Raw genomic sequence first — 56,161 nt, 5'->3', positions numbered from 1 at the left:
TTATTTTACCCACTGTTGCTACTGTGCCAACTAGTCATGAAAAATGCTGTATCTACTAAACAGTCAATTGTGTAAAGACGATACTCAATATCATTTAATCCAGAAACTAAGTAAATACAACCGATTGACCGCTCTAATATATTTTCCGCAATCTCAACATTAAATTGAGCAGATACGGACAGAAACAGGGCATTTTTTCTGGTTTTTTGTTGAATCCCATCAGCTTTGTAGGTTCTAGAAATATTGAATTTGTCTTTATTACGTTCAAAAAGCCTAGTCTCTCTTGATTTAGGAACATAATAGAGCCATTCTGCAACAATCTCATCAGGAGTGGCCTCAAAACCATAACGATAGGTTTTTTGATCCATTAGGAATACAATTTCAAAAAAACTGGGTTGGGCATCAGTTTCCGTACTGAGTTTAAACGGCTCAACTCTAATTTTATCTGTGCTTTGGGTTTCTCTGGATGAGTTGGACATAAACCATCTCATAAATGCTAGGGCTTTGGCTAAGTTACTTTTTCCACTGGCATTAGCCCCATATATTGCCGCACTTTTCAAAAGGCTAAGTTTCTCATCTACCTTGAAGACATTAGTTTCATCAAGACTCTTATTTTTAGACATAAGATTAGTAGCAACCATACTGAATGTCACTTTCTCTTTGAAGGAGCGATAGTTGCCAACAGTGAATTCAATTAGCACGGCAATCTCACTGGTCTAAATACAGAAATTCGTGAAAAAGTCACACAAATTTGATTTAAGACTAGCAAAAATCAGCCTAGGGTTGGTAGTTTTGAGATTTCTTATTTTTTTCTTAAACTTTAGCCAGAGTCACCCGACCGGATTGGTTTTGGTATTTGCCTTGGCGGTCAGCATAGGTAGTTTCGCAGGGGTCACCCTCAAAAAAGAGTAACTGGGCCACCCCCTCATTGGCATAGACCCGGCAATCGGCACTGGAGGCATTGGAAAACTCTAAGGTAATTCCCGCTCCAGCCCAACCTGCTTCTAGGGGGGTAATGTTGACAATCAGGCCAACCCGAGCATAGGTACTTTTCCCCAGGCAAATAGCTGTAACGTTTGGGGGCATCTGGATAGACTCTAAACTCACCCCCAGGCCATAGGAATTGGCGGGAATAATAAAATAGCTGCCATACTGATCCGTCTGTAATTCCACAGGCTCCAAATTGCCGGGATTAAAGTTTTTAGGATTAACAACCGTGCCGGGAATATGCTTAAAGACCAACATTTCCTGAGGCGAGAGGCGAATATCATAGCCATAGCTAGAAACCCCATAGCTAATGACAGGGATTAACACCCCATCCTGATCAACTTTGCGAACTTGGGCCGGTTCAAAGGGGGTAATCATTCCCAGGCGGGCCTGGTCAACAATCCAGCGGTCATTTTTAATCATCGGAGCATCACTATTTATACGCAGTCTGGGGTTGCCTTTCCTACTCTAGTTCAAGAATGCAGTCACTTCCGCCGCAACTTGGTCACGATCATAGTCAAGGGTAATAATATGATCTGAGTTTTCGCACCAGGCCAGTTTTTTGATCCCTGACCCCAAGGCTTCATAGAGGTAAACCGCGCCTTCAGGATTGACAATCGTATCGTGGCGGGCCTGGATAATCAGTGTAGGTACAGTAATTTCTGGAATCAAGGGCTTCACTGTCTCAATTAGCTCCATTGCACTGCGAACCGCCACTAAGTTAAACGTCCTATAGAACTTGACGCGGTTGACCTGGGCTTTCAAGGTGGGATCTCGAAACGGTAGATCGAGCCGAGGAACCTGGGGTAAGAAAAGGCCAACGGATTTGATCAGCGATTCCAAGGGAACGGGAGAATACCAAGGTTGTTTTAAGGACAAGTAGGGGCACAAACAGACTAATTTTCTGATTGGATGCTGACTGGCCAGATATAACCCCAAGGGGCAGCCCGTGGAAAAGCCAATCACATCAACTTCCGAGTAGGTCGCTTTTAACTCTAGATAGGCCCGTTCTACCGCTTTGTACCACTGTTGCCAGGTGGAGTTGGGCATATTGGCTTGGGGCTGATCATGGCCGGGGTAGAGGATCGCCTTAAGGGTGTTTCCTTGTTGATGCAGATGTTCCGCCAAGATTTGTAGTTCATAGGTTCCAGCCCCCAGGCCATGGAGCATTAAACAGGCTCGGTTGGGATCGCGACCTGGCAGAAAAAACGGTTCATTCCTTAACTGGCCTGTAAACATACCCATAGATTATTCTCTAGCCCTAAATCAAGATTCTGGCAGTTTTGACAGGGATTCCCTCGGCCAGGTTTCCCGCCAGGCCCGGCTGGCCTCTAAAACTAATCGCTGTCGGAATGTCTCGGCAATTTTTTCCTGGAGTTGGGCGAGTTTAATTTTTAACTGGCGGATTTGTTGGCGTTGACTCCCCAGGCCGGGGTGGTTGAAATCTAGGTCTTCCAAATGTAAATAAATGGCAATCAGAGGAATTGGCCGATCATCCGCTGGGGGAACATCCATCTCATTTAACTGGGCTTGCAAGCGGGACACCTCTTGGGCCAATGTTGAGTCGCTCGTGGAAGTATCTTCGGGATCAAATTGAATTTCATCTTCTTCGTCCTCATCAGCTTGGTCTTCATCCTCTGCATCAGCCTCTTGAATACGCCGATTCATCAGGGCCTGGAAAAATGCCGCAATATCAATGTTGTCTCGTTTTTCTGTTTCTTCGGCATCCGCTTGAGCTTCTGTATCGTCGCTGGGAGACTCGACCAATTGACCAGATTCGCCACCGGAAGGGGGGTTATGGTTAGACTTTTGCGGGCGAGCAGTGGGTTGATCTTCAGACCGATCCTCCGGGCCTGCAACCATCACCATCATGATGTTAGGGAGGCGACTGAGGGGGCGACCTTGGGCTTTTAAGGCAATTTCGAGAATCTGCTCCCAAGGAAACTCCGGTAAGATGTCCACCTTTTGCAAGGCTCGATTGACTCCATGGGCGGCCTGGTGCAAAAGCTTAGCAATGGTCATCTCCAGATTCGGCTCTGGCAATGATTTGGGACTTGGAGTAATGTCCTTGGCTTGATTGTCTTCTGTTTGGAGAGATTCTGGAGAGCTTTCTGGATTTTCATCTGCTTCAGTGCTGTTTTCTGTTCCTTGATCCTCTACTGTTGGAGTCTTGCTTTGTTCAAGCACCGGTTGTTCAGGGAGTAACTCCCCCAAGCTGAGGCGCAGGTCTTCCCCCAGTAAGTGGATTTTCCGTTGTAGTCTTTCCCGCGCTTCTGGCTCTAACTTTAAAAACCGTTCTGGGACGATCTGGGTGCAAACTTGATAGGCTGCGGTGATCAGTTGTTGCTGGGCGATAGGGCCTAAGATCTTGAGATACCGGCCGTAGGCCTGATGCAGTTGGGCAAACCCCTGCCGGGCCTGGTCGTGAAGCACCGTTAATTCCTGCTGGATTTGCTCTAAGTTAGCCACGGCTTCTATCCTGTAGTGTCACAACAATCCTGGTGCAAAACTGGCTGCCTAAAACAAAAGACGGCCCCCAGCAAGACCGCCTCTGTCTAAGTTAGTTCGATTTTCCTGCCTCTCGATCCCATCTCTATCGATTCTCAAGCACTGCCTACTTGGCCTTGCTCCGGCTGGAACGAGTGGTTTTGGCCTTCGTAGCTTTTGGGGCGGGTTCTGGAGTGGGTTCGGGTTCCGGGGCAGGCGCAGGAGCGGGTTCCACCTTGGCCTGGGTTTGGGCGGCAACTTCGGCAGCGAGGTTAGATTCCACTTTCTCAATGCCTTCTCCGAGGATAAAGCGTTGAAACCGGCGAATTTTGATGTTCTCACCCAATTGGGCAATGGATTGAGTCACCAATTCGGCCACGCTGATGTTTTGATCCCGAATATAGGCCTGGTCAAGGAGGCACATTTCCCGCAAAGTCTTATCCAATTTTCCTTGGACAATCTTGGCTTTGACTTCCTCTTTTTTACCCGCCAGGGCATCGGAACCCATGGCAATTTTTCGCTCATTTTCCACCACAGCAGTGGGGATATCCTCAATGGCCACATACTCCACATTGGGGCAAGCGGCAATTTGTTTAGCGATATTTTGAACCAGCTCCTTAAAGGCTTCATTGCGGGCAACAAAGTCCGTTTCACAGTTGACTTCCACTAAGACACCAATCCGGCCCCCCGTGTGAATATAGCTATCCACCAGGCCCTCGGCAGTCACCCGTCCCGATTTTTTACCCGCAGAGGCCAGGCCCTTTTGCCGCAGCCATTCAATCGCCTTTTCCATATCCCCATCGGACTCGGTAAGGGCTTTTTTACAGTCCATCATCCCGGCCCCGGTCTTATCTCGGAGTTCCTTGACAAGCTTTGCTGAAATTTCTGCCATAATCTACCGCCTCGTATTAGTTTCTTAGTTCTCACCCGTTGCATCTTTGTCTGAATCCGGCTCATCCCCATCCTCTGGGAGGCTGTCGAGGGTTTCATCTTCAGCATCAGGGTAATCCTCATCGGCCCCATCGGCTAAATCTACCTCTTCCACTTGCCCATGCCGCCCTTCATAGATCGCATCGGCCAACTTGCCCACAATTAGCTTAATCGAACGAATTGCATCATCGTTAGCCGGGACAGGAATATCCACTTGATCTGGATCGCAATTGGTGTCGAGCAAAGCCACAATCGGAATCCCCAGTTTTTGGCATTCTTGAACGGCGTTATATTCCCGCTTCACATCCACAATCACAGCCACATCCGGCAAGCGGCGCATATTCTTAATTCCCCCCAGATACTTCTGTAGCCGGGCCAGTTCTCGCCGGAGCACCGCTGCTTCTTGTTTTGGACGTAAGGCAATCTGCCCGGTTTCTTCCATCCGCTCCAGTTCTTTGAGGCGATCCACCCGCGTTTTAATGGTTGTCCAGTTGGTGAGCATTCCCCCTAACCAGCGTTGGTTGATGAAGTACCCCCCACAACGGGCTGCCTCTTGATGGACAATTCCAGCGGCTTGGCGTTTTGTCCCGACAAACAAAAACTTTTTCCCGGATTCCGAGGCTTCCCGCACATAGTTGTAGGCTTCATCTATGAGTTGAGCGGTTTGCACGAGGTCAATAATATGGACCCCATTGCGGACGGTAAAGATATACCGGGACATTTTGGGATTCCAACGGCGTGCTTGATGGCCAAAGTGAACCCCGGCTTCTAAGAGTTGAGCCAGACTTAAAACAGACATTCAGTTTTCTCCTGTGGGTTTAACCGCCATCTAGGTGGATCTAAGGAACAAGCCTAGACACCCCAGGCCCTAGATGTGTGAATTTTTCAGCGTTTACTATCCTAGCATGAATTAATCAGCCCCCGAAACTTTGGCTTCCACAGTCTATGATGAGTCCCAGGCCGGAGGGGTCCTTTTCCCCTCTCACTACAAAAGAAATAGACAGACCTGATTTAGCTGAGGATGAGTTGACGGAAGTAGAACTAAACCCTGATCAGAACCTGCCCCAAACTTTGCTATTCCAGGCCAGTCATTCTGGATCTCGCCTTGATCAATTCCTGGCCCAGGCCCATCCTGAGATTTCCCGCTCCCGGTGGCAAGCTCTGATCGAACAGGGGCAAATTCAGATCAATGGCCAAGTCTGCCTGAGTAAAAAAATCCCGATTCAAATTGGTGATCTGATCGGCGTAGAATTCCCCCCACCCCAGGCCTGTGAATTAGTCCCAGAAGCGATTCCCCTCGATGTTTTGTATGAAGATGACCAAATTATTTTAATTAACAAGCCCGTGGGATTAGTCGTTCATCCGGCCCCTGGCCATGATTCTGGAACCTTAGTTCATGCTTTGTTGGCCCATTGTCCTGACTTACCGGGAATTGGGGGGCAACAGCGACCGGGAATTGTGCATCGGTTGGATAAAGATACCAGTGGCGTGATGATGGTGGCCAAGACTGAATTTGCCCTCCAACATCTCCAGGCCCAGATTAAAGCGAGAACAGCCAAGCGGGACTACCTGGGATTGGTTCAAGGTGTTCCCCCGACCCCAACAGGAACAATTAATGCCGCCATTGGCCGTCATCCCAGCAATCGCAAGAAAATGGCTGTAACTGAGCTTGAGCGCGGACGTGGGGCCATTACCCATTGGTCAGTGCAGGAACGTTTGGGGCATTACACCCTGGTCTTATTTCAGTTAGATACTGGGCGAACCCACCAAATCCGTGTCCATGCAGCCCATGCCGGTTGGCCGATTACTGGTGATCCGGTCTATGGAACCACCAGAAAAGTTGCCGGCCATTCCTTAAGCGGGCAAATGCTCCACGCCTATCAATTAACCCTCAATCATCCCCTCACAAACCAGCAATTAACCCTCACCGCCCCCCTCCCGCCCCCCTTTGCCCACCTCCTCCAGGCCCTCCGCCGTCAGACCTAAATCTTGCTCCCGAAGCCATCCCAAAATTGAGGGGATATACTTGGAAAGTGCGTTATCTCTAGGGCGCGGCAATAAAGCTTAAGCCGATGAATTCTTCTCCCCATACGATTTCTCCCCAAGCAGACATTTTAAGTCACGATCCACGGGGCCTGGTGACAGAATTGTTGGCCGTTGGCATAGCCCTATCCGCCACTGACAATTTAACCGACCTACTCACCCTGATCCTGACAAAAAGTCGCGAGATTACCTGTAGTGATGCCGGGAGCGTTTTTTTAGTTGACCGCCAGGCCCATCCCCCCAATCTTTGGTTTAAGACAGCCCAAAATGATACCCATCCAGAACTATCCCTCCATGAGTTTTTTATTCCCTTAAATGCAGAAAGCTTAGTCGGCTATGTGGCCTTGACGGGGGAAATTCTCAACATTGCCGATGCCTATGAAATCTCCCCGGCCGAGACCTATCAATTTAATCGTTCCTTTGATGACAATCTGAGCTATCGCACTCGCTCGGTCCTAGTGATTCCGATGCAAAATACCGAAGGCGAAATTATTGGCGTGCTACAACTGCTAAACCGAAAAATCCGCGCCGACATTAAAATTACGCCTGATAATGCCTCGGATGTTACGGTTGCCTACAGTCATTGGGAAGAGGCGATTTTACGGTCTCTAGCCAGCCAGGCCGCTGTCTCCATTGAACGCAATCATCTCCTCGAAAGTATTGAGAAACTATTTGAGGGCTTTGTCACCGCCTCAGTTCAGGCCATTGAAGCTCGGGATAAAATCACCGCTGGCCATTCTGAGCGCGTTGCCGACCTGACCCTATCTCTAGCTCAAGAAGTTAATCAACAAGCTGGAGTGGGGGGCTTTGGCGGGGCCTGGTTTGATCAGCGACAATTGCAAGAACTGCGCTATGCGGCCCTTCTGCATGATTTTGGCAAGGTGGGGGTTCCTGAAGTCATTTTAAGCAAAGAGAAAAAACTCTACCCCCTCCAACTGGAAATCATTCGCCAACGCTTTCATTTTGTTCGCCGCACCTTAGAGTTGGAATGTAACCAGGCCAAGCTGGACTATCTTCAGGCCAATCCCCACCATGACCCTGATGCGGGAACTTGCGATCACTGCCAACAACTCCGGCAATTTGATCACCAATTACAAGCCCAACTTCAGGAACTAGATCGCTATTGGCAGGTGATAGAGATTGCCAATGAACCCAAAGTCTTAGCTGAAGAACCCCTCGGGATTTTACAAGAGCTAACCAGTTGGCAATATAAAGACATTAACGGTCGCCTCCAACCCCTAGTGACAATGGCAGAACTGGAGCAACTCCTCGTCCGGCGCGGTAACCTCACCCCCCAAGAGCGGCTGGCGATTGAATCCCATGTCACCCATACCTATGAATTTCTGCGGCGAATTCCTTGGACAAGTGACCTCAAAAATGTCCCAATCATTGCCTATGGCCACCACGAACGGTTGAATGGTCAAGGCTACCCCCTGGGGATTGCGGATATTCCCCTCCAAACACAGATGTTAACCGTGGCCGATATTTATGATGCCTTGACAGCGGCAGATCGGCCCTACAAAAAGAGCTTACCCGTAGGAGTCGCCCTGAAAATCCTCCACCAAGAAGCGGAATCTAATCAACTGAATCGGGACTTAGTGCTTCTCTTTGAACAAAAGCAGGTGTACCAAGTGCTAGGGCATCATCAGGCTGATTAATCCCCTAATTTCCGGTAGAGAACGGGGGTATCCGGCCTATAATTCAGGATAGAGACCTTCCCCTGAGAACCCAATTGGTATGGAACTCTCCTGTAAAAGTGAATATGCGCTGCTGGCTGTGTTAGAGTTGGCGGCTGCCTATCGGGAACAAGAACCACTGCAAATTCGCCAAATCGCTGCCCTCCACGACATTCCTGACCGCTACTTAGAGCAACTGCTGGCAACTCTGCGGCGGCGGGGGATTATTCGCAGTATTCGCGGGGCCAAGGGGGGATATATTTTAGCCAAAGAACCTTGGAAAACCTCCCTGTTTGAAGTCATGGATTGCATTGAGGGCCTGGAGAATCAAAACAAAGGCTCCAACACAACTCCAGAAACCATTGATCAAGGGGTCGTGCGGGAAATTTGGCGCGAGGCCTGGGGTGCAGCTAACCAAGTGCTACAGGACTATACCTTGCAGGATTTGTGTGAACGCCGTCTCGCCAAACGCCAACTGGACATCATGTACTACATCTAGGGGTGGCTTTTGGCCTCAAGCAGAGATAGGCGGGCCTGGTTGCCATCCAACTCCACCGGCACACCCACGGGCAAAGCGGCATTTTCCCCATCATGGCCAAAGGGCAGGTCAGCCACCACCGGAATACCCAGGTCACAGCACCGATCCTTCAGAACCTCAACCACAGCCAAACTTGGACTTGCGCCGGGGGGATCACATTGACTAAAGCGGCCCAAGGCCAGGCCCACCACCTGCTGAAATGCTGAAGTTTGTCGCCATTGGGTTAACATTCGATCCAGCCGATAGGGGGCTTCGCCAACATCCTCTAAGGCTAAGATCACCCGCGACCAGGCCGGTAATTGCTGAGTTGCCAATAAATGACTGGCCACCGTCAAGTTACCCGGCCAAAGTATCCCCTGGACAACCCCACCCACCCAGGCCTGGCCGTGCAAAGGGGCGACTGCTTGATGTTGAACCAGGTTAAAGAGGCGCGCTCTAGTCCACAGGGGTTCCGCCGCCAATGTCGTTAAGACCGGCCCATGAATCCCCACGACCCCATAACTGGCATAACTCCAGAGAAGAGCCGTAATGTCTGAGAAACCAATTAACCATTTGGGGGAATGTTCCGGCCAGGCCCAGGTTTCAAGTAACCGCGTCGCTCCAAAGCCGCCCCGCCCACAGAGAATGCCTTTAATGTTTGGATCAAGAAGCACAGCCCGTAAAGCCTCCCGTCGCTGTTGATCTGCACCCGCTAAATAGCCCCAAGATGCTGAGCATTGAGGATGAACATCAACCTGATACCCCTGTTGTTGCCAGAGTTCAATCCCGGCCTGGAATCCGGTTGTCTCCCGTAAGGCCCCACTCGGCAGAATCACCGCTAATCTATCCCCAGGCCTTAAAGGGGGTGGAAGCATTGGGAATTGCCAGGCCACTAGCGAGAATCTCCACCCCGATAAAACGTCAGACGGGCTGTGCCAATGTCTTGACCGATGGCCTGGTCGCCCCCCACCGGAAAGGCCGTAATTCCAAATTGATAGACCCCATCTAAGGCCGGGTTGCGGTTTGGGGACAGGGCCAAGGTTACAACTTCACCGGGAGGAATGGGCGGCTGAAAGTTTATGGTTACATCGTAGGTATCGGGGTTTACGGTAACGGCTCCCAAGGAAAATTGCCGGCCAGGGGGTTGTTTGCCAAAGGCCTGGGTGCGTTCGGGGACAAAGTAAATGGCTTCTTGATTAGTGAGGGGCTTAATCACAACCCGTTGGAGGGGTTCCCCGGCCTGGGGCGACAGGGAAAGGACAAAATAATAGATCGGGTCGGGGTAAAAAACCGTTGGGTAAGGGGTCGAAGCGTCATTAAAGTAGGGCGGCAGATCAAAGGCGACGCGACCATCGGGAAATTCCACAGCCCCAGCCCCCCATGGGATCAAGAGACTGCCAACTATTCCCAGACCCAAAACCTGAGTCAAGGAGCCAATACCGTTAATCTTGTTTGCGAGATCTGTAAATAGGCCCATTAGGGAATCAAAGACCGTTGACATTGAGGGCAGATGGCATGAATAGACAACTGACAGTCGAGGAGATGATAGCCTTCTTTCTGAGCCACTTTGGCCCCAATTTTCAGGGCTGAGTCATTCTTAAATTCAATGGTACGACTACATTTAATGCAGATTAAATGGTGATGGTGGTGGGGATGGGGTTGGTTCAGTTCGTAATGTTTGTGACCTTCGGCTAACTCTAGTTCTCTGAGGATACCCATTTGGGTCATAAGTTTGACGGTGCGGTAGATAGTCGAGAGGCTAATGGGGCTGTCTTCCTGTTGCAGGCGTTCGTACAAATCCTCTGCACTCAGGTGGGTTCCCTTGGGAAGATTTTGAAAGACCGTGAGAATTGTTTCCCGCTGGGGAGTGAGCCGCCATCCTTTTTCATTTAATTCGGCTTTGAGGGCAGTTGCGGTATAGGCAGCCATTTTTCACCTCGCAATTAGCCAGGGTTATTGATAGTCATCTTACTAAATTTGTCGGCGAGTCGCAACAATTCAATTTATTGACAATTGCACCCCCTAAGATACAGAGAACTTACGGATATGGAGTTGGAGTTGGCCCAAAACTTGCTCAAGCGGATTTTAATTTTAGGTGGCACGGGTGAGGCCCGAGACTTAGCAGGGTTGCTGGTGACAAAGCCAGGCCTGGTGGTGATCTCCTCCTTGGCGGGCCGGACAGAAATGCCACAGATGCCGCTGGGCTTAGTGCGCTCTGGTGGGTTTGGGGGGATCTCGGGCCTGCGGGACTATTTGGCCCAGCAAAGTATCTCAGCCGTGATTGATGCAACCCATCCCTTTGCCAGCACAATAACGGAGCATGGCATTCAGGCCTGTCAAGTGGCTCAAATTCCCTATCTAAGATTAACGCGCCCGGCCTGGCAACCTGAAGCAGGAGATTATTGGCTGGTTGTTCACAGTCACACCGAGGCCGCCCAAGAAATCCCAGGCCGGGGGAATCGGATTTTTCTGACCATTGGCCGGCAGGAACTCCATCACTATCGGGCTGTGCCAGGTTGGTTTTTAATGCGGATGATTGACCCACCGGCCAGCGGCTCTGAGATACCCAAGGGAGAATTACGGCTAGAACGGGGCCCCTTTGCCTTGGCGGATGAACTAGCGCTTTTGGCCGCATACCGCATTAACCTGATGGTGAGTAAAAACAGCGGTGGAGTAGCGACCTACAGCAAAATCATCGCCGCCCGCCAACTGCAACTGCCGGTGATTATGATTCAACGTCCTGAAATTCCTGAATGCGAACAGGTCAACACCATTCACCAGGCCTGGGACTGGCTACAAGGCAAATTAGAGCGTTCATCAAGCGGGAATGAGTGAGTGCAACTTTGCGAGTTTAGCTAAAACCTGAGGCAGGGTTTGATAAATTTTCTCCAGTTCTAATTCTGTGACGCAATAGGGGGGGAGTAAATAAATCGTTTTTCCCAAGGGACGTAACAACAAGCCCGCCGCTAAAAACTCCTGGCGCAACCAAGGCCCCAAATCACTAAAATAGTCTTCCTGGGTATTAGTTTTAATCTCAAAAGCCATAATTGTGCCGCAAAATCGTAAGTTTTCCACTAAGGGCTGATCTTGGAGATAGTGGACGGCCAACTGACGGTGGAGGGATTCCAAACGCTGATAGATTTGCGGCTGATGTTCTAACAGTTTGAGGGAGGCGACCCCCGTTGCACAGGCCAAGGGATTTCCTGTATAGGAATGGCTATGGAAAAAGGCATTTTCAAGGGCATCATCATAAAAGGCCTGGTAAATTGCCTCAGTTGCAATCGTCACAGCCAAGGGTAAACAGCCCCCCGACAGGCCTTTGGAGAGGCAAATTAAATCTGGTTGAGTGGCAGATTTCAGGGTTGCAAAAAGTTCGCCAGTGCGTCCAAAGCCAGTCATCACCTCGTCATAGACCAAGAGCACATGAAACTCATGGACTAGGGCTTGTAAGCGTTGTAAAAACTCTGGCCGACACATCCGCATTCCACCGGCCCCCTGCACCAGTGGTTCAATAAAAATGGCGGCATACTCTTGGGGATGTTGATTAAGTAAGTGTGATAAACAGGCCAACGATGCGGCTTCTTTTTGCTCAACGGCTGGATCCTGATCAAATGTGGCTGGAAAAGGGATCGTTTCTAAGGACATTAACAAGGGTTGAAAGGGATGCCACCAAGGAGAACTTTGTCCCATGGCCATGGCCCCAAGGGTGTCGCCGTGATAACCGCCTGTAAAGCCAAGAAAGCGAGTCCGTTGGGGTTCTCCGAGTCGCTGCCAATATTGATAGGCCATTTTGAGGGCAACTTCAACGGCCGTGGAACCATTATCAGAAAAGAAGACCCGCCGTAAATGTTGGGGTAAATGGTCTAGTAGTTTTTGGGCCAGGGTTTCCGCTGGTTCATGGGTAAAGGCGGTAAAAATGACCTGTTCGAGTTGTTGGGCCTGTTCCGTAAGGGCCTGGGCTAGGATGGGGTGGCTATGGCCGTGAATCGTCACCCACCAACTGGAAATGCAATCTAAGATTTGCCGTCCATCCCCTAACTCTAAGGTCATCCCAGAGCCTTTTTTAACGAATAGGGGCGGATCCGCAGTTTTCATTTGGGTAAAGGGCCGCCAGATCGGGGAGTTTTCAATGGTTAGGATAGAGGAGTCAATCACAGGTAAGTCAACGGGATATGATCGGCAATAGCCATGCGGTTGATTTGATTTTAAGCCAGGCCCGGCCCTATGACTCTCACACCGACTGATATTGATCCTGATCTGTATGGACAAGATTTAGATCTTGGGGATCAAGAAACCGCCCTCAAAGTTCAAGAAGGAGACTTTAGACGAGTAGATGTTGAGAATTTAATTGAGGAGATTCTCAGTTTGTCCAATCGAAATCAACGGGAGGTATTAAGTTGGATATTCTCCTATCCCATCGTCTGAAACGATTTTATGGCCTCTATACTCCTGATACTCGCGGTTGAGAAAAGAGAATTCGCAAGCAACAAAAGCAACTTTGGCCGACTAATACCACTGATCAATGATGGGTGATTCCCAACTGATTAAAAAAATTATTCAAGGCTATGCCACGGGCCACTTCCTTATGGATGAAGCGGGTATCCTGGGATGGTACACGGCTCCTCAACGTACCTTAATTCCCCTTGATGATCGGTTTCATTATCCCCGTTCGTTACAGCGGGTTTTAAATCGACACCAGTTCCATACCGCAATCAATCAAGATTTTGCCGGAGTGGTTTATGGGTGCGCAAATCGAGAGGTAACGTGGATTTCTTCAGAGTTAATTGAGATTTATTTTGCCCTCCATGATGCGGGTTGGGCCCATAGTTTTGAGGCCTGGCAAGGAGATGAATTAGCTGGGGGAATTTTGGGGATTGCGATTGGGGGGATTTTTATTGGGGAGTCTATGTTTTATCGAATTACTGATGGCTCGAAGGTGGCCCTGGTTAAGCTAGTTGAACATCTCCGACAGCAGGGATTTATGCTCTTTGATGCTCAATTAAATAATCCGCACTTGGCTCGATTTGGCAGCTATACGATTAAGAATGACCAATATCAACGCCTACTTACCCAGGCCCTTAGGTCTTCCTGTAGATTTATCCCTGATCCTTAGGAAAATTAGTTTTTGCTTAACTACTGAATCCTATGAGGAGAGAACAATGGCAGAACTTTCAAGCTCTTCGGACTTATTTTGAGGCTAAGTTGTTTCCTGCTTAATCAGTTGCTCTCATGGCTTACCGATCATCTTTGTTTTTCTGTCCCAGTCATCACCCAATCACCAACTCTATCTTCATAATCCTTACGATGATAATGAACGCAAATAAACTAAAACTGCATCCAGATTGGCACTGTCCAGGTAGGCAGAGATTCAGGGTTCTCAATGGAAAACTACAATTAGGTCATGATCTAGAGTGATGCGCCGCTGTGGTTACGCCGATCTTGCCCCACCCAACCCATTTAGAACAAAGCCTGTTAGCCGAAGCGCTCAAATTAGCCAAAGCAGTCCCGACTGAGGCGGAATTAGCTGAAGACCCCCACCTCTCCCAGGCCCGGCAGAAACGGCTCCTAGAAATTCGGGCCCAATTGGATCGGTTGGCCCATCCCCTCCAATCTCATATCCCCAAGATGCAAGATATTCCCGTAGGGGTGCGCTTAACCTTTGCCCAGGCCTGTATTCTCTTGAGTCACTATCCCCATCTTGGGGCAGCCCAGTGGTATGGCACGATAATTCCCAATACTCTGCAGCGATTTCAACCGGAACCCATTCCGCCAGCCTTAACCAGGATTGATGCGATTACAGAACTCTGGGCTTGGTTTGACTTACCCGCAGAAACCTTGAAGGCGTTTAAGCAGGAACTCAGTCAGTTAGAGAGCCAATTTAGCCAACATCATCGGGTCATGAAACGACTCCGCCAGGCCATCCAGGAAACCTCGGCATTGAGGGTGTTTCAGGCAATTTTTGGTGAGTTACCGATTCCGGCTGAATGCTTGGCCTGGGGCAGTACCGATTGGCAACTCTATTTTTGTCTCAGTTATGAAAACAGTTGTCTCTGTACCTGGAACTCCCAAGGACATCCGAACTTCCAGGCCTGGAATCAACTCACCCCTGAGGCCCGTACTGAAATCCAAACATTTTTGGACAAACTCAATCAATTTAACTATGAAAAATTTGATCGCTTTCCAATTTTCGGGGCCTGTGAGGGCAGTCAAATCAATTGGGCCTGGCTGCAAGAATTAGCCGCAGATCTGGCCCTGCCACCCAGTCACGTAGTCCGAATTTTAACCCGTTCTGTCAGCATCTTACCCACGGCTAAAGCAGAAGCCTTTTTAATTCATGATATTTGGGGCCACCATTGGCAACTTTGGCTGACCAGTTTCTTGAATGATTATGAATTTTTAAGTGATTGTGGCGCGCCCCTCTGGCCGGGGGAAACAGCCTATACGCCCTATGGCCCCCTGGCCTGTCGCGAGTTATTTGATTGGCATCAGGGGCAAGTCCAGTTAGATCAGGCGCGGGCAAGGTTATTTTTCCATGGTGAAGTTCAGCAACGCTTAGGCTTTCTCTTTACCCATTTGCTTGGTGAAATGCTTGCGGATGTGGCTGAATTTAAGTTTGTTTGTCATTTTCCTGCCGAAGTAGATAGTTTACAAAGCTCCTCGGTGTTTGCCAATAGCCCGACTAAGTTAGATTTATCCCTCTTAGATCTTGACTTTCTGTTTTTGCGAGTCTTGCAACCTCTTCTAGAGATCAGTCTATCTATTTCTCAACCCAGTCTTTTGGAAACCGAGCTATGGCAAGAATGGCAACAGTCCCCAGGCCCAGATCACCCGGCATCCATGAATGAGTTGGCCCTCAAGTCCGCATTGGCAGAACTCTATCAACTTTTTTTTCAGGAGTTCCAGGCCTATGCTCCCAACCTGCACCAACCCACCGGGATATTTGCGGCCATGATTTGTAATTTAGTCTATTTACAAAATGTGGTGAACAGTCTCTATCTGCATCCCCTGGCCCAATCGGAAATTCCCCTGCGTGATCTACTGTTGGTCTTTATTGGCTGTTACTGTTCTCAAAATTGTTATGAAGAGTTTTGGTCTATTGATGATGTTTTAGCTGCTTACTTCCTGCCCTGTTGTCAACACTTAGGAGACTGGATTAATGGATAAAATAGTGTTACCTATATAGTAATCATGCTTGGAAATGAGCAGCACCACCTTTATGACCATAAAACTATGGCATGAACAAATCGACTTAAATCTCTATCCGTATTTGGGGGGATATGGAAAAAACTTTGATATAATTACCTATTATTTGGCTTGAATTTGTACCAGAAGAGATGTCTTGAGATTTTTTATAAATGAAACTTGAAGAAGTTGTTCCTTGGGGCAGAACATTAGAAGAATACAAGTTGATGTTTAATCTATCAGAAATAGATTTAAACCTAAAAATTCTCGGATGTGGCGATGGCCCAGCTAGTTTTAATGCTGAGATGACTGAGCTAGGTCACTCTGTTGTATCTATTGATCCGATTTATCAATTTTCCACTGAACAAATTGAGCAGCGTGTTCGAGCTACTTACGAGTTAGTGATTTCACAGGTGAAGCAAAACTCTAGTCACTACATCTGGAAGAACTTCGAAAATGCCGATGAGCTTGGCAAGTCTCGTCTCGGCGCAATGGAAAAGTTTTTATTAGACTATGAATCTGGAAGAGTTTCAGGGCGGTATTTATGCCAATCTTTGCCAAACCTAGAATTTTCTGGTGATCAATTTCAATTGTGTCTATGTTCTCATTTGCTCTTCTTATATTCAGAACAGTTATCCCTTGATTTTCATTTGGCTTCGATTTATGAACTGATGCGAATTTCTCCAGAGGTGAGAATTTTTCCATTACTGAACCTTGCCGGTGAACAATCCTTGTACCTTGATCATGTTTTAGAAGATTTATCTAACAAAGGCTATGATGTGCAAGTTCAACTTGTAGGGTATGAGTTTCAAAAGGGTGGGAATCAGATGTTAAAAATTAGTCGGTAATGGAGTATGGCATAAGAGCTTCCCATTGTGAATAATATGCAGTTATAGCGTTACGCAGGCTGTTCTGAGAGAGTAGAAATCTTAGAAAGACTGCCCATAAAGCATTTCCTGACTTGTCCCTATTCAACCCTGAATGAGTAACGCTATAATAGTGGCAGTGAAAAAAACATAACCACTCCTATTTGAGCAACATATGATGGGGATGGATGCAGGGAATTTATTAATCTGACGGGTCAGTAAGGCAGGAAGTAATGAAGTGGATCGAGCAACTATTGGCTACAAATCTAATGCAAAAGCCCTGATCAATTTTTGTTTAGTTTGGGGCAGAGCCTTCTTCTGACTGGGCCTGGAGTTCTTCAAGGATAGATTTTGTTAAGGCTGGGCAACGGAACACCATATCTGTGTCTCCCATCATGATGATGTCCCCGTGATATAGACAGGCTGCTCCTTGACTTTTTACACCGTTGATTAGAGTGCCATTGCGACTAGAAATATCTTGAATCGTGTATGTTGGCAGCGGCTCTCCGGGAATACATTTCAGAACAGCTTGGATGCGAGAAACATATTGGTCAGGAACTGTAATGTCACACTCTTTACTGCGGCCAATATTCCAGGCCAGTTGACCCTCTAAGGAATGTTTAGCGACTACCTCCCCTTTCTGGTATAAAACAAGCCAGGCCTGGTGTATTGAAGGCGCGTCCATAACCAACCCGAAACTACTATACCCATCATAGATAAAAAATATTTATATTTTGGTAATTTTAAAACTTTATCTCCAGGCCAGCTATCTCCATATCTGCGCGCATTAGTGCTGAAGTCCTTGCGGCCAGAATTGAGTGTGAAACAATAGGGGAAGTGGATCAGCAAAGGAAAACAGGCCATGAGAGAATTCCCCGCAGCCTTAGAAGCATTTTTAGCCGATTGCGAGTCTCTGGGACGATTGCGTTTAGTCGTCACCAATGATGTAGCCGTTCTGGAAATCCAGGCCCCCCTGACCAAAGTGTTTTATGCCGATTTACCCCAAGGCCGATATGCCAATATGCACGCGGGTGAGTTTGAATTTCATTTGAATTTAGACCAAGTGATCGCCGTCAAGTTTGAAGCAGGCCAGGCCAAGCGGGGTAACTTTCCCACCTATGCGATTCGCTTTATGAGAACTGAGGACAAACCAGCCTTAAGTGCTTTTTTACAGTGGGGCAAACCAGGGGAATATGCTCCGGGACAAGTCCAGGCCTGGGAAACGCTGCGGTCAAAATACGGGGACTATTGGCCCATCAACCACCCAGAGTAGTTTATACAGGGGGAGATTTTTGCTCTAAGAATTCTAGAGGCAGGCCATCCCGATCTTGAATGAAGGCAACATCATAAACCTGATCTCCGATCATTTGTTCTGTGACGGGTAAGAGCATTTTCCAGGCCAGGCCTTGTTCTTTTACCCTAAGTTCCAAACTAGCTAACCAATCTGCCAAGGTTTGACCGGGTTCCAAGTGATCCGTCAGATCAAAGGACAGGTGGTAGTAGCCAACATAGTGGGGATCACCAAAGGCATCGGGCGGCGGGGCTGGACGGGGAATTTGAATTAACTCAATCCTTGTTCCCAGACCGGTCATCCAGCAGGCTAAAGTCTCCCCCGTCGTGAATCGGACTTCTACCGTAAAGCCAAGAAGTTCATAAAAGGCCAGGGCCTGGTGAATCTGGGCCGTGCGAATTGACACATGATGCAATCCCATACCTAATTTAAACCGCGGCAGGAGTCACTTCAATGGACGTTGAAGACTGTTCAGACTCATGATGGGAATTATGATGCACGGGCTGGCTGGGGTGAATCGCTTCCCATTCCTCCAAGAATTGCTGGGGGTCTTTCGCCGCCGCCAAGGGTAATGCTCCTCCAGGGCCCACCAGGGGACGCAAACCATTCAGTTCAGCTAAAATTGCCGTCCCGTTATTGATCACCACTGCCAGAATCGGATCTAAGGCGAAAACAACCCCGGACACCATTGCCCCTAAGTTGGGAATGGCCACAATCGCTGTATTTTGCCAGACAATATCCATGGCCTGTTTGGCAATCCGAATCGCCAGAGTAAGTCCTCGCAAATCATCTTCCATCAGCACCACATCGGCCGTTTCCCGGGCAATATCAGTCGCCCCCGCAAAAGAAATCGAAACATCGGCATAGGCTAAAGCGGCAGAATCGTTAATCCCATCCCCACAGAAGGCCACCACTCGCCCGGATTCATGCAACCCTTTGACGACTTCGACTTTGCGCTCGGGGAAGGCTTCGGCATAGATGTGCTTTTGTTGGATGCCCAACTCGACCGCCACGGCCTGGGCCACCCGCCCCACATCCCCACTGAGCATATAGGGGGTAATGCCCGCGCCTTGGAGTTCTTGGATAATTTCTTTGCTCTCAGCCCGGATCGGATCACTGTAGAGAATCACGCCCAAAAGTTTTCCATCACCCGCCACATAAACCAGGGAATTGCGTCCGGTTTGCAGTTCAGGATGGTGGTGTTCTAAATCCGTCAGGTCAATCTCATATTCCTTCATCATCCGGCGGCTACCGACCAAGAGATTGATGCCTTGCACCCTTGTGACAACCCCCAGGCCAACCTTGTATTCCCAATCTTCACAGTCGGTTAGTTCTAAATGATCATGCTGGGCCTGGCGGACAATCGCCGTAGCTACGGGATGGGTTAACCCCTGTTCCGCACTGGCAGCCATGGCTAAAATTTGCGGCCCAGTATAGTCCGGATGCATCACGACAATATCGGTGACACCGGCATGGCCTTGGGTCAGAGTGCCAGTTTTATCGAAGACAACCGTATCAATCCGAGCCAAGAGTTCAATCGCCCGCCCACTGCGAATTAAGACCCCATGTTGGGCCGCATAGGTGAGAGCGGAAAGAATGGTCGTTGGGACCGAAACCCGAATCCCCGTCCCTAAATCTAAGGTCAACAGGGCAATGGCTCGGTTCAAGTCCCCAGAGAGTAAGCCCACCGCCGCCGAAATGCCTAAGGTTGGAATCACAGCCTGGTTGGCAATCATCCCGGCATAATTCTCAATCCGGGTATCATGGACGGGAGCGGCCTGCATTAAACCGACAATCACCCCGGCCCGCGTTTGGTTGCCGACCCGTTCTGCCAAGATCACCATCTGCCCTTCAACTAAGAGCGTCGAAGCAAAGACCTCCATCCCCTCAGTGCGAGTTACCGGAACTGATTCCCCCGTCAGTTTGCATTGATCCACCAGGCCCGTGCCTTTAATCACCATCCCATCCACCGGAATTTGATCGCCTGGATAGACCACGACCCGATCCCCCACGACCACCTCTTTGACGGGAATTTCAACCTCGACCCCATCCCGTTCCACAAAGGCGAATTTACCCAAGCAATCCAATAAATCCAAGGAGGCCCGTTCTGAACCCCTAGCCGTTAAATCTCGAATCGCCTCGCCCCCTTCAATCAAGCCCAACATAAAGGCTGGCGCAAAGTAATGCCCTTGGGCCGTATGTAGGGAAATGGCTAAGGCATCCAGGAAATCAATGGTTAACTCCCGATCTTGTACTAAGGAATCCCAGGCCCGCTTCATTGCTGGAAGGGCCGCTGCCATCACCACCCCGCCAATAACCACCCCAGGGATCGGCACGCCCAACAAGGCCGCCAAACTCAAACTTAAACTTAAGGCAGGTAACCCCATCCGCTCCCAAAGATTCACCGTTTCGGCTTCGGGTTGGCAACTATCGACTTCGGCCGCCAGGAGGGGAACATCGGGTAAAACAGCGGCTAATTCAATGGATTGATAGATCTCGGCCTGGATCACAGCCATGGAGTAGCCCAAAACTTTGAGATCATATGCCACAACTAGGGAACGAGCAGGAGGATTCACACGCACAGAGGTAACGGCGTTAATTTGGCTGACAACGTGGAGCAGTTTTTCCCCATATTCCACGTCATAGCCTAGGCGAGGAATCCGAATCCGAAAGCGGCCGGCAATCCAGTGAACAACTTGAAATTTAACTTGGGGAGCTTGACTAGCGAGGTGCGGATTGATGGCGGTAGTGGGGGCCTGGGGAGAAAGTAGGGAATTGGGGGCAACGACGTTCATCAAAACTTCCTATTGGGACAAATGCCTTATTGGATAGCTTAGACGATGCAACCTAAAAATCAAGGTAGTCAAGGGATTATTTCTAGCGAATTGAGTTTATCTGTTGAGCTTGATGACTCCTGATTCCTAAGCAATCGCGATAATTGAGGAGTCTAATTGGTGGGGACATCCTAAATCATGAGCAACCTAAAGATCATTGAAACACCAACAGCAGGAACCTCGGCAAGTCCGATGCTCACGTCAACCGTATTGTTTCATCTGGCCTTCCCGGTCTCCAATATCAGCGATACCAAAGCCTATTATGTTGAGGGCCTGGGGTGTACCTCAGGTCGTGAGAATGCCCATTGTTTAATCCTGAATCTGTATGGTCATCAACTGGTTGCCCATGTGACTACCGATCCCCTTGAGCCACCCAAAAGCATTTATCCCCGTCATTTTGGTTTGATTTTTACTGCCGAAGCTGATTGGGAAAGACTGCGCAACCAGGTAGGACAGCAGCAATTAGGATTTTTTCACCCCCCCAAAAACCGCTTTCAGAATTCTCTGTTAGAGCACAAAACCTTTTTTCTAGCGGATCCATTTCACAACCTAATTGAAATTAAATATTATCGCCATCCTGAAGCAATCTTCGGGGCCCAAGGTTATGATGCCATTGGCGACCGTCCCGTTACGGAAGCATCCTCTGGATGATTAAAAACACTGCGCCAACCTAAAACACAACACTTACACCAAAACAGCTAATCCTGGGAAGGACGATTATCTAGAACCGCTCTTTCCAGAAATTGAGGATCAAAAAATACTTTGACTTCTGACCCAGTAGCCAGGCCAATTCCAGGCCCTGCGGAAACCTCCTATATTTTTACCCGTGTAATTATTAAGAGGAAACTTGACATTTAGTCTCAACACCTTAAAGATACTTTTAGACAAAGTTTTCCGTCCAATAAATAGCTGGCTGCTTTGTATTTTGGAAGTAGCAGTATAGCCAACTTGTCGGTCTCGCCTCCCGGTTCATTGTTCGTTATAGAGAAATGACGACTAAAATTTTAGATATTAGCGTTGGTTAGCATTTCCTTATGTCACTGAAAGAAGTTAAAGAACAAGCCTTTAAATTATCGCTGAGCGATCGGTTGACTCTGGTAAATCTCATTGTTGAGTCCCTTCAGGAAGAACTCAACCATCAGACCAGTCAAACAGAGTCAGTTGTAGAGCCATCTGTTTATATTCCCAGTAGTTCTATTCAAGGGCGTTTACGTGCGGAACGGACAGAACTGATTAATCAAATGCGGGGATTATTAAAATCAGATCAGCCTGCGCCTACAGATGCTGAAGTTCAAGCTATGTTAGGAGAGCGATTGGTAGAAAAATATACATAATGAGAGTTTTAGTTGATACCAATATCATTCTGGACTTCTTACTGGAAAGAGCACCGTTTTTTATTGATGCGGAAGCATTATTTCAGGAGATAGCCTCTGGTGAGATTATTAGTTATGCTACGGCGACAACGTTAACAGATATTTTTTATATTGCAAGACGGCATACTCAAAGTATTGAACGGGCAAGACAAGTAATAGAAATCACATTGTCAGCTATGGAAATTTGCCCCGTTGATCGTTCTGCATTAGAACTAGCGCTGACATCCACTACATTAGATTTTGAGGATGCGGTGCAAATTGCGTGTGCATCAACTCAGAGCTTAGATGCAATTGTTACCCGCGACGCTTATTTTTCTACTAGCTTAGTCCCTGTGCTGTCCGTAAGTCAGGTATTGCAAAAACTAGCAACACTTGAGTAGCTTTTATGTGGTGTCAGCAGCCCAAAAACTGTGAGAGAAAAACTTCTCAAAGCTCAATCATTCAAGCTCAGAGGTCGAACATTCGAGGGGTGTAGATCAGATTAGCGTGGAATAACTAGCCCCGCCAAGTCCAGGCCGGGCAGCAACTTCCTACATTTTTCCCTGTGTAATTATTGAGTGGAAACTTGACATTCTGCCTAAACACCTCAACGATACTTTTAGACAGAATTTTTCCACCTAATAGTATAGTTACGCTGATCCATATGGTGGTAGAGAGGTGATCCGAGGCTATCTGTTTGCAGCTAGGGTTTCGTTGAATCGCATCATTTTGTTTGTTGTGGAAATGCTCGATGAGTCAAGTCCCAAGTATCGTCTGGCATGGCTATAAAGTCTGCACGAAAGTTGCGATCGGAAAACTGACGTAGAATTTCACCGCTAATGAATTGGATATTCATCAAGAAGCTTCCAATATCTAATCGTGAGAAGTCTTTGGCTTCATAGCGACTTTCAACATAGTCTGGGAGCTGTTTCACCACAAGTAACACCGTTTCTCGATCAAAATTGGGCAAATGTCCAGCGGTTTTATCTACTAAGTTCTCTAAATTATGTCCGTAGCCATGTTTCTTGCTCGCCAAGGTCTTCTCGTCAATTCCTTGAGCCATGAGAGCACCTTTCAGCAGTAGTTCTGTCGCAATACAGCAATTCTGAATTACAGCATATTTGCTAAATGAACCTAATACTGTTGCTGCTGCTGCCTCAAGTTGTTGTTTTGCCAGATACCACCATTCCACCGTTTTATCTGGTAGTTGCCCTATTTTCTCTAGATCATCGAGTCCATATACAAAATCCATTAGGTCAATAACCTGATCAAAAAAAGCCAACCCAGACTGTGTATCAGTAAACAGCCATCGTTTTTGTATCTCAGGTACATCGGTTAAGAAATTGATTGGATTGATTACAGGTGAACCATAAATCACTGGAATCCGCAGAGAAAAGAACACGTCCCGAAACATAAACACACCTACATGCATAGGTGGCATGTGAAGATCAGATGGACGGTACAGTTCACTGTATATGTGATTAACGATGTTGAAAAGTGGATCCCATTGAAGCATAGAACTGCTTCTAGGTTGCAAACGCTGTGCAATTTTCATGTACGCCGCTAGAGGACGTTGAAAGGGTTCTGATCCCTCTTGGATTAGTTCAGTGTCTACTTCAATAACAAGCTTCGTTAAATCAATTTCTTCTGCCACTTCTGCACTTGGACGAAATTACATCACCATGTTACATAATGCTACAAGCCAGCAGCCCAAATAGATAATTAAGCGCAAGAAACCTGATATCCTACTTAAAATTAGACACCAATCAGCCATGACAAATCTGGAAGCTTGTAAAATCTCCTCAAACTCATATTCACCCAGTTCTATCCGATGGGGAAAGAGCTACACTAACCCTCAGAACAATAGTAATCTATCTGAGATTGAGCTTTGGTGGAACAATAATGCGGGCAAAAGCTTTTCGTTTTGCGGGGTTACTGGAACAAAAACAATGAGTAATGGGTTATGGGAACCTTGTCAAACAAAGGACTTAGGGCTGAGGCATATCAATCAAGTTAAACCTAATTCTCTTTTAGATACCTTGGCTATGTTTTGCTCAATTGATGACAAGAATGAAATAGAGGCTGTCGATCTAGATCATGAGAATGATTTTCTTGTTATCCATGCAGATCGCATTATTCCTGTTTACCAAGTCCAGCAAACTAGATATGAGCCACGTTTGCTACCTCGTAAATTTGTCTTCCTCCTGAATAAATAATCTCAATCAGGGCTTATCTTTCTTCTTCTGTAGGCCTTGGGCAGAGATTGTCGTGATACTTAACATATTGGTGCTGTGGACGGTGCAGAGATCATTTGTTTGCAGCCTATTTTTGACTACCGCCGCTGATTTGAGTCGTTAGGTAAAATAACTCTTGAGTAGTCAAAGCATGAAAGAAACGCCTCTCAGAGGTCGAATATCCAAGCTCAGAGGTCAACCGTTCCAGTAAAACTCCTTGCCAAGAGTCATGATTTTCGGCAAGCTAGCTGATAATTAAGACCAAAGCGGGGGTGAACGATCTATGAGTAGCCAAAAAGAAGAAATGCTCACCAGAGCCAAAACGGTGTTTAATGCCGCCTCAGATTACTTTGATGCTCCAGCCTTATCATTCTGGAATCGCTATGGCCAGCAAACTATTGATCAGCTTTCGCTGCGGCCCGGTGCTCAGGTTTTAGATGTGTGTTGTGGCAGTGGGGCTTCGGCTATTCCGGCGGCGATTCGTGTTGGCCCCACAGGCCATATTATGGGGGTTGATTTAGCGGAATCTCTGCTAGAACTGGCTCGGCAAAAATCCCAGGCCAAGGGATTGAAGAATATCGAGTTTCGCTGTGGAGATTTTGAGAATCTGGGTCTGCCCGATGGCTGTTTTGATGCCGTTGTCTGTGTCTTTGGGATTTTCTTTGTCCCGGATATGGAAGCAGCGGTGCAAGAGTTATGGCGGATGGTACGGCCTGGGGGCAAGCTAGCGATTACGTCTTGGGGAGAAAAAGTTTTTGAACCGGCAAACCAGGCCTTTTGGGAGGTACTGGCAGCGGAACGCCCAGACTTAGCCAAGACAGTTACGCCGTGGGAACGAATTCGCCATTCCGATACACTCCAGGCCCTGCTGGAAGCCGGGGGAGCAACCCAAGTGCAGGTTTTGAGCCATATTGGCAGCCACAAACTGACCGCAGCGGAAGACTGGTGGACGATGGTTTTAGGGGGTGGTCTGAGAGGGATTGTCAATCAACTTAATTCCGCCGAGTGGGAACAGGTACGCCAGGCCAATTTAGATTTCCTTCAGAGCAATCAGATTCAGGCCTTAGAGGTTGATGTTTTGTATGCGATCGCTGAAAAAATTAGGAACCTAACTTGAGGCTTCGGCGGAGGTGGATTCTGGATTCGTTAGACTCTCACTCGCTGGGGGAGTAGGGGCATTGGCTTCATTGGCCGCCTGTTCCCGCCGTTTCCGCTCAACTTCAACTAATTCCGCCATGATCTTTTGAGCTTGGATCATCTTATCCAGATTGCTGCGGTAAAGTTCTAAATCCTTTTTAACCTTATCCACAGGTAGATTCACCACAGGGGACAGTTGCTCAAGACTGGCCTCTAAGGTCGTTAACTCTTGGGTGAGATTACCCGCCGCTTGCTCTAAGAGATGATATAGCCCAATGGCCTGTAAGCGGCTGTACTTGGTCTGGGGATTATTCACCGCATCCCGGAGAGAATTGTGCCATGGGTCTCCCCCTTCACTAATCCAGGCCTGGAGCCGAGTTTGTAATTCCCCTAGTTCTAAGCCTGCCAATTCTTCCCAGCGAGACGCATCGGCCTGGAGTTGTTGGGGATCAAATTCCTCGGCAATAGCAAAGGAGGTAAAAATAGAGTTCCGGTCAGTTTCGGGGCGATACCCGGACATGAAGTGGTTATAGGCCGTGACAATTCCTAAGGCTAAGAGGGGGCTATAGACAAAATTGGTATTAACCCGCAGGAGATGGACTTCCACCAAAAGTTCTTCCACAAACCGCCGAAAAATTGAGTGGATGGGGCGAGTGTGGGCTGCGTAGAAGGCTTTTTTAGTGTCGGAAACGGTTCGGGTGATTTGCACGGTGAATAACTGAAACAAGTCCTTACCTATTGTCGCGGTTTGTTGATCTTTTGCCTAGAGAACCAGAAATTATCAAAGCTGGCCTGGGACTGAGGGACTAACCTATGGCAAACTAATCGCGCTCCTGTCCTATGAACATAGTCTCTTAAGGGTTAGGGTTTGGCCTGGTTAATGGGCTGCTGTAGCCAGGTTTCCCCACGGATGAGGGTGTGTTGTTGCCAGGCCGGATCGGTTTCCGGGTAGTCTGAGCGAAAATGACCGCCGCGGCTTTCGGTGCGAAATAGGGCACTTTTGAGAATCAGGTAAGCAATATCCAAAAGATTTCGCAGTTCAATCCATTGCTGTAAAACCTTGGCCTGGTTTGAGTTGACCTTAATTCCCTGAGTGTGAGGTTGGTGGTGGATTAGATATTGACCGATGGGGAGTTGATGCAGAGTAGTTCGCCAGGCCTGGACTTTCTCGGTTGCGGCTGTCAATGGGGTTTCATGGCGGGAAATACCAGCACTTTGCCAAACTAATTGGGGGAGTTGGCGGCGAACGCCTTCACACCAGTCAGCATCCACATGAGGGATTTCTAGGGGGTCTGAGGGAGGCCATTGGGGCAAACTATCGGGGTGAGTAGTAGCGGGAAGTTGGAGGGTGGCTAACTGCTCGGAAAAAACAAAGCATTCAAGCAAAGAATTACTGGCGAGCCGATTGGCCCCATGCACCCCTGTACTGGCGGTTTCCCCAACAGCGGCGAGGCCGGGTAAATCCGTTGCCCCGTAGAGATTGGTGACAACGCCTCCCATCCAATAGTGGGCTGCTGGGGAGACGGGAATCGGGGTTTGGCTAACGTCAATGCCCCAGGCCTGGCAGACTTGGATAATTTTCGGAAACCGATAGTGAAGACGTGGGAGGGGAATCGGGCGTAAATCTAACCAGACCTGTTCTGTTTCAGTGGCTTGGAGATGGTGGTAAATGGCCCGACTGACGACATCGCGGGGGGCTAATTCACCATCTGGATGATAATCAAAGACAAACCTGCGCCCAGTGGCATCAACCAAGTGGGCCCCCTCTCCTCGCACTGCTTCGCTGATTAAAAATCGCGGGGCCTGAGGCAGTTTTAAGGCCGTGGGATGGAATTGAATGAACTCTAAATCGCGCACTGCCACCCCCGCTCGCCAGGCCATCGCCACCCCATCCCCGGTACTAATGGCTGGATTTGTAGTTTGGGCAAACACTTGACCCCCACCTCCGGTGGCTAAAACCACTAATCGCGCCGGTAGCCATTGCAGTTGACCTAGCCCTAAGACACAAACACCCACGCAAGCAGTTCCCTCAGGATTTAACCACAGATCTAAAACGTGCCAGGCCGGGAGCAGAGTAATGTTGAGGGACTGATGGACTTGTCTGAGAAGGGTGGTGACAAGGGCCTGGCCGGTGGTATCAGCCGCATGGAGAACGCGGGGGTGGGAATGGGCGGCTTCTAGGGTTAAGGCCGGTTGCTGATTGGCATGATCAAAGGCGACCCCCATTGCTAAAAGGCGGGCAACTTGGGCCGGGGCCTGGGAAACGAGGAAATTAACAGACTCGGGATCGCAAAGACCAGCCCCTGCTTTAAGAGTATCCCTGGCATGAAATTGGGGAGAATCCTCAGCTGCAATGGCCGCCGCCATCCCCCCTTGGGCCCAAATACTGGCGGATTGATCGAGGGTATCTTTGGTTAAAACTCCAACTCGATAGACTTTAGATAGGGTTAATGCCGCGCTCAAACCCGCCGCCCCAGAGCCAATGACGAGGACATCAAAGACAAAAGGAACAGTAACGGGGACAGGAGGAATCGAGATAGAGGACATGGTAACTGGCCTGGAGTTGAGAGGAGGAACTGAGACTAAAAACTTGTGATTAGTCCATCGCGAAAACGCCCAGGCCAGTCAAACCTAATCAGACTTATTTATACAGGCCGTTATTATAGCGATCTCCCCCTTCAACGAGGGCTGTCTCTACTTCTGTGACTGTAAAATTATCAAAATTAGCTTGTAAAATTTCTTTTTGCCGTTCCGACAGGCCAGGAATATTCAAGACATCCTCTACCGACTGATAGGGAGCATACTGGATGATTTTCCGGGCCAAGGTGGGATACAAGCCCCGATATTCGATGAAGGCGGCGATGTTCGTGTTATTCAGGTCAATTTTCTGACCATAGGCACTGCCTAACTTTTCATCGACGACATTGACAATCGGTTCTGTAGATTCCGCAGCCGTGACTGGCATCACCCAACCCATCCAGCCCAATGACAGGACGACAAGCAGACAGCCCAGACTGAACCAGCGGCCAAAGCGTTGCATAATTCTCTCCCTCTCAATATGTTTCATATAGATGCAGCACAATATGAAAATCAGCGATCAACGTCAAATGTGTTCAGCGGGTCATTAAATTGACAAATCAGCCCCAAAGACTCCCAGCAAGTCGCCAGAAATGGGAGATCGCCTCATTCAAAAACCCTCATTAGTAGAGCGTATCATCTCGCTTGATCCTCATTGCGAGGAATTGTTGTAAATCTCCAAAGGTTCCGGTGTAGATGGGGACTGGGGCTTCATAGCCTTTTAAATTAGCCAGTTGGAGCCGAAAGGAAATGGCTTTGGGATCTCCATCCCGCCCGGCAAGATAGCCATAGGTAGTTGCTCCCAGAGCCACATCCACAGCCAGTTCTTTAGTAGCCGATTCTAAGCGAAAGGCGGCATTGACTGTATCTCCCAAGGCCGTATAGTCTGGGCGATCCCCACTGCCTGTATTGCCAACCATGGCATAGCCTGTGTTTAAGCCCGCCCCAACGCGAATCGGTTTATCCAGGCCATAGTCAAGGTGGAGGCGACTAGTCATTTGGTGGAGATCATGGAGGGCCAGGAGCACCCGCTGCATATCCTGCACTGAGACTTCTGTGCTGCTGTGGATCCAAACGGCCATGACCGCATCGCCAATGTATTTATCCACCCAACTTCCATACTGACGGATAATATTTCCGGCCTGGTGAAACCACGTGCCCATGACCTCCGAAAGCAGTGCCTCATCTAACTGGCGAGCTAGCACTGTAAAGCCGCGAATATCCACGACTAAAACTGAGAGAAGACGGCGGACATGGAGTAAAACCGTTGCGGATCCTTCGTGCTTTTCGGGGGGATGATCGAGGTTTAAGCCGAGGGTAGCACTATCTTCGTGGGGCTGGCTGACTGGGGCCTGGGCAAAAAACTCTAACTCCGTTTGTCCGAAGGTGATGTGATCCCCATGCCGTAACGAGACTGGGACATTCACCCGCCGACTGTTCAGAAAGGTGCCATTCCGACTCCCCAAATCAATTAAATAAAACTCGTTGGGGGCCATCGCTTGAATCATGGCATGGTTGCGGGACATCCACCGATCCGGGAGGGGAATGGAATTATCGTCTCCACGGCCAATTGTCCAACAACTACTATCGGTGAGGGTAAAGTAACAATTGCCGTCTTCAGTGCGCAGGAGCAGATAGGGACTTTTCGGGGGCGCAAGGGGGGGGGCGAGAACCTCAGCAGGAGTAACACCCTGATTTTGGAGGGCATTGAGCGTCTCTTGCTGTTTTAAGATAATCGCGACAAGTTCTGCGGCAGGTAAACCAGACAACTGGTGTGGATCGTAGCTTAGAACTGGATTGAAAACCTGCTGGGGTGAGGGTTGTTGGCTCTGCATGGCGGTCGGACAGGCTGCACCCGATGTGTCGCTTTCTATTGTAGGCATCCCGGCCTGCGAGAATCGTTATAATTCATCCCAAACTGAGGCAGAACATGGCAACTAACAAATCCAACAGTCCCAAGGGCAACAGTCTATCCCTCCTGGATCAGTTGATTTGGGCCGTGTTGGGCTTGATGCTGACGGTGGTGGGAACCTTTGTGGAAGCGGTGGTGGCTCTGCCCCAATTCTTTAATCGTCAGGGACAATGGCAACTTCCCACGGATTGGCAGGCTTTAGGTACGTACCCTCTTCCTGTTTCGATGCAGGTGGCGGCAGTGCTGTTGGTGGGCTGTATGGGGGGGCAGTATCCGGCCATGATTTCTCAGATCGCCTATTTGGGCCTGGGGTTAGCTGGGTTTCAAATTTTCTCCCACGGCGGTGGGTTGAATTATTGGCAGGAGCCGACCTTTGGCTATTTGGCGGGGTTTATTCCGGCGGCTTGGGTCTGTGGGATGCTTGCGTTTCGTCAGTCCCCCCGAATTGAGCAATTTTTTCTTAGTTGTCTGGCTGGCCTGGGGATTATTCACACCTGTGGGTTATTTTATTTGATGGCCCTTGGCCTGGGAGACCGCTTACCCCTGCCACTTTGGGCCTTAGTCCAACAATATTCTCTTTATCCGTTACCTGGACAAATTATCATCGCCTGTCTAGTAGCCCTTGTGGCTAGGATTTTACGGGTTGTCTTGATTTACTAATTTGCCTACTTTTTTGACAGGTTTGCAGTTGGCCTAACAATCCAATCTCTAGGCGGAATTTCCCGATTGATGGTAAAAACATGGGTGTGAGCAGGCATTAGTGATGGTCAAGAAAATTTTACAGCTACAATTTAGGCGGTATCTGGTATCTCTGGGATTGGCAGGCCTGGTGATTTTTGCGGCAATTCATTGGGTAAGAGTTTCTGCTTCCATGCCAACTCCCTCAGTTTCCGCAACATCTTCTTTATCCGGCTTGGCCGCTCTCAGTCCCGATCAGACCATTCCTAATTTGTCCCTTATTCCTCCCCCCTCAACCCCAAATCCCCCGGCCCTAATCAGCACCCAGGCCAATGTCACGGCCCCAACTCCCGCAGTATCCCAGGCCCCTACACCATCCCCAAATTTGCCTACCAGTTGTACCGCTACTTTACCTGCCCCGCTCTGGTTCAATGTGGCTATTCATCCCAGTAACTATGGAGACCGCTTTCGCCAGGACGCACAGGGAAGACCAGTCACAAATCAATACCTGATTGTTTTACATGAAACCGTTAGCTCTGGGTTAGCAGCCATCAACACCTTTCGCACTTATCACCCCCGCGATGAGGATCAGCGCAGTTACCATGATCTGATTTTATTGGATGGCACCATTGTCCATTTATTGGATTGGCAGAAGCGGGCTTTTGGGGCGGGTAACTCAGAGTTTCGGGGCGAGGCAGTCCAAACTAATCCCAACTTACCTTCATCGGTGAATAATTTTGCGCTGCACTTTAGTCTAGAGACCCCACCGAATGGATATAACAATGGCCCACGTCATCAGGGTTATACGGCGGCTCAGTATCGGTCATTGGCCTGGTTAGTGGCGCAAACTCGCCTGGGGGATGACCGGATTACGACTCATAAAACTATTGATCGGGCCAGTGGCAAGCAGGATCCACGCAGCTTTGATAGTCGACAGTTCCAGGCCTGGTTAACGGAATTTCGCCAAAGTTTGTGTTAGACCGCTAAGCTTTCTATAGAATATGCACACTACCCCTAGCTTGCCGAGTTAATATTAATAATTCTTTTAGACGGAAACTTTCTGTCTAATCCATAGTTATGCGGCTCAAGCTGTCGATTGGGACATGAATTAAGCGTGTCACCCAAACGCTTGAAATCGAGTTGATATAGCATATTTGTTAGACGTTCTGATTCGCCAAGTGAAAGAGTCTGTAATATGGTCAAAAATCTCGCACCCAACGTTTTTCGACAGCGCTTACTCATCGAAGGTTTCTACACGATAGAAATCAGCGAGGAGCGTCTAGAGAAGTATCTTCTCAGCATTGCTGCACACCTAAATCTTCGGACATATAGCAAGCCAATTATTTTCGTGCCTACTTCAGGCATGGGTAAAGAGGAAAATGCGGGATACGATGCATTTGTGCCATTGATCGATTCTGGTATTTCAGCCTATGTTTGGAGTAATGCCCAGTTTTTCTCGATTGTAATCTACACTTGCAAGGGTTTTGATGAAAAGGCAGCAATTGAACTTACACGAGAATATTTTGCAGTTTCTGGAGAGATGGTCAGTTCATCGTTCTAACATTTGCAGCACAACGATTTAAATGCAGCAGACAGTTGAGAGCCGCTTTGCTGTGTTTCATTTCTCTGCTGCCGCTGATTTGAGCCGTTAGATATTAGAAGAGGAGTCTATGCAACTGCTGACTGGTCGCTGCCTTTGTGAGGCAATTGCCTACAAAATTGAAGGCGAACTTGGGCCAATCTTTCATTGCCACTGCTCAAAATGCCGACGGTGGCACGGTGCAGCATTCCGAAGCCGCGCCACAATCAAAGCATCGCAGTTCAAGTGGATGAAGGGCGAAGAACTGTTGTCCCGTTATCACTCGTCAGAGTTTGTTGTAAAGCATTTCTGCTCAGTTTGTGGCTCAAATTTAATCAGCACGTACGACAACGATCCAACCAAGATCGGGGTGCCATTGGGCGGATTGGATCAAGCACCGAACAACGAGCCAGAAGGGCACTTCTTCGTTGGCTCGAAGTCGCCTTGGTTCAAGATCACAGATGGTCTACCGCAGTACGACACTTGGCCAGGTTCTCATGCCAAAGTTCGCGAGACAAGTGGTGACACCTAACAGAGAGGTCATTGTATAGAACATCTATCAAGTATGGGAGAACTCAGAGATGGATTTAGCTTTTGTACTCATTCATGGTGGTGGACTTGATACATGGGTTTGGGAGCGAATGATTCCACTGCTTGATTTTCCGGCGCTGGCTGTGCATCGTGCTGCTTCAGAGACAAACCTAAATCGCTTGACCATCACTGATTCTGCAAAATATATGCAATCCCAAATTGAATCAGCGGGCTTTAAACGAGTAATTTTAGTTGCCCACTCGATTGGTGGTATTCTTGCCCCGCCTGTTGCAACGTTGCTACCCCAACGAGTGGCGCATCTTGTTTTTGTTGGAGCCAATATTCCTCCAGAAGGGAGTTCAGCAATCTCCATTTTTCCTCCGTCTGAACGCTTTGGAATTGCAGTGTGGCTACGACTGATGGCGTGGAAGCTTTCCTTTATGGATAAAGCGGTGGAGCAAGATATGCGGAAAACTCTTTGCAACGACATAGATGAGGCAACGGTTCAACAAGTTCTGGCTGGTGGCAAAAACCCAGAACCCCCTGCCCTATTTTATGAGCTAGTTTCACGGTTACAAATGCCATCCGTTCCTTGCACTTACATTAAATTGCTCCAGGATCAGGGAATATTGCCACCCTCCAAGCAAGATGAAATGGCAGCTAACATTGGCGCAAAGGTTGTCACTCTCAATACAGGACATACAGCAATGTTGAGCCGTCCCCATGAACTAGCGAAGTTGCTCAATGATATTGCACGTGAAATTATAGCCAATGAAGAGTAGTGATTGCCCCATAACAATCCCGTTGCACAGCGACCGGACAGAGTCTCTTGGTTGAGTCCAAAAGGTTACTAGCGGCGGGTGAACGGGGGGCGTTAGGAATCTTCTTTCAGACCGCCACGGGTTCTTGTCCCAGAGATTTTTTCAATGCGGCCTGGAGCAATCCGGCAAAAAGGGGGTGGGGTGCACTGGGACGGGAACGAAACTCAGGATGAAACTGAACGGCAATAAAAAAGGGATGGTTGGGAAGCTCAATAATTTCGACTAAGCGGCCATCTGGGGAAGTCCCGCTAATGCTGTAACCCGTCTCAATAAATAAGCTGCGATAGGCATTATTAAACTCATAGCGATGTCGATGCCGCTCGTAAATGACTTCTTCCCCGTAAAGATGGGCTGCTAAACTTCCCGATTGCAAGCGACAGGCATAGAGACCTAAGCGCATTGTGCCGCCGAGATCCACCACATCCTGTTGTTCAGGCAAGAGGTGAATAATCGGGTTTAGCGTTTCGGGATCAAACTCGGCACTGTGGGCATCAGGGAGATTGGCTAAATGGCGGGCCCATTCAATCACAGAGCATTGCATCCCCAGACAGAGGCCCAAAAAGGGAATCCCTACTTCGCGCGCGTATTGAATCGCCAGAATTTTGCCATCTACCCCCCGAATCCCAAACCCACCTGGGACAATGATCCCCGCTACACCGTCTAGATATTTGGCCGCCCCATCTTTTTCAATTTCTTCTGAGTTAATCCAGCGCACCCGCAAATCACTCTCTAAACCAATGGCCGCATGGCGGAGAGCTTCCATGACAGACAGATAGGCATCGGAAAGTCGGACATATTTACCGACGATGGCAATTTCGACCGTATGTTGGGGACGATAGAGGCGATCCACCAGTTCTTGCCAGCGGGTCAAATTAGGGTGTCGTTGTTCCAAGTGGAGGAGTCCTAACACCTCTTGGGCCAGGCCCTCCCGCTCCATAATCAGGGGGACTTCGTAAATACTCTTGGCATCGGGAGCCGGAATGACACAATTGACTGCCACATCACAAAACTGGGACATTTTTTCTTTGATCCCCGGTTGCAACGGCCGATCACAGCGACAGACGAGAATATCTGGTTGAATCCCGATGGAGCGCAGTTCTTTAACCGAGTGCTGGGTAGGTTTGGTTTTCATTTCCCCGGCCGATGGGATCCAAGGCACTAGGGTGACGTGCATATAAATCACATTTTTCCGTCCCACTTCGGTGCGAAATTGCCGGATTGCTTCGAGAAAAGGAAGAGATTCAATGTCCCCGACTGTGCCGCCAATCTCAATAATCACCACATCGGGATTGGTATCTTTAGCCACTCGTAAAATTCGCTCTTGAATTTCGTTGGTGATGTGGGGAATGACCTGAACCGTGCCCCCTTGGTAATCGCCCCGCCGTTCTTTATTCAATACGGCCTGGTAAATTGAGCCAGTGGTGACGCTATTGAGCCGGGACATGGGGGTGTCGGTAAAGCGTTCGTAGTGCCCCAAATCTAGGTCTGTTTCGGCCCCGTCATCGGTGACAAAGACTTCCCCATGTTGAAATGGACTCATGGTACCCGGATCCACATTAATGTAGGGATCAAGTTTGAGAATGGAGACGGAATAATCCCGTGATTTCAATAGCCGCCCTAAACTGGCCGCTACGATCCCCTTCCCAATGCTGGAAACCACCCCACCGGTGACAAAGACAAATTTAGTCATGATCCCTGAGCCTTTAATATCCCTACAATTTCAAGTCCTAGAGCGGGCCTTTATATCCCGATAGCTCTGCGAGTTGTTGTAATGTCCGTTGGCCAGGATATAACTTACCATTGATTTCCCAGGTCGGGTAGCCTTTGATTTGGGCTTTTTGACAAAGTTGGGGTTGGGCGTTGTCACCGGTGGGATCACATTCGATGTAGTTGAGTTGGCTGGCGGCGGCTCCAAACAGTTCTTTTTGATGTTTACAGTGGGGACACCAATAGGCCCCGTACATTTTTACACCAATTTTGTTCAGGTATTTGACCAAATTCATAACATTGCTGTTGTTCTGGGCCTGGATTTGGTTGATCAAGGGTGGCTTGGCCTGGGCTAATTTAGGAATAATGGTCACTCCAATCATGGCTAAGGAGGACATTAACAATAGTTTCCCTATCTGGTTTAGATGGCTCATTTTCGTCACTCGGCTCAGATGATGTTGGTTGATGTTGTTCTTGATCCTAACTTAGCGGAGACTTACCCTTTTTCGACTGAATTGCGTCCCATCATGCCTTACTTAGCTATTACCCTTGATGCTGAATCCCAGGCCCGCCTCCATCCCCTAGCCATTTATCCAATAGTTCGGGGGGATCATGTCACTTTGGCTTATCTGGATAGCTCAGACATGGCTGTAGATGAACTTAATCCGGCCTGGCTTTATGGCTATGGGGTTGGGGATAGGGTGAACCTACGAGCGGTGGGGTGGGTGGCGAATGGGCGAGTTCAGGCCGTGCAGGTGGAAATTCAGGCTTCTTCTCCGAGTGGGCCAGGTTCTTCAGTCCGGGCCTGGGATGGGGGAGTTTTGCACATTACCCTTAGTCGGCAACCCGAAGTAAAATCTGTGGAGTCCAATGCATTGCTGGCCATCCGGTCTGTGGGGTCTCCCCTAGATTTAGCCTTATCCGGGACGGTGACTTGGCAACTGTAGGAGAAGAATTATTTTGAAAACCGCCAAGAGGAAATTTCCCAACCCCCGACTTGCTGAACCGGATTATTGTGGGTCTCAGCATCAGGAACTTCGAGGAGATTAACTCGGCGGAGGTCAGCAGGAAATAGCTCTAAATCGGATTGGAGGTTTAACTCTGTGGCCTGGCCTGTGGTTTCAAGGCAGCGCAATATCCAGCCCGATTGATCTTGGGTTTGTTTGAGGGCCATGAGAATTAGGGTCTCGGAGCCGAGGTCTAAAAGGCTGGCCTGGGTCGGTAAGGGGTGTTGCAGGGTGATCTCTGGGTGAGGGGGAATGATTTTGGCAACCAGGGGCTGGTTAAATTCGGCGGCTTTTTGCCAGGTTTTGGCCCCAATCCAGTTGTTATAGTGGGGATAGAGACCATAGCTAAATTGATGATTGCCGAGATCAGCCTGGGGGTCGGGCCAAGTGGGGGCGCGCAGGAGGGTGAGGCGCAGTTGTTGGGGTTGGGCATCGTATCCCTGTTTGCTGTTGTTGATCAGGCTGACTCCATATTGATGACTCGGCTCACTCAGGTCGGCCCATTGCAACGCCGGGACTTCCCATTTGGCCTGGTCGGGGGGGGTGAGGGTGGGGTTTTCCGGGTTGGGTAAGGTGGGGCGTTGGGTGACTCCGGCGGGGGTTTCGTAGTGGGCCACATCGGCTCTGAAGGCGAGGGGAAAAGCAGCTTTTAAGAGTACATGGTGATCCTGCCAATTCAGTTGGGTTTCGATGTGCAAAATGGGGGTATTAACAACGAGGCAATAGTCCTGTTGAATGGTGGAATTGCGCCACTGCCAGCGGACTCGGATGCGTTGTTCAATATCATTCCAGGCCTGCCATTTAATCTCTTTTAATTCTGGTTTGATCAGGGGATGTTCGTGATAGTGAGGATCAATATTCCAAGCATCCCAATATTGGCCTTGATCCCGAAACAGTTGGAGTTGATTTCCGGGGGCATTAAAGACGGCCCGTTGATTGAGTTTGTCGTAAAGATTATTAATTTCACCCGTTTGGGGATTGATTTCGGCCTGGAGAAAGCCATTTTCTAACACAAAGCCGAGGGGGGGATTGGCAGGGGGGGAAAACGATGCTTGGGGACAGAGCCACACCACTTTATAGCCAACGCTGGGGACATCCCATAACCAAAAGGTGATCACGGTTTCGGCTTGGTGGCAACGGATCGGATAACCAGCTGTATCTTGAATTGTCCAGGCCTGGGTTCCTAATTCCCCTAGCTCTAACCTGACAACTTCAGAGCGGGGCCAATTCAAACTATTAAAAATGACAATCCCATAGGCTCCAGGAACGGGCGGATCTGGTAAATAAATTTGTCCCAGAATGTGATTTTGGGCCGTGTCTAGGAGTTGAGTTGTTGTTTTGAGAACATCATCCCAGGCCTGGTTTGCCTCTTGATAGACTGCGGGAATGGCCGAACCGGGTAAAATATCATGGAATTGATTCAAAAGCATCCCTTTCCAAAGGCGTTCTAACTCGGCCTGGGGATAATTGATGTTAGAGATCAAGGTTGCTAATGCTGACCAAAGTTCGGCCTGGTAAAGTTGAATTTCGGCGTGCCGATTGGCCTGCTTTTGATCACTATGGCTGGTATAGCAACCCCGATGAAATTCCAGATACAATTCCTCTGACCAGATGGGTAATTCGGTTAAATCAGAACTCGCCTTTAACTGATCCAAGTAATCAACCACCGCGCTAAATTTTAACTGGGGAGATACACCCCCTAGCCGTTGCCAACGCCGATAGATCTCCAACATATCCCGTGTCGGCCCACCCCCATGATCTCCCACACCCGGCAGCCAAAGAGACTGTTTTAAGTTAGTTTTCTGAGACCAGGCCTGGGCATAGCGACTCATTTTAACCGGTTCAATTCCTTCTCCAATTGGGGCCGAACAATAACTCAGCACCTGACTACCATCGAGGGCCTGCCACCAAAACCACTCATCTGGAAATTCAGTCGTATCATTCCAACGTAGTTTTTGAGTGACAAAGTAATCAATTCCGCCCTGTTTCAAAAGTTGAGGAAGTTGCTGACAAAAACCAAAACTATCCGGCAACCAGGCCACGCGACTAATATTTCCAAATTTCTCCTTCACATAGGCCTGGCCATAGAGGATTTGTCGAGCAATGGATTCTCCACTAATTAAATTCAATTCTGGCTCTACCCACATCCCGGCGGCCACTTCCCATTGTTGGGCCTGGATTTTTGCTTGGATTTTTACAAATAGTTCGGGGCGATGGGTTTCAATCCACTCATATAAAGCAGGGCTAGAGTGACTAAAAATCAGTTCTGGATATTGGGTTTGTAAGTTTAAGACGGATTGAAATGTGCGCTCGGCCACATCCCAAGTTTCTGCAATTGGCCATAACCAAGCCAAATCCAAATGAGCATGGCCGGTGAGATTGATTTGATGGTTACGAATCGGTTGACCCACTGCGGCTAATCGTTGATGAAGATGATTTAATTGCTGGTCATATTCGACTCGGGTTTGACAGTGATCTAATTGTTGTAAATGAGAATTAATTTCTAGCACGCAATCTGGCTCTAATTCCGAGGCGAAAAGGCTGACAATTTCTAACTCATCGGCCACAAATCCGGGATCAACTCCTGTAGCAGATTCAAAAATGAGATTGGATTTCACTAACGCACCGGGATCATGGCCTGGGCTAATTAAATGCAGTGTCACCCAAAAACAATCCCCGGCCTGGGCCGTTGGCGTGAGCAAAACTCGTGCTGAATGATCAAATAAGTCCCCGGCCTGGACTAACTCCCCATTCACATAAACCGCCGCCACTTCCGCCCACCATATCAAACTCAATCGCAGCCCCAGGCCCGTTAAGTCATACTCTGATTGTGCCGAGACGTGGATGAGTTGCCCCAACCAGCAGGATTTTCGCCCCAATGCCCAGGCCAGATGATCTTTTGCATTGACCGTTGCCAGGGGGGAATTTTGCCATGATTGGGGATCATTAGCGTCTAAGGCTGACCAGGCCCCGTTCCCCATCTGCCACCCCGTTTGAACCGACTGCTGCACCAGGCCCCGTAAATGTTGAATCGAGGTCTGCCATCCAAGAAGATTTAACGCATTGTTGGCCGGATCAGTCATGGAAGTTCTCGTATCGGGGCCTGGGCAACTGCAACCGCTGCATCACCACCATAAACCGAGACCTCACCCCCTCTCAATCACCTAGGCATAGGCAAGTACTCCCTTACCCAACCGCAATTCTGAATTATAGTGATCAAGATACTCGATTTGACCTGTCAAGCCTTGATGTATTCCCGCTAAACCGCCAAACAGGCCTGGGAGAAGAGAAATGAGCGAATTTATTGCCCCTAGTGGCCCAAGGATCGACCTATGTGTGACCCGGATCCTCCCATAAATATGCATCAGGAACAAGATTATTTGATTAAGCAGGGGGATAGTTTAGCTGAACTCAAAAAGCTGGCTGATTCGACTTTTAAGCTGATTGTTTCCTCGCCTCCCTACAACATTGGCAAAGCCTACGAAACACAAGTTCAATTACCCCAATACCTGGCCTGGCAAACAGCAATTATCCAAGAGTTGGTTCGCTTAGTTCGGGAGGATGGCAGTATTGTTTGGCAAGTGGGGAACTACGTCGATCAAGGTGAAGTATTCCCCCTGGATATCTATCTCTATCCGATTTTCAAAAACCTCGGTTTACAACTGCGAAATCGAATTATTTGGCATTTTGATCATGGTTTACACGCCTCGAAGCGGTTTTCCGGTCGCTATGAAGTCTTGCTCTGGTTCACCAAAACAAAGGACTATACCTTTAATCTAGATCCGGTCCGAGTTCCGGCTAAATATCCCGGCAAGCGGCATTATAAGGGCAAAAAAATCGGCCAACTCAGTGGCAATCCCCGCGGCAAAAATCCCTCTGATTATTGGACATTGATCTGTCAGGAATGGGAAGACGGGATCATTGAAATCCCCAATGTTAAATCTAATCACCCCGAAAAAACCATTCACCCTTGCCAGTTTCCCGTTGAATTGATTGAACGCTGTGTACTGGCCTTAACCAATGTCGGGGACTGGGTTTTAGATCCCTTTGGGGGGGTGGGTTCTAGTTTAATTGCCGCCTTAAATCATCAACGCCGGGGCCTGATCATTGATCGCAACCAAGATTATTTGACTATTACCCAAGCCCGAGTGGAAGCCCTCCAAGCTGGAACCCTGAAAATCCGTCCCCTCGGCAAGCCCATTCATCAGCCTAGTGGTCAAGAGAAAATTGCCCAAATTCCAGCAGAATGGTTAAAATCAAGCCCAGGCCAAGCCTATTGCTGACCCCCAGGGGACTACTTCAAGTTCTCACCCACAGTTCTAGACTATGACAGATTTAATGGATGCAGATGTGATCGTCATCGGGGCAGGAGTAGCGGGTCTGGCGGCGGCGCAAAAATTACACCAGGCCGGGCAACAGGTCTTAGTCTTAGAGGCGCGGCACAGGCCTGGGGGGCGGGTTTGGACAGATACCGATTGGTTAGGAGTGCCGATTGAAAATGGGGCTGAATTTATTCATGGGGATCAAGCCATCACCTGGGATTGGATTAACCGAGCAGAAACGATTCAAATTCCCCGCTATCAAACCTATGCCTTTGAGGTTAATAACCAACTGTATCCCTACGAAACAGTCAAGACCTGGCCAGGGTTTCAGCGATTCTTTGATTTAGAATATCAGGACTTTCCTCAGTTGCCTTGGCCAGAACCCGATTGCTCCCTACGGGCCTGGTTAAATCAAATTAAAATGCCTCCAGTAGCCAAAGAATTTGCCGATCAATTTCAAGGACATTTATATTTAACTTCGGCCGACCAACTCAGCTTACAAGAACTGATCCATGAATGTCGGGTGCATCATGCTGGGGATGATAATTTTCGGATTCAGGCCGGCTATCAAGCCTTAATTCAGCAATTAACCCAAGGCTTAGATATTCATTACAACCAGGCCGTGGACACTATTACTTGGCAGCCCAATCACGTCACCATCCAAACCAATACCCGCACCTACCAGGCCCCGCAAGTGATTATTACCATCCCCCTAGCCCTCCTCCAACAAGGAATTCCCCAGTTTTATCCACCCCTGCCAACAGACAAACAACAGGCAATTCAATCTCTCCATGTGGGCCCAGCCATGAAGCTGCAAATGATCTTTCGTGAGATATTTTGGGCACCTGAGACCAGTTTATTCATGTCCTTAGGGCCAATGATGGTTTGGTGGAGTCCCAGTTATCACCGGCCTGGATTTCCGCCAGTTTTAACCGCATTTATTGGTGGAGAACGGGCAACTCATTTATTTAACCAAACTGAAGCCGAACTGATTGAGCAGGGCCTGGCAGATCTATGTCGAATCTTTGGGAATGAGCAACCCCGCCACCTCTTTCAAAAAGCCCGCAACATCAACTGGACAACCGATCCCTGGGCTCGAGGCGGGTATAGTTCGGTTCCTCCCGGAGCCTTTGGCCTGCGCGATCACCTGGCTCAACCCCTGGAGAAAACCCTGTATTTTGCGGGCGAAGCAACTGTCACGCACAGTAATCCGGCCACCGTTCATGGAGCCATTGAAACTGGACAACGGGCTGCTGGGGAAATTCTCCAGGCCTTGACATCCTCGTTATGATCTAGAGTAGTTCTTCGTTTGAATACCTGTTCTATGGCTCTGGTAACTGCCCAACCCGCCCCTGACTTTAGTCTGATTGATACCGACGGCAACCTCGTCAAACTTGCAGATTTACGGGGAATTTGGGTTGTGCTTTACTTTTATCCCCGTGATAATACCCCTGGCTGTACCAAAGAAGCCTGTGGATTTCGAGATATTTTTGCCGAACTGAAACGCCGCAATGTGATCGTCTTGGGTGTCAGCGCTGATGATACGAAGTCCCACAAGAAATTTTCCGAAAAGTTAAGTTTACCCTTCCCACTGCTATCAGATCCAGATGCCCAAGTTGCCACTGCCTATGAAAGCTTTGGCCCCAAAAAATTCATGGGTAAAGAGTTCACTGGCATCTACCGAAATACATTTTTAATTGATCCTGAGGGCAACATTGCCAAAATTTATCAAAAGGTTAAACCGGAAACCCATCCGACTCAAATTTTGGCTGATATTAATTCCTTGAGTGCCTAGCTTTATCTCATTACCTAGGACTATTCCTCTTAGTTGCTCCTTCGCAGTCTTCTGACTTCTCCAAATCATTTTTCCATCCTTATCAATTCTTTCCACCATTCTTCTCGTGGGTATGCAAGAAATTAGCGATATCCCAAAATAAAATCCCTCACTAAAGCAGCAGAGGAGCTCAAATTTAGGCAGATTCCCCCCACCCTGCTTACTGTCCTGATCGCTGCAACTGCGGCATTGAGGTTTTATGACGCAACAGACTTCCCCCCAAAACTCCCACCCATCACCCTCCGAGACTGGAGTTTCTGGCTATTCACCGCAACCCTCATGGTGGCTTTGGTGGATTTTGGCATTAGGTGGTGGATTAGAAACTTGGAAGCGGCTGAAAAAGCTAGAAGCAAGCAACGCCAGGCTAGACGAGATTTTGCGCTCTTTTCGTACCTCGTCAACCCCACCGAGTCAAACCGACAACAACTAGAAGCAATCTGTCAAGAAATCGAAAAAGCAGATTTGGATTGAACCACGCTCAGGCCTCTCACTAGGGGGCCTGTTTTTGTTTGTAATTTTTGGAGTTAAAACCATGAAATATAATGATTTCCAACGGATACAAAACATTGACAATGAAATTCAATCATTATGTCTTTCAGATAGATTGAATCATCTTTGTGATGCTTGCAGCAATGAGCCTGAATTTTCGTATTTAACTGGAGAGGAAATCGCCTATATCCAGATAAAGAAACTATCTGATGCCGTAAACCGCATGAAGGGAATTGTTGATTTTGTGGAAAGGATTAAAGATGAAATGTCTTCTTTTTATGAATCTATAAAGAAACAATTAGATGACTAAATACGAGCTTGCCCAACAGTATCGCTTTTTATTTGAACCAAAAGGAGGACATAGATAGAGAAGCTATACGAAAAAGCGATTGGTAAAACTTGAGGCCTTAGCACGCCGTTAAAAGGCTAGTTGTGCATGGTTAAGTCCCTTTTGTAGTGGGGATGTTGCTCCTAGCATCCCCTCTTTTTTTAGGAGCATTTATGGCAACAAATTGGATGAACACATCTCAAGCAAGTCAAGCCCTGGACATCTCCCCCCGGCAACTCAGGCAACTAAGAAAAGACGGATTCTTAAAGCTTGGCCAACACTATCGGATCATTTCCCGTTCCAATGCTGCTAGACCGACCTATCAATGGCACATCAACAACTGTTTGAAAGCACTAAATACACCACTGGAGAAACGATGATGGAAGAAGATTTGATTCAAGAAATTGAAAAGTTTATAACCACTGTTTACAAAATGCGTGAATTGCAAAAACGCTATTTCCGCACTCGATCTAGGGGGGCTTTGGCTGAGTCTAAAAACTTGGAGAAACAGGTGGATCAGTGGATTGAGAAGCAGCTGAGCAACGGCATTATGCAGATGGAACTTTTAGATTAGGAGAAACGATCATGCATTGCGTAACTTGTAATGGAACGGGAGTAGTTTATAGAAACTTAAGCAGTTATTTTGGGGGAGAATCCTTACAGGCTTTTCACTGTCCTGATTGTAGTGGCTACGGTTTCATTCAAAGTGAAGAATGGGAGGTAGAGGACGATCAGGCCTCAACATCAGAGTCTCAAAAGCCCGCTGATGAACTTGATCACTAATCCAGTGGTGGTAAGTCTCAGAGTGGGTTTGCACAGAATGACCCATCTGTTGTGCAGCCAGGGTAATGTCAAGCCCAAAGCTAAGGGTTCTAATAGCCCACGCGTGCCGGAGGTCATAGGGCTTAAATGGCAATTTCTCACTCAGGTATTTAGTGCAGCTTTCCCCCACCCTGGTATTAGACCGGCTGGCATCCACAGGGGGCAAAATCACCTGAGACAAGTTGAATTGCTCAAACCACTCTGGATAGCACGGCCAAACCCGCCTAAATCCAGTTTTAGTGTTTTCCTGAACTTCAAGCACCAGAGAACCGCTACGGATAGCGTCCAGGTTCAATCGAAAAACTTCATGGGGCCTCAGCCCGTAAGTGGCCAGCATCCCATAAACCCACCGCCAGGCCGGGTTACTCAACTTCTCCCAACACTCAGCAATCAAGGCATCCTCTGGAATCTCTCTAGGGGATGTTCTTTTAGGGGAGTAGTTCCCCCCCAGGCCTTGAACGTCCAGGGGCAACTCAGCAAACTTGGCCAACGCACTAGCCACCATGCAGGCCCGCTTCCGGGTTTTGCTGTTCAGTGGGGTAGAGTCAATCACGGCCCGCAATGCTTCAACGGTCAAGGGCTGCTCTTGGGGCAGCAACTTCAGAATTTTCAGATAGTCCCCCTTCCAGGTAGTCAAGGTTTTATCGTTTCTCTCCCTGGTTTTGAAATAGTGAGCTTCAAATCGTTCTATCCAGTCGCTCACCTGATCGGGCCGTGATTGCTTCTGATATTTATCCCAGGTAAAGGTATTTTCTGCCAACATCAGGCCAACCTTGCGGGCTTCTTTCTCAGCAAAACTGACCCCGGCCGGGTTTGCCATAACGCCTAAAGCGATTCGTTGCTGGTGCGCTGGCTTATCTCCTGACTTACTCGGCAACGTGGCCCGCAGATATAACCGATCACCCTGTGCTTGAATTTGCACCCCCACCTTGGATGACTTCAGGCGGCCATTGGCCTGGTTTATGCGACTTAGACTCATGCCTAAAGTTTGCCTAGTTTTTTAGGTACATCCAAGTATATCCAGGTACATCTAGGTGCATTTAATAATCCGTTACAACTCTCAGAACTTAATCAGAGAGCGTGCTTTAGGCTTAACTTCGTTGCCTAATTTTGCCATTGGGTAATACCCCCAGGGGAATTCGAATCCCCGTCGCCTCCGTGAAAGGGAGGTGTCCTAGGCCTCTAGACGATGGGGGCAAAAACTCAGCATTTATTACGTTAACTAACTCCCGTACACTTGTCAATTCCTGGCCTGGTGTTTGCATAAACTTTGTTGACTCTGCCCTTAAACTTGAAGACATCCATCCACCATTCTGCTCTTATGCCCCAGGCCAGGCCGGAACTCAATTCTCTAGCAGTGATTGTCCCCCTATATAACGTCATGGCCCAGCGGGGAGGAGATGTTCTTCAGGCCACCTTAGGGAGTATTGAAGCCAGTCTTACCTATTTCGATCACAAATACCCCCAGGCCAGCGCAATTCAAACCGAAGTCGTGATTGTGGATGACGGCTCTACGGACAACACCATGGAGATTGTGGAGCAATTTGCTAAAGATAAGCCCAATTACCAACTAATCAAGCTTCCGATGAATTTAGGTACGGCCGCAGCTCGCAATTTTGGGGTTAAATTTTCCCAGGCCCAGTCCCTGTTCTTTTGCGATGGCGATGACCGATTTTTACCAGAACATATCTTTATTGCCTTCTCAGTCTTAAACCAACCCATAGCCCAGAGCAATTCCCAGGGAGACTATTTTGGGGCCGTTCGCACAGGTGTTTATACCCGCGATCCGCTCCATCCCCACTGGCAAAAGGCCTTGGAAAATAGTATTCCGCTCAATCTTTGTGTCCGGCGAGAGGTGCATGAATTTATTGGCGGATTTCCAGAGGATGCAGTTTTTCGGGAATTTAAGTACGGCACCGAAGATATCGCCTATACCACCTGGATGCAGCCCTTTTGTCATCAAGCCCACCTAGAGCGCAAAACAGTAGAATACATTCGCTATCCTGGCAGTTATTTTGAACGACAACTGGCCAAATTCCAAGCCGCCCCCGGACTCGTCAATGATGATCTATCTCCTGCCGATCTAGCCCGTCATCAAGAAATTAATCGGATTATTCAAGAGCGGCTAAATCAACTACATCAACAATTTAATGGCCCAGAGTTGGAATTAAATCGCCAAGAACAAGTGGCCTAGTTTTAGAGATTTCGCCGCGATTTAAGTTGGGTTTAAGCCACAGGCCGATTACCGTTTTCCGTTAACATCCTTCTCCGTCAATTCAGGACAGCGGCAAAAGGGTTTAGGTATAATGGGTTACGGATTCAGCTTAAATGTGAGTCACCAACCATCATTTATGAGGGACTTTCCGGGTGTTCAAATCACTCCAGGCCGATTTTCGGATTATCTTTGAGCGCGACCCTGCAGCCCGAAATTGGTTAGAGGTTTTACTTTGTTACCCAGGCCTGCAAGCATTGTGGACGCACCGTATTTCCCATTGGTTATGGACATTGGGCCTGCCAGTCATTCCCCGCTTCCTATCCCAAGTGTCTCGCTGGTTCACAGGCATTGAAATCCATCCAGGGGCAACCATTGGCCAGGGGGTCTTTATTGATCACGGCATGGGGGTTGTGATTGGCGAAACAGCAATTATTGGCGACTATTGTTTGATTTACCAAGGTGTCACTCTCGGCGGAACAGGTAAAGAAACCGGCAAACGCCATCCGACCCTCGGGGAAAACGTTGTCGTCGGGGCTGGGGCCAAGGTCTTAGGGAATTTGTTGATTGGCAGTAATGTGCGGATCGGAGCGGGTTCGGTGGTGCTGCGGGATGTCCCTTCGGATTGCACAGTCGTCGGGATTCCGGGGCGGATTGTCTATCGGGCTGGGGCCAAGGTTGCTCCCCTAGAACATGGCCAACTCCCCGACTCTGAGGCCAAAGCCATTCGTTATCTCCTCGACCGGATTGAAGCCCTGGAAACCCAAGTCAAAACCCTGCAAGCTGACCAACCCAGGCCTGAATTAAACATGGATCAGATTCCTGTCGTAGCGGGGGCTTTAGAACGAGAGCTTTTAGAGACAAGCTGTAGTTTGCGCGACCGGGCCATTGAAGAATTTCTCAACGGTTCTGGGATTTAGATAAAAACTGCTCCCTAAGCAACCCCCAACTGCTGTAACTGGTAAAGGCTGGCATAGACCCCTCCAGCGGCCAGTAGCTCCTCATGGGAACCAATTTCCACCAATCTCCCCCGTTTCAGCACCAGAATCCGATCCACATACCGAATCGTTGAGAGGCGGTGGGCAATGATAATCGCCGTGCGGTTGACCAAGAGTTTTTCCAAAGCCGTTTGAATCATCGCTTCTGTCCCGACATCTAAACTGGCGGTGGCCTCATCCAAAACCAAGATACGGGGATTACGAATTGCGACCCTGGCAAAGGCTAAGAGTTGTTTTTGTCCGGCCGATAAGTTCGTGCCCCGTTCCCGCAATTCTGTGTTGTAGCCTTGGGGGAGTTGTTCAATAAAGTTGGCCACGTTCATCTGTCGGGCCGCGGCCTGGATTTCCGCCAGTGAGTAGTCTTCCCCGAGTGAAATATTGCTTTTGACATCCCCAGAAAAGAGAAAACCATCCTGGAGAATTACCCCAATATGGCGGCGCAGTTCCGTTTGGGACAGGTTGCGGACATCCACCCCATCCACTAAAACTTGTCCCCGACTGGCTTCATAAAGACGACAGAGCAGCCGGATCAGGGAACTTTTACCCGCCCCCGTTGGCCCGACAATCGCGACTTTTTCCCCGGGTTTGATCCTAAAGTCCAGGCCCTGGAGGACATATTCATCATCTTTATACGCTAACCAAACATCTGAAAACTTAACTTCACCGATGGCAGTGCTAGTGTCTGGCCTGGGCAAAAGGGTGGGCTTTTCCGGGTCGCGGATGGCAATGGGTTGGTTCATCAAATCGGTAATCCGTTCCACGGCCGTAAACCCAGCTTGGATGGTTGTAAATTTTTCCGCCAATTGGCGGAGCGGATCAAAAACCCGTTGGGAAAAGAGGATAAAGGTGGCCAATACGCCAAAGTCAATCTGTTGTTGCTCGACTAGTTTTCCCCCCAGCAGCAAAACCCCCGCCACTGCCGCAAAGGTGATCCATTCTAGGGTTGCGGATACGGCCGAATCATAAAAAATGGTGTGATCCACGGCTTTGACATAGCGTTTGTTAACGGTTTGAAAAAGCTGACTGTTAAATGATTCCCGCCGAAAAATTTGGACGACCCCAATCCCAACAATGTTTTCCTGGAGGTTGGCGTTGAGGGCGGAGAGTTCTTCCCGAGCTTTATAGTTGGCCTGGCGGTATTGGTTTTGAAAGTAAATAATCAACCCCGTAATTGGAATCACCATTCCCAGCAACATCGTCCCCAGCAACGGATTCGTCCAAATCATCGTGATTGCCACCACCAGAATTGAAAAGAGATCGCTAACGACCCCAACGGCTCCGGTCGCAAACACATCTCCCAAGGCTTCCACATCACTGGTTAACCGGGTAATTAACTTGCCGACGGGGGTGCGATCAAAAAATCCGGCCGAGAGGGAGGTGACATGGCGAAAGAGGTCTTGGCGAATATCAGCCGTAATTTGCTGGCCAATTTTGGTGACCCAATAGCCCTGAATCCCTTGTAGCCCAAACCGGACAACCACTGTTAAAAACAGCAGCAGGGTTAATAAATCAATCCCTTGAGTGAGTTCCAGGCCTTCGAGAAAATCATAGGTGCTCGGTTCTTGCTTGAGAAATGAAATGGCCTGGCCAATGATAATCGGTTGGAGGGCCGCAGATAGGGCCAGGGGAATGAGCATGATCCCGGCGATTATTAGGGGCCGAGAATAGGGTTGGGCATAGGGGAGCAGTCGTAAAAAGAGTCGCCAATCACTATCACGCCGGGGGGCGGAGGTGGACAGAGGAGGTGGAGAGCTTTGCTCGTTCGTAGAAGCTTGCATAGTCCCAATGTAAATTTTCCTTAAAACAAAGGCAAATCTACCCTTGTGGCGGGCGGGGGTTTATTTCTGTCTTGGTCGGGCTGAAAATTGATCCAGGCCTGGGCCAAAATACTCAACAATGTGGGGAGTACCGCGAGTTTGCCCATGCCCCAACGTCCCCTGATTTCCCCGTTGATTCTGATTTTGGTCACGATTGTGATTGATCGGATTGGGGAGAGTTTAATTTTTCCAATTTTGCCGTTTTTGGTTGAACCCTTTGGCCTGGATGCCTTGGGAATTACGCTGCTGTTCTCGGTGTTTGCGGCGGCACAGTTTTTGGCAGCTCCGATTTTGGGGGCCTTGTCGGATCAGTGGGGGCGGCGACCTATATTGCTCTTTTGTGTGTTTGGGACGGCCGTATCCTATTTTGTCTTTGCCTTAGCCAACCAGGCCTGGATATTTTTTCTTTCCCGAATTATTGATGGTGTCACCGGGGGAGTGGTTTCCACAGCCCAGGCCTATATTGCCGATAGCTCCAAACCGGAAAATCGGGCCAAGAATTTTGGTTTAACCGGGGCCGCTTTTGGGATTGGCTTTATTGTTGGGCCTGCGATTGGTGGCTCCTTGGCGATCATTAACCCCCGCTTGCCGATTTTTTTAGCTGGAGCGATTGCTCTGGTTAATGTCGTTGTAGCTTATTTCACCTTGCCGGAGTCGTTACCCAAAGATCAGCGATCTCCAATGCGACTTCAGGACTTGAACCCGTTTCGTCAAATGGGAACCTTCTTGGTTGTGCCGCAAATTTCTGGGTTGATGGTGTCCCTGTTTATTTTTAACTTTGCTTTTGGTGGGTTTACCAGCGTGTTTGTCCTGATTTTGAAGAATGTCTTTGGTTGGGGGGTGGCCCAGGCCGGGTTGGTGTTTATGGTGGTGGGGATTGTGAGTACGATTGTCCAGGCCGGGTTAATCAGGCGGTTGATTCCCTGGCTTGGCGAAGTCCGCTTAACGATTGTGGGGTTTATCTGTTTGGCCGGGGCGTTAATGATTTTGCCCTGGATTCCGCGCCTGGAACCGGGGGTGAGTATTGGTGTGTTTGGCAGTGTGATCCTCTTAGCCTTTGGGGTGGGGATTATGTCGCCTTCATTGCGAGGGTTAATTTCCAATCGGGTTTCGGCCCAAGATCAAGGCAAGGTGATGGGCAGTAGTCAGGGGTTGGCTAGTGTAGCAGGAATTTTGGGGCCGGCCTGGGCGGGGTGGGTGTTTAGTGGCAGTCAATTGGCACCGGCCTGGCAAGCGGGATTGTTGATGATCTTGGCTTTGGGATTTGCTTTGCTGAGTTTACGCCCCGTTTCCGTCAAGCCGCTGTAGTGTTGATCTCAAATTTGCGCTTGAGTCCGATCTAGAAGGGCTAACCACATTCGCCGGGAGCCTTGGGGACTACTGTAGAACAGCAAATCAATCAGTAAACTTAAGGCTAATTCTGATAAATCCTCCCCAACAACCCCTTGGTGGCTCATCCGCTCTTGATAGAGTCCCGTAAAGGCATCGAGGTAATCACCGAGCAGGGGATCCTGTTGGGGTGAGCGGGCATCTTTTTCGAGGGTTTCCCAATGTTCGATGGCCTGGCGAATTTGGGTTTGATGATTCCGGGCCAGATGTGTACTGATTAAAACGAGGGAGCGGGCTTCTTCAATATCCAGTTTTTTGCGGCCGCCACTGCCCCGCCTTAAGGGATTGGATTGCCGGAGTCGCCACAGGCCCACCCGATCTGAGACAAAATCCACCAGTTTTAATTCTGAGGCAGCTTGGAGAATGGCTTCTGAACCCAGGCCAGTCAATGCCTCTAGGGCCAACAAGACCAAATCCAACTGGGTCTTAATATTATCCAGGTCAATGGCATCGCCCCCAGGCCCGACTGACCGCAATCCCTCATCCAACACCATCAACCCTCGTTAGACTCCGCACCATACCCAAAGGCCAAGAGAAACCCATTTATCCGTAAACTCACTATCATCCAACTATACTGCCAGTCAATTCAGCTATCCTTCCCCACTGTTGCCGCCATTTATGCCCGTCATTACCTATAGTCCTGCTTTTACACTGGTTCCCACCTATGAATGTTTTAATCGCTGTACTTATTGCAACTTTCGGGAGGATATTGGCTCCGGGGCCTGGTTAAGGGTGGCTGAAGCAAAAGAAATCTTGCAGGGCATTGCGGGCCAAGGAATTTGCGAAATTTTGATCCTCGCTGGAGAAGTCGCCCCTCAAAGTCCGCAGCGCGGGGCCTGGCTAGAGCGTATTTATCAACTGGGAGAATTAGCCTTGAACTTGGGTTTTTTACCCCACACCAATGCCGGAGTCTTAACCGCGACCGAAATGGCCTACTTAAAAACGGTAAATGTCTCCCAAGGCTTGATGTTAGAGCAGGTGACCCCTCAACTCCTAAGGACTGTCCACCACCAGGCCCCAACCAAAGCCCCAACTTTACGGATTGAACATCTCCACCAGGCCGGCCGACTCCAGATTCCCTCCACGACGGGGTTGTTATTAGGGATTGGAGAAACCGCCAAAGACCGCATTGACACCCTAAAGGTTATTGCCGAACTGCATCAGCGTTGGGGCCATATTCAGGAGGTGATTTTGCAACCCTATAGCCCCGGCCTCGCCCAACATTTACCCAACCTTGGCTATGAACTGGATCAGTTACCGTCCCTGATTCACCAGGCCCGCCGGATTCTTCCCCCCGACATTACGCTGCAAATTCCCCCTAATTTAATCCCCAGTTTTGACCTCCTCTTGGCCTGTTTGGAGGCCGGGGCGCGGGATTTAGGTGGGCTTGTCCCCTATGATCATGTCAATCCGGCCTATCCCCATGCAGATTTGATTGACCTCAAAACCCGTTTGGCCAAGGCTGGCTGGGATTTACACCCCCGTTTACCCGTTTATCCCCAATATTTGCAGTACCTCCCTCCCCATCTGCGCGCTCAGTCCCAGGCCTGGCAAACCCGTTTTGAGGCAGCCATAACCCTAATCCCCAATCATTAATCCAGTCGCCTTTGTTTTCCCCTCATTTCTCCCTCCCCGCTTCTTTACCCTATGACCTTTCCTTCCCGCAAAGTTCCGAATTGGCTCCGTTCCTTCTGGCAGTTTTCCCGTCCCCATACAATCATTGGCACGACTTTAAGTGTCTGGAGTATTTACACCTTGGCGGTGATGGATTCAGGCCAGGCCTGGGATTTTCTGCCGATGGCGATTGGGGCCTGGGTGGCTTGTTTAGCGGGAAATGTTTATATTGTCGGTCTAAATCAGATTTTAGATATTCCCATTGACCAAATCAATAAGCCCCATTTACCCCTAGCCGCAGGAGAGTTTACAGTTCCCCAGGCCTGGATCATTGTTATCAGTATGGGATTGGTTAGTTTGGGACTGGGTATTGAGCAGGGGATGATTTTATTGGGCGTAATTAGCCTGAGTTTATTGATTGGCACGGCCTATTCTTTACCGCCTATTCGTCTCAAACGCTATCCCTTCTGGGCGGCCCTTTGTATTTTGGGAGTCCGGGGGATTATCGTCAATCTCGGCCTATTTTGGCATTTTCAAGCCCGGCTCAATCAACCCCTAGCCATAACCAATCTAGTTTGGGCATTAACTGGATTTGTGGTCGTGTTCACGGTGGCCATTGCCCTATGTAAGGATATTCCTGATTTAGAGGGAGATCGCCAGTTTCAAATTGCCACCTTGACCGTTAGGTTTGGCCCAAAAGCCGTTTTCCAGATTACCTTAGCTGTCCTTGCCCTGGCCTATGGAGGATTGATTCTGACCAGTTTGGTTGTTAACTTAGGCGTTAATTTGCCCCTGTTTGTTGGTGGCCATCTACTCCTGTTGGTCATCCTCTGGCTCCAGGCCCGCCGGGTTGAATTAAACGACATTACCAGCATCACTCGTTTTTATCAATTTATTTGGAGACTATTTTTCTGGGAATACATTTTCTTACCAGTATTAGCTGTCACAAATCATTGGCGTTAAGTTATGGAACACAATCTAGATCACTAGATCATCGTCATGTTACCAACCAAAACCACAACCCCAATCGTTGAGTCCCCCGGACGGTAAGGACTATCCAAGAAGCTGCCCCATGGCCTGAGGAATGTCCGAGTATCGCCAGCCTTGATCTCTGTGCAGGGAGAAGGTGATGAAGCGGATAACAGTGCTACCCGTTTAGGTCTCGATAGAGTCAGGTTAGAACAGGTTGTGATGGGGCCAAGCCGTCACCGCCAGGCCGGGGCCGAGGATTTTGCCTGAGGGATTAAGCCTTGTTCCGATCCCGAAAGAACCGGAAGATGATAAGTTTTTAATCACTAAGCAAGTATGTGTTTACTTTTTAATTTTTAATCAGGAGTACTCGGTCATGGAAGTTGTTGCTTATGGTCTCTGGATTGGTGGAGCTGCTGGCATTGCCATTACCTTGTTCTATGGGCTGCGGTTGATCAAATTAATCTAGTCCCGATGGTGGGTCTGATGACTGCCAATGCTTAGTAAGTGGAAAGTCCAGGGTGCAGGAGTTGAACCTGCCTAGGGCGAATTATGAGTTCGCTGCCTCATCCGCTCGGCCAACCCTGGAAACTCTGGCGATCATTGGTATTATGGTGCCGTATTAAGCTATTTTAGTCCCAATTTGAGTGCTGTTTTGTCATCCCGTTACCCCAACTTAACCATGAACCCGGAAAAGAGTACGCGGCTCCAGCTTAGTCTCGTTCTTTTGGCAATTATGTTAATTGCTGGGAGTTTAAGTACCCTCGGGGGCTATTTCTTTGGTCGGGAGTCCCTGCGGGGTGTAACTCAGCCTGTGGTTAACCCCATCTTGGGGGATGTGAGTAGTGAGGCGGAAACATCAAGTCCAAGGCAAACCTTCCTGAAAGAATCCGACATTATTACCCAGGCCGAGGGGATTACGACTAACAGGCCCAGGCCTGCCCAGCCCACAGCAAGCGTTACGCCTACACCCACACAGTCTCCTGGAAATGCTGAAGCTCCAGGGGCGGCCGGTTTTCCCAAGGTGGTGACGGTTGAGGGGGTCAAACTAGCAGTCAATTCGGTTTCTCAGGTGAATGGTGATCTGGTCTTAGGGGTCACCCTGAGTAATCAAAGTCCCGTTAACGTGCAATTTATCTACACCTATCTGGATATTATGAGTGATCAAGGGACGCCATTGATTGCCATTACCAAAGGCCTACCCACAGAGGTTCCAGCGAAGGGCGAATCATACTCTGGGACGATTCACATTCCCTTAACCAGTTTGGCTGAAGTGAAGACCTTGAATCTTTCCCTGACAGACTTTCCCAACCAAGATATTAAGCTTTCCATTAAAGATATTCCTGTTGAACCCTAATGCTGCTGTTGCTGACTGGGATGGTGACGTTTTGGCCCTCTGTAATGGCGTTGCCCGGAACTGCTGAACCCGGCCTGGGGTGGCGATTACTTTTTGTCATATTCTTACTGGTGATCAATGCTTTCTTTGTAGCAGCAGAGTTTTCAATTATCAATGTCCGCCGGACGCGGGTTGAACAATTAGTTGCGGAAGGACAACGGGGCGCACGTCAAGTTCAAATTCTCCAACAGCGTTTGGATCGGCTGTTATCTACAACTCAACTGGGCATTACCTTGGCCTGCTTAAGCCTTGGTTGGGTGGGGGAAGTCATTGTCGCCCCTTTGGTTAGCCATCTGTTTGCCGCTGTTCCCTTTTTACCTAACCCCAACTGGAGCCATGCCTTAACAATTCCACTGGCATTTTTCTTGACGGCATACCTACAAATTGTCCTAGGTGAGTTAGTCCCCAAGGGCCTAGCCCTCCGTTTTCCCGAGGAATTATCTCGCTCCCTCGGGCCAGCTAGTTTGTGGATTGCCCGTTTGGTGAAGCCAATTATCTGGTTGTTAACCGCTTCGACCCAGGGTTTATTGGATCTCTTTGGTCTGGGCGATGCCAATTCTTTACTTTCTTACCAAGTCACCCCCGAAGAGTTGGAAATTATGATTCGCTCCGAAGAGTCCAGTGGCCTGGAGGAGGATGAACGGGAATTATTGACCAATGTCTTCGCTTTTGGGGATGTTCTTGTGGAAGAAGTGATGATTCCCCGAACTCAAATTGAAGCCTTACCAGATGTGGCCACCTTGGGCGATGTCCTCTCAGTGGTGGCAGAAACCGGGCACTCTTACTTTCCCGTCATGCGTGAGTCTTTGGATTCTGTGCGGGGGATTCTGGCTTTTAAGGATTTAGCCGCTGCCTTAGCCACAGGTGAACTGACTCCAGCAGATAGCATTTTGCCTTGGATCAGGCCCGTTTGGTTTGTCCCAGAAGGAACTCAGTTAGGGGATTTACTGCCTTTGATGCAACGCTATCGCCTCAGTATGGTGATGATTCGGGAAGCAGAATCACGGGGGACAGCCGGCCTGGTGACATTGAAAGACATGATTAACGAAATTATTGGGACGGACGAAGGTGAAGCAGACCCAACTCCCGCCATCCGCGCCCTAGACAATCAGACCTTTATGGTGCAGGCTCAAACTGACATTGAGGAGGTCAATGAGCGACTGGAGTTAGCCTTCCCCATTGTTGACGAATACCATACACTGGGGGGATTTTTGTTCTTTCACTTTCAAAAAGTTCCTGAAATTGGCGAGACACTGGTTTATGAAAACCTGGAACTGACGGTGATTTCCTGTGACGGCCCACGGCTGGATCAAATTCAAATCCTCAAGCACCCCCGGCCCCCTGAGTCAATAATAGACATCTAGATAATCTAACAACCGGCCCGCGAACCGCAACGTCATGGCCGAGAAATTGAACCTCTCAAAAAACTTTGCTAGATTAGAGGAGTTATGAAGATTCGTAAACTAGCCAAACTCTTTACTTATTTTTGACAAGAGTATGGGCGGCGAATATTGAACTCATCATCTCTCTATTCCTGTGGAGAAGTTTTATCTATGACCATTGCAATGGGGCGCGCACCAGCAGAGCGGGGGTGGTTCGACATCCTCGACGACTGGCTTAAGC

Annotated in this window: 59 protein-coding genes, 2 tRNA genes and 1 pseudogene; 35 read left to right on the top strand and 27 right to left on the bottom strand. The window is 48.8% G+C overall.

All coding sequences use genetic code 11. The features are described from left to right. Positions 1–50: 50 nt before the first annotated feature. The 6 genes and pseudogenes from RIF25_RS14645 to rpsB form a co-directional block, all read right to left on the bottom strand. Positions 51–701, bottom strand: a pseudogene (locus tag RIF25_RS14645) (AAA family ATPase); the annotation flags it as partial. A 112-nt stretch (positions 702–813) separates the two neighbouring features. Continuing rightward, complete coding sequence (gene dcd, locus RIF25_RS14640) at positions 814–1,410, bottom strand: dCTP deaminase (protein ID WP_322879266.1); 597 nt, start codon at positions 1,408–1,410, stop codon at positions 814–816. A 45-nt stretch (positions 1,411–1,455) separates the two neighbouring features. After that, positions 1,456–2,232: an alpha/beta hydrolase gene (locus RIF25_RS14635; protein WP_322879265.1), complete on the bottom strand. Its 777-nt coding sequence runs from the start codon at positions 2,230–2,232 to the stop codon at positions 1,456–1,458. A 21-nt stretch (positions 2,233–2,253) separates the two neighbouring features. Next, positions 2,254–3,456: a hypothetical protein gene (locus RIF25_RS14630; RefSeq protein ID WP_322879264.1), complete on the bottom strand. Its 1,203-nt coding sequence runs from the start codon at positions 3,454–3,456 to the stop codon at positions 2,254–2,256. A 145-nt stretch (positions 3,457–3,601) separates the two neighbouring features. Next, positions 3,602–4,366, bottom strand: coding sequence for a translation elongation factor Ts (tsf, locus tag RIF25_RS14625; protein WP_322879263.1), 765 nt, complete (start codon positions 4,364–4,366; stop codon positions 3,602–3,604). A gap of 24 nt (positions 4,367–4,390) precedes the next feature. Further along, on the bottom strand, positions 4,391–5,203 hold the full coding sequence (gene rpsB / locus RIF25_RS14620; RefSeq protein ID WP_322879262.1) for a 30S ribosomal protein S2: 813 nt from the start codon (positions 5,201–5,203) through the stop codon (positions 4,391–4,393). A gap of 227 nt (positions 5,204–5,430) precedes the next feature. Here rpsB and RIF25_RS14615 point away from each other — a divergent pair, with 227 nt between their 5' ends. The 3 genes from RIF25_RS14615 to RIF25_RS14605 all read left to right on the top strand — a co-directional run bounded on the left by RIF25_RS14615 (position 5,431) and on the right by RIF25_RS14605 (position 8,622). Next, positions 5,431–6,390 (top strand): RluA family pseudouridine synthase, encoded by a 960-nt coding sequence (locus RIF25_RS14615; protein WP_322879261.1) that lies wholly within the window; start codon positions 5,431–5,433, stop codon positions 6,388–6,390. A gap of 86 nt (positions 6,391–6,476) precedes the next feature. Continuing rightward, on the top strand, positions 6,477–8,105 hold the full coding sequence (locus tag RIF25_RS14610) for an HD domain-containing phosphohydrolase (protein WP_322879260.1): 1,629 nt from the start codon (positions 6,477–6,479) through the stop codon (positions 8,103–8,105). Between the two features lie 79 nt (positions 8,106–8,184). Beyond that, on the top strand, positions 8,185–8,622 hold the full coding sequence (locus RIF25_RS14605) for an RrF2 family transcriptional regulator (RefSeq protein WP_322879259.1): 438 nt from the start codon (positions 8,185–8,187) through the stop codon (positions 8,620–8,622). Here the strand turns inward: RIF25_RS14605 and RIF25_RS14600 are convergent. Genes RIF25_RS14600 through RIF25_RS14590 form a run of 3 tightly spaced genes read right to left on the bottom strand, consistent with a single transcriptional unit; the run spans position 8,619 to position 10,569 of the window. Next, positions 8,619–9,515 (bottom strand): S66 peptidase family protein, encoded by an 897-nt coding sequence (locus RIF25_RS14600; protein ID WP_322879258.1) that lies wholly within the window; start codon positions 9,513–9,515, stop codon positions 8,619–8,621. The two genes, RIF25_RS14605 and RIF25_RS14600, sit on opposite strands and share 4 nt — an antisense overlap. Positions 9,516–9,532: 17 nt before the next feature. Then, positions 9,533–10,141 carry a DUF2808 domain-containing protein gene (locus RIF25_RS14595; protein WP_322879257.1) on the bottom strand — a complete coding sequence of 203 codons (609 nt, stop codon included), beginning with the start codon at positions 10,139–10,141 and terminating at the stop codon, positions 9,533–9,535. Further along, complete coding sequence (locus RIF25_RS14590; RefSeq protein WP_015123579.1) at positions 10,117–10,569, bottom strand: transcriptional repressor; 453 nt, start codon at positions 10,567–10,569, stop codon at positions 10,117–10,119. Before RIF25_RS14590 ends, RIF25_RS14595 begins: the two co-directional genes overlap by 25 nt. Before the next feature lie 117 nt (positions 10,570–10,686). On the opposite strand from RIF25_RS14590, the gene RIF25_RS14585 reads away from it, so the two are divergent. After that, positions 10,687–11,475, top strand: coding sequence for a cobalt-precorrin-6A reductase (locus RIF25_RS14585; protein ID WP_322879256.1), 789 nt, complete (start codon positions 10,687–10,689; stop codon positions 11,473–11,475). Here the strand turns inward: RIF25_RS14585 and bioA are convergent. Next, the gene (gene bioA, locus RIF25_RS14580; RefSeq protein WP_322879255.1) at positions 11,458–12,795 is read right to left on the bottom strand and encodes an adenosylmethionine--8-amino-7-oxononanoate transaminase; all 1,338 of its coding nucleotides are present in this window, start codon (positions 12,793–12,795) and stop codon (positions 11,458–11,460) included. The two genes, RIF25_RS14585 and bioA, sit on opposite strands and share 18 nt — an antisense overlap. 69 nt (positions 12,796–12,864) lie before the next feature. Here bioA and RIF25_RS14575 point away from each other — a divergent pair, with 69 nt between their 5' ends. From RIF25_RS14575 to RIF25_RS14560, 4 genes are all read left to right on the top strand, one after another. Further along, positions 12,865–13,065, top strand: a complete 201-nt coding sequence (locus RIF25_RS14575; RefSeq protein ID WP_322879254.1) for a DUF29 family protein — start codon at positions 12,865–12,867, stop codon at positions 13,063–13,065. Positions 13,066–13,162: 97 nt separating this feature from the next. After that, the gene (aat, locus tag RIF25_RS14570; protein WP_407682439.1) at positions 13,163–13,753 is read left to right on the top strand and encodes a leucyl/phenylalanyl-tRNA--protein transferase; all 591 of its coding nucleotides are present in this window, start codon (positions 13,163–13,165) and stop codon (positions 13,751–13,753) included. A 311-nt stretch (positions 13,754–14,064) separates the two neighbouring features. Continuing rightward, entirely contained in the window at positions 14,065–15,804 is a 1,740-nt protein-coding gene (locus RIF25_RS14565) for a hypothetical protein (RefSeq protein ID WP_322879252.1), read from the top strand. Positions 15,805–15,995: 191 nt separating this feature from the next. Next, on the top strand, positions 15,996–16,670 hold the full coding sequence (locus RIF25_RS14560) for an SAM-dependent methyltransferase (protein ID WP_322879251.1): 675 nt from the start codon (positions 15,996–15,998) through the stop codon (positions 16,668–16,670). A 313-nt stretch (positions 16,671–16,983) separates the two neighbouring features. On the opposite strand, the gene RIF25_RS14555 is transcribed toward RIF25_RS14560, so the two are convergent. Beyond that, complete coding sequence (locus RIF25_RS14555) at positions 16,984–17,373, bottom strand: FHA domain-containing protein (RefSeq protein ID WP_322879250.1); 390 nt, start codon at positions 17,371–17,373, stop codon at positions 16,984–16,986. Between the two features lie 177 nt (positions 17,374–17,550). Between RIF25_RS14555 and RIF25_RS14550 the strand changes: the two genes are divergently transcribed. Continuing rightward, positions 17,551–17,961 carry a ChuX/HutX family heme-like substrate-binding protein gene (locus RIF25_RS14550; protein ID WP_322879249.1) on the top strand — a complete coding sequence of 137 codons (411 nt, stop codon included), beginning with the start codon at positions 17,551–17,553 and terminating at the stop codon, positions 17,959–17,961. 1 nt (position 17,962) lies between these two features. Here the strand turns inward: RIF25_RS14550 and RIF25_RS14545 are convergent, their stop codons facing one another. Both RIF25_RS14545 and RIF25_RS14540 read right to left on the bottom strand, forming a co-directional pair. Further along, a complete protein-coding gene (locus RIF25_RS14545; protein ID WP_407682441.1) occupies positions 17,963–18,394 on the bottom strand; it encodes a VOC family protein in 432 nt (143 codons plus the stop codon). A 13-nt stretch (positions 18,395–18,407) separates the two neighbouring features. Further along, complete coding sequence (locus tag RIF25_RS14540) at positions 18,408–20,774, bottom strand: heavy metal translocating P-type ATPase (protein ID WP_322879247.1); 2,367 nt, start codon at positions 20,772–20,774, stop codon at positions 18,408–18,410. Between the two features lie 231 nt (positions 20,775–21,005). On the opposite strand from RIF25_RS14540, the gene RIF25_RS14535 reads away from it, so the two are divergent. From RIF25_RS14535 to RIF25_RS14525, 3 genes are all read left to right on the top strand, one after another. Further along, complete coding sequence (locus tag RIF25_RS14535; RefSeq protein ID WP_322879246.1) at positions 21,006–21,464, top strand: VOC family protein; 459 nt, start codon at positions 21,006–21,008, stop codon at positions 21,462–21,464. 383 nt (positions 21,465–21,847) lie between these two features. Continuing rightward, entirely contained in the window at positions 21,848–22,147 is a 300-nt protein-coding gene (locus RIF25_RS14530; protein ID WP_322879245.1) for a hypothetical protein, read from the top strand. Beyond that, the gene (locus RIF25_RS14525) at positions 22,147–22,566 is read left to right on the top strand and encodes a PIN domain-containing protein (protein ID WP_322879244.1); all 420 of its coding nucleotides are present in this window, start codon (positions 22,147–22,149) and stop codon (positions 22,564–22,566) included. Before RIF25_RS14530 ends, RIF25_RS14525 begins: the two co-directional genes overlap by 1 nt. A 323-nt stretch (positions 22,567–22,889) precedes the next feature. Here the strand turns inward: RIF25_RS14525 and RIF25_RS14520 are convergent, their stop codons facing one another. Then, the gene (locus tag RIF25_RS14520) at positions 22,890–23,819 is read right to left on the bottom strand and encodes a hypothetical protein (protein WP_322879243.1); all 930 of its coding nucleotides are present in this window, start codon (positions 23,817–23,819) and stop codon (positions 22,890–22,892) included. A gap of 295 nt (positions 23,820–24,114) precedes the next feature. On the opposite strand from RIF25_RS14520, the gene RIF25_RS14515 reads away from it, so the two are divergent. Together RIF25_RS14515 and RIF25_RS14510 are read left to right on the top strand one after the other, a co-directional pair. Continuing rightward, positions 24,115–24,381, top strand: coding sequence for a hypothetical protein (locus RIF25_RS14515; RefSeq protein WP_322879242.1), 267 nt, complete (start codon positions 24,115–24,117; stop codon positions 24,379–24,381). 301 nt (positions 24,382–24,682) lie between these two features. Beyond that, a complete protein-coding gene (locus RIF25_RS14510) occupies positions 24,683–25,516 on the top strand; it encodes a class I SAM-dependent methyltransferase (RefSeq protein WP_322879241.1) in 834 nt (277 codons plus the stop codon). On the opposite strand, the gene psb29 is transcribed toward RIF25_RS14510, so the two are convergent. The 4 genes from psb29 to RIF25_RS14490 form a co-directional block, all read right to left on the bottom strand. Beyond that, on the bottom strand, positions 25,508–26,263 hold the full coding sequence (psb29, locus tag RIF25_RS14505) for a photosystem II biogenesis protein Psp29 (protein ID WP_322879240.1): 756 nt from the start codon (positions 26,261–26,263) through the stop codon (positions 25,508–25,510). The genes RIF25_RS14510 and psb29 overlap by 9 nt on opposite strands. Before the next feature lie 134 nt (positions 26,264–26,397). Then, on the bottom strand, positions 26,398–28,083 hold the full coding sequence (gene nadB / locus RIF25_RS14500) for an L-aspartate oxidase (RefSeq protein ID WP_322879239.1): 1,686 nt from the start codon (positions 28,081–28,083) through the stop codon (positions 26,398–26,400). Positions 28,084–28,177: 94 nt separating this feature from the next. After that, complete coding sequence (psbU, locus tag RIF25_RS14495; protein WP_015123602.1) at positions 28,178–28,576, bottom strand: photosystem II complex extrinsic protein PsbU; 399 nt, start codon at positions 28,574–28,576, stop codon at positions 28,178–28,180. 160 nt (positions 28,577–28,736) lie between these two features. Further along, positions 28,737–29,996, bottom strand: a complete 1,260-nt coding sequence (locus RIF25_RS14490; protein ID WP_322879238.1) for an adenylate/guanylate cyclase domain-containing protein — start codon at positions 29,994–29,996, stop codon at positions 28,737–28,739. 47 nt (positions 29,997–30,043) lie between these two features. On the opposite strand from RIF25_RS14490, the gene RIF25_RS14485 reads away from it, so the two are divergent. From RIF25_RS14485 to RIF25_RS14465, 5 genes are all read left to right on the top strand, one after another. After that, complete coding sequence (locus RIF25_RS14485) at positions 30,044–30,685, top strand: biotin transporter BioY (protein ID WP_322879237.1); 642 nt, start codon at positions 30,044–30,046, stop codon at positions 30,683–30,685. Between the two features lie 103 nt (positions 30,686–30,788). Beyond that, positions 30,789–31,682, top strand: coding sequence for an N-acetylmuramoyl-L-alanine amidase (locus RIF25_RS14480; RefSeq protein WP_322879236.1), 894 nt, complete (start codon positions 30,789–30,791; stop codon positions 31,680–31,682). A gap of 216 nt (positions 31,683–31,898) precedes the next feature. Further along, complete coding sequence (locus RIF25_RS14475; RefSeq protein WP_322879235.1) at positions 31,899–32,264, top strand: S-adenosylmethionine decarboxylase; 366 nt, start codon at positions 31,899–31,901, stop codon at positions 32,262–32,264. A 109-nt stretch (positions 32,265–32,373) separates the two neighbouring features. Beyond that, the gene (locus tag RIF25_RS14470) at positions 32,374–32,814 is read left to right on the top strand and encodes a GFA family protein (RefSeq protein WP_322879234.1); all 441 of its coding nucleotides are present in this window, start codon (positions 32,374–32,376) and stop codon (positions 32,812–32,814) included. 49 nt (positions 32,815–32,863) lie between these two features. Continuing rightward, a complete protein-coding gene (locus RIF25_RS14465) occupies positions 32,864–33,595 on the top strand; it encodes an alpha/beta fold hydrolase (RefSeq protein WP_322879233.1) in 732 nt (243 codons plus the stop codon). A 106-nt stretch (positions 33,596–33,701) separates the two neighbouring features. On the opposite strand, the gene RIF25_RS14460 is transcribed toward RIF25_RS14465, so the two are convergent. Together RIF25_RS14460 and RIF25_RS14455 are read right to left on the bottom strand one after the other, a co-directional pair. Then, positions 33,702–35,324: a CTP synthase gene (locus RIF25_RS14460; RefSeq protein ID WP_322879232.1), complete on the bottom strand. Its 1,623-nt coding sequence runs from the start codon at positions 35,322–35,324 to the stop codon at positions 33,702–33,704. A gap of 37 nt (positions 35,325–35,361) precedes the next feature. Beyond that, complete coding sequence (locus RIF25_RS14455; protein ID WP_322879231.1) at positions 35,362–35,739, bottom strand: thioredoxin domain-containing protein; 378 nt, start codon at positions 35,737–35,739, stop codon at positions 35,362–35,364. A gap of 27 nt (positions 35,740–35,766) precedes the next feature. On the opposite strand from RIF25_RS14455, the gene RIF25_RS14450 reads away from it, so the two are divergent. Further along, positions 35,767–36,288 carry a hypothetical protein gene (locus RIF25_RS14450; RefSeq protein ID WP_322879230.1) on the top strand — a complete coding sequence of 174 codons (522 nt, stop codon included), beginning with the start codon at positions 35,767–35,769 and terminating at the stop codon, positions 36,286–36,288. Between the two features lie 8 nt (positions 36,289–36,296). Here the strand turns inward: RIF25_RS14450 and RIF25_RS14445 are convergent, their stop codons facing one another. After that, the gene (locus tag RIF25_RS14445) at positions 36,297–39,431 is read right to left on the bottom strand and encodes an alpha-mannosidase (RefSeq protein ID WP_322879229.1); all 3,135 of its coding nucleotides are present in this window, start codon (positions 39,429–39,431) and stop codon (positions 36,297–36,299) included. Between the two features lie 249 nt (positions 39,432–39,680). Here RIF25_RS14445 and RIF25_RS14440 point away from each other — a divergent pair, with 249 nt between their 5' ends. The 6 genes from RIF25_RS14440 (at position 39,681) to RIF25_RS14415 (ending at position 43,895) form a co-directional block, all read left to right on the top strand. Continuing rightward, positions 39,681–40,631: a DNA-methyltransferase gene (locus RIF25_RS14440; RefSeq protein ID WP_322879228.1), complete on the top strand. Its 951-nt coding sequence runs from the start codon at positions 39,681–39,683 to the stop codon at positions 40,629–40,631. 43 nt (positions 40,632–40,674) lie between these two features. Then, positions 40,675–41,961 (top strand): flavin monoamine oxidase family protein, encoded by a 1,287-nt coding sequence (locus RIF25_RS14435; RefSeq protein WP_322879227.1) that lies wholly within the window; start codon positions 40,675–40,677, stop codon positions 41,959–41,961. Positions 41,962–41,994: 33 nt separating this feature from the next. Further along, a complete protein-coding gene (bcp, locus tag RIF25_RS14430; RefSeq protein WP_322879226.1) occupies positions 41,995–42,465 on the top strand; it encodes a thioredoxin-dependent thiol peroxidase in 471 nt (156 codons plus the stop codon). 228 nt (positions 42,466–42,693) lie between these two features. Next, positions 42,694–42,975, top strand: a complete 282-nt coding sequence (locus RIF25_RS14425; RefSeq protein WP_322879225.1) for a hypothetical protein — start codon at positions 42,694–42,696, stop codon at positions 42,973–42,975. A gap of 61 nt (positions 42,976–43,036) precedes the next feature. Beyond that, a complete protein-coding gene (locus tag RIF25_RS14420) occupies positions 43,037–43,303 on the top strand; it encodes a hypothetical protein (RefSeq protein ID WP_322879224.1) in 267 nt (88 codons plus the stop codon). A 343-nt stretch (positions 43,304–43,646) separates the two neighbouring features. Continuing rightward, positions 43,647–43,895: a hypothetical protein gene (locus RIF25_RS14415; RefSeq protein ID WP_322879223.1), complete on the top strand. Its 249-nt coding sequence runs from the start codon at positions 43,647–43,649 to the stop codon at positions 43,893–43,895. A gap of 123 nt (positions 43,896–44,018) precedes the next feature. Here the strand turns inward: RIF25_RS14415 and RIF25_RS14410 are convergent, their stop codons facing one another. Both RIF25_RS14410 and RIF25_RS14405 read right to left on the bottom strand, forming a co-directional pair. Then, the gene (locus RIF25_RS14410) at positions 44,019–45,122 is read right to left on the bottom strand and encodes a site-specific integrase (RefSeq protein ID WP_322879222.1); all 1,104 of its coding nucleotides are present in this window, start codon (positions 45,120–45,122) and stop codon (positions 44,019–44,021) included. Between the two features lie 145 nt (positions 45,123–45,267). Next, positions 45,268–45,340, bottom strand: a tRNA-Glu gene (locus RIF25_RS14405). A gap of 124 nt (positions 45,341–45,464) precedes the next feature. Here RIF25_RS14405 and RIF25_RS14400 point away from each other — a divergent pair. Further along, the gene (locus RIF25_RS14400) at positions 45,465–46,337 is read left to right on the top strand and encodes a glycosyltransferase family 2 protein (RefSeq protein ID WP_322879221.1); all 873 of its coding nucleotides are present in this window, start codon (positions 45,465–45,467) and stop codon (positions 46,335–46,337) included. A 173-nt stretch (positions 46,338–46,510) separates the two neighbouring features. Continuing rightward, a complete protein-coding gene (gene cysE / locus RIF25_RS14395) occupies positions 46,511–47,275 on the top strand; it encodes a serine O-acetyltransferase (RefSeq protein WP_322879220.1) in 765 nt (254 codons plus the stop codon). 14 nt (positions 47,276–47,289) lie between these two features. Here cysE and RIF25_RS14390 read toward each other — a convergent pair whose 3' ends face one another. Then, the gene (locus RIF25_RS14390; protein ID WP_322879219.1) at positions 47,290–49,131 is read right to left on the bottom strand and encodes an ABC transporter ATP-binding protein; all 1,842 of its coding nucleotides are present in this window, start codon (positions 49,129–49,131) and stop codon (positions 47,290–47,292) included. Positions 49,132–49,151: 20 nt separating this feature from the next. Further along, a complete protein-coding gene (locus RIF25_RS14385) occupies positions 49,152–49,277 on the bottom strand; it encodes a hypothetical protein (RefSeq protein ID WP_322879218.1) in 126 nt (41 codons plus the stop codon). On the opposite strand from RIF25_RS14385, the gene RIF25_RS14380 reads away from it, so the two are divergent. Then, positions 49,276–50,478: an MFS transporter gene (locus RIF25_RS14380; protein WP_322879217.1), complete on the top strand. Its 1,203-nt coding sequence runs from the start codon at positions 49,276–49,278 to the stop codon at positions 50,476–50,478. The genes RIF25_RS14385 and RIF25_RS14380 overlap by 2 nt on opposite strands. An 8-nt stretch (positions 50,479–50,486) precedes the next feature. Here the strand turns inward: RIF25_RS14380 and RIF25_RS14375 are convergent, their stop codons facing one another. After that, positions 50,487–51,053, bottom strand: a complete 567-nt coding sequence (locus tag RIF25_RS14375; RefSeq protein WP_407682440.1) for a DUF3038 domain-containing protein — start codon at positions 51,051–51,053, stop codon at positions 50,487–50,489. 124 nt (positions 51,054–51,177) lie between these two features. On the opposite strand from RIF25_RS14375, the gene cofG reads away from it, so the two are divergent. The 4 genes from cofG to petL all read left to right on the top strand — a co-directional run bounded on the left by cofG (position 51,178) and on the right by petL (position 53,611). Continuing rightward, on the top strand, positions 51,178–52,155 hold the full coding sequence (gene cofG / locus RIF25_RS14370; protein WP_322879215.1) for a 7,8-didemethyl-8-hydroxy-5-deazariboflavin synthase subunit CofG: 978 nt from the start codon (positions 51,178–51,180) through the stop codon (positions 52,153–52,155). Between the two features lie 51 nt (positions 52,156–52,206). Further along, positions 52,207–53,136, top strand: a complete 930-nt coding sequence (locus tag RIF25_RS14365; RefSeq protein WP_322879214.1) for a homogentisate phytyltransferase — start codon at positions 52,207–52,209, stop codon at positions 53,134–53,136. 141 nt (positions 53,137–53,277) lie between these two features. Then, positions 53,278–53,412: a hypothetical protein gene (locus RIF25_RS14360; RefSeq protein ID WP_322879213.1), complete on the top strand. Its 135-nt coding sequence runs from the start codon at positions 53,278–53,280 to the stop codon at positions 53,410–53,412. A 106-nt stretch (positions 53,413–53,518) separates the two neighbouring features. Next, positions 53,519–53,611 carry a cytochrome b6-f complex subunit PetL gene (petL, locus tag RIF25_RS14355; protein ID WP_322879212.1) on the top strand — a complete coding sequence of 31 codons (93 nt, stop codon included), beginning with the start codon at positions 53,519–53,521 and terminating at the stop codon, positions 53,609–53,611. A 46-nt stretch (positions 53,612–53,657) separates the two neighbouring features. Here the strand turns inward: petL and RIF25_RS14350 are convergent. Beyond that, positions 53,658–53,730: transfer RNA gene (locus RIF25_RS14350), tRNA-Ile, on the bottom strand. A 67-nt stretch (positions 53,731–53,797) separates the two neighbouring features. Here RIF25_RS14350 and RIF25_RS14345 point away from each other — a divergent pair. Next, on the top strand, positions 53,798–54,499 hold the full coding sequence (locus RIF25_RS14345; RefSeq protein ID WP_322879211.1) for a hypothetical protein: 702 nt from the start codon (positions 53,798–53,800) through the stop codon (positions 54,497–54,499). Next, positions 54,499–55,902 (top strand): hemolysin family protein, encoded by a 1,404-nt coding sequence (locus RIF25_RS14340; protein WP_322879210.1) that lies wholly within the window; start codon positions 54,499–54,501, stop codon positions 55,900–55,902. Before RIF25_RS14345 ends, RIF25_RS14340 begins: the two co-directional genes overlap by 1 nt. Positions 55,903–56,161 lie beyond the last annotated feature (259 nt).

It is taken from the genome of Pseudocalidococcus azoricus BACA0444, from assembly GCF_031729055.1.
Taxonomy (GTDB): domain Bacteria; phylum Cyanobacteriota; class Cyanobacteriia; order Thermosynechococcales; family Thermosynechococcaceae; genus Pseudocalidococcus; species Pseudocalidococcus azoricus.
The sequence above is the reverse complement of the archived record's forward strand: the minus strand, read 5'-3'. Positions and strand labels throughout refer to the sequence as shown.

Excerpts from the sequence above, each read along its gene's own strand:
- dcd (WP_322879266.1), bottom strand. The coding sequence starts at position 1,410 with ATGATTAAAAATGACCGCTGGATTGTTGACCAGGCCCGCCTGGGAATG.
- RIF25_RS14635 (WP_322879265.1), bottom strand. The coding sequence starts at position 2,232 with ATGGGTATGTTTACAGGCCAGTTAAGGAATGAACCGTTTTTTCTGCCA.
- tsf (WP_322879263.1), bottom strand. The coding sequence starts at position 4,366 with ATGGCAGAAATTTCAGCAAAGCTTGTCAAGGAACTCCGAGATAAGACC.
- rpsB (WP_322879262.1), bottom strand. The coding sequence starts at position 5,203 with ATGTCTGTTTTAAGTCTGGCTCAACTCTTAGAAGCCGGGGTTCACTTT.
- RIF25_RS14610 (WP_322879260.1), top strand. The coding sequence starts at position 6,477 with ATGAATTCTTCTCCCCATACGATTTCTCCCCAAGCAGACATTTTAAGT.
- RIF25_RS14605 (WP_322879259.1), top strand. The coding sequence starts at position 8,185 with ATGGAACTCTCCTGTAAAAGTGAATATGCGCTGCTGGCTGTGTTAGAG.
- RIF25_RS14600 (WP_322879258.1), bottom strand. The coding sequence starts at position 9,515 with ATGCTTCCACCCCCTTTAAGGCCTGGGGATAGATTAGCGGTGATTCTG.
- RIF25_RS14595 (WP_322879257.1), bottom strand. The coding sequence starts at position 10,141 with ATGTCAACGGTCTTTGATTCCCTAATGGGCCTATTTACAGATCTCGCA.
- RIF25_RS14590 (WP_015123579.1), bottom strand. The coding sequence starts at position 10,569 with ATGGCTGCCTATACCGCAACTGCCCTCAAAGCCGAATTAAATGAAAAA.
- RIF25_RS14585 (WP_322879256.1), top strand. The coding sequence starts at position 10,687 with ATGGAGTTGGAGTTGGCCCAAAACTTGCTCAAGCGGATTTTAATTTTA.
- RIF25_RS14575 (WP_322879254.1), top strand. The coding sequence starts at position 12,865 with ATGACTCTCACACCGACTGATATTGATCCTGATCTGTATGGACAAGAT.
- aat (WP_407682439.1), top strand. The coding sequence starts at position 13,163 with ATGATGGGTGATTCCCAACTGATTAAAAAAATTATTCAAGGCTATGCC.
- RIF25_RS14560 (WP_322879251.1), top strand. The coding sequence starts at position 15,996 with ATGAAACTTGAAGAAGTTGTTCCTTGGGGCAGAACATTAGAAGAATAC.
- RIF25_RS14555 (WP_322879250.1), bottom strand. The coding sequence starts at position 17,373 with ATGGACGCGCCTTCAATACACCAGGCCTGGCTTGTTTTATACCAGAAA.
- RIF25_RS14550 (WP_322879249.1), top strand. The coding sequence starts at position 17,551 with ATGAGAGAATTCCCCGCAGCCTTAGAAGCATTTTTAGCCGATTGCGAG.
- RIF25_RS14540 (WP_322879247.1), bottom strand. The coding sequence starts at position 20,774 with ATGAACGTCGTTGCCCCCAATTCCCTACTTTCTCCCCAGGCCCCCACT.
- RIF25_RS14535 (WP_322879246.1), top strand. The coding sequence starts at position 21,006 with ATGCTCACGTCAACCGTATTGTTTCATCTGGCCTTCCCGGTCTCCAAT.
- RIF25_RS14530 (WP_322879245.1), top strand. The coding sequence starts at position 21,848 with ATGTCACTGAAAGAAGTTAAAGAACAAGCCTTTAAATTATCGCTGAGC.
- RIF25_RS14525 (WP_322879244.1), top strand. The coding sequence starts at position 22,147 with ATGAGAGTTTTAGTTGATACCAATATCATTCTGGACTTCTTACTGGAA.
- RIF25_RS14515 (WP_322879242.1), top strand. The coding sequence starts at position 24,115 with ATGAGTAATGGGTTATGGGAACCTTGTCAAACAAAGGACTTAGGGCTG.
- RIF25_RS14510 (WP_322879241.1), top strand. The coding sequence starts at position 24,683 with ATGAGTAGCCAAAAAGAAGAAATGCTCACCAGAGCCAAAACGGTGTTT.
- nadB (WP_322879239.1), bottom strand. The coding sequence starts at position 28,083 with ATGTCCTCTATCTCGATTCCTCCTGTCCCCGTTACTGTTCCTTTTGTC.
- psbU (WP_015123602.1), bottom strand. The coding sequence starts at position 28,576 with ATGCAACGCTTTGGCCGCTGGTTCAGTCTGGGCTGTCTGCTTGTCGTC.
- RIF25_RS14490 (WP_322879238.1), bottom strand. The coding sequence starts at position 29,996 with ATGCCTACAATAGAAAGCGACACATCGGGTGCAGCCTGTCCGACCGCC.
- RIF25_RS14485 (WP_322879237.1), top strand. The coding sequence starts at position 30,044 with ATGGCAACTAACAAATCCAACAGTCCCAAGGGCAACAGTCTATCCCTC.
- RIF25_RS14480 (WP_322879236.1), top strand. The coding sequence starts at position 30,789 with ATGGTCAAGAAAATTTTACAGCTACAATTTAGGCGGTATCTGGTATCT.
- RIF25_RS14475 (WP_322879235.1), top strand. The coding sequence starts at position 31,899 with ATGGTCAAAAATCTCGCACCCAACGTTTTTCGACAGCGCTTACTCATC.
- RIF25_RS14470 (WP_322879234.1), top strand. The coding sequence starts at position 32,374 with ATGCAACTGCTGACTGGTCGCTGCCTTTGTGAGGCAATTGCCTACAAA.
- RIF25_RS14465 (WP_322879233.1), top strand. The coding sequence starts at position 32,864 with ATGGATTTAGCTTTTGTACTCATTCATGGTGGTGGACTTGATACATGG.
- RIF25_RS14460 (WP_322879232.1), bottom strand. The coding sequence starts at position 35,324 with ATGACTAAATTTGTCTTTGTCACCGGTGGGGTGGTTTCCAGCATTGGG.
- RIF25_RS14455 (WP_322879231.1), bottom strand. The coding sequence starts at position 35,739 with ATGTCCTCCTTAGCCATGATTGGAGTGACCATTATTCCTAAATTAGCC.
- RIF25_RS14450 (WP_322879230.1), top strand. The coding sequence starts at position 35,767 with ATGGCTCATTTTCGTCACTCGGCTCAGATGATGTTGGTTGATGTTGTT.
- RIF25_RS14445 (WP_322879229.1), bottom strand. The coding sequence starts at position 39,431 with ATGACTGATCCGGCCAACAATGCGTTAAATCTTCTTGGATGGCAGACC.
- RIF25_RS14440 (WP_322879228.1), top strand. The coding sequence starts at position 39,681 with ATGTGTGACCCGGATCCTCCCATAAATATGCATCAGGAACAAGATTAT.
- RIF25_RS14435 (WP_322879227.1), top strand. The coding sequence starts at position 40,675 with ATGACAGATTTAATGGATGCAGATGTGATCGTCATCGGGGCAGGAGTA.
- bcp (WP_322879226.1), top strand. The coding sequence starts at position 41,995 with ATGGCTCTGGTAACTGCCCAACCCGCCCCTGACTTTAGTCTGATTGAT.
- RIF25_RS14420 (WP_322879224.1), top strand. The coding sequence starts at position 43,037 with ATGAAATATAATGATTTCCAACGGATACAAAACATTGACAATGAAATT.
- RIF25_RS14415 (WP_322879223.1), top strand. The coding sequence starts at position 43,647 with ATGGCACATCAACAACTGTTTGAAAGCACTAAATACACCACTGGAGAA.
- RIF25_RS14410 (WP_322879222.1), bottom strand. The coding sequence starts at position 45,122 with ATGAGTCTAAGTCGCATAAACCAGGCCAATGGCCGCCTGAAGTCATCC.
- RIF25_RS14400 (WP_322879221.1), top strand. The coding sequence starts at position 45,465 with ATGCCCCAGGCCAGGCCGGAACTCAATTCTCTAGCAGTGATTGTCCCC.
- RIF25_RS14390 (WP_322879219.1), bottom strand. The coding sequence starts at position 49,131 with ATGCAAGCTTCTACGAACGAGCAAAGCTCTCCACCTCCTCTGTCCACC.
- RIF25_RS14380 (WP_322879217.1), top strand. The coding sequence starts at position 49,276 with ATGCCCCAACGTCCCCTGATTTCCCCGTTGATTCTGATTTTGGTCACG.
- RIF25_RS14385 (WP_322879218.1), bottom strand. The coding sequence starts at position 49,277 with ATGGGCAAACTCGCGGTACTCCCCACATTGTTGAGTATTTTGGCCCAG.
- RIF25_RS14375 (WP_407682440.1), bottom strand. The coding sequence starts at position 51,053 with ATGGTGTTGGATGAGGGATTGCGGTCAGTCGGGCCTGGGGGCGATGCC.
- cofG (WP_322879215.1), top strand. The coding sequence starts at position 51,178 with ATGCCCGTCATTACCTATAGTCCTGCTTTTACACTGGTTCCCACCTAT.
- RIF25_RS14365 (WP_322879214.1), top strand. The coding sequence starts at position 52,207 with ATGACCTTTCCTTCCCGCAAAGTTCCGAATTGGCTCCGTTCCTTCTGG.
- petL (WP_322879212.1), top strand. The coding sequence starts at position 53,519 with ATGGAAGTTGTTGCTTATGGTCTCTGGATTGGTGGAGCTGCTGGCATT.
- RIF25_RS14340 (WP_322879210.1), top strand. The coding sequence starts at position 54,499 with ATGCTGCTGTTGCTGACTGGGATGGTGACGTTTTGGCCCTCTGTAATG.